The sequence below is a fragment of the Pantoea sp. K16 genome (genome assembly GCF_048452805.1).
Taxonomy (GTDB): domain Bacteria; phylum Pseudomonadota; class Gammaproteobacteria; order Enterobacterales; family Enterobacteriaceae; genus Pantoea; species Pantoea agglomerans.
Map to the genome: position 1 here is coordinate 57,672 of NZ_JBLWNV010000017.1, position 52,575 is coordinate 110,246.

At 57.4% G+C, this 52,575-nt stretch carries 36 protein-coding genes (1 of these 36 cut by a window edge); 8 read left to right on the forward strand and 28 right to left on the reverse strand.

Features of this window, described 5'->3' with window-relative positions; translation table 11 throughout:
- From wzxE to trxA, 11 genes are all read right to left on the reverse strand, one after another.
- On the reverse strand, positions 1-1,153 hold the 5' portion of the coding sequence (gene wzxE / locus ACK13D_RS19805; RefSeq protein ID WP_010257347.1) for a lipid III flippase WzxE. Its footprint begins 98 nt before the window's first position; only the first 1,153 of its 1,251 coding nucleotides appear in the window; it begins with the start codon at positions 1,151-1,153; its stop codon lies beyond the left edge, outside the window.
- Entirely contained in the window at positions 1,153-2,283 is a 1,131-nt protein-coding gene (gene rffA, locus ACK13D_RS19810; protein WP_010671668.1) for a dTDP-4-amino-4,6-dideoxygalactose transaminase, read from the reverse strand. The genes wzxE and rffA overlap by 1 nt, the downstream gene beginning before the upstream one ends.
- Entirely contained in the window at positions 2,270-2,977 is a 708-nt protein-coding gene (rffC, locus tag ACK13D_RS19815; RefSeq protein WP_060681451.1) for a dTDP-4-amino-4,6-dideoxy-D-galactose acyltransferase, read from the reverse strand. Before rffC ends, rffA begins: the two co-directional genes overlap by 14 nt.
- Positions 2,955-3,836 (reverse strand): glucose-1-phosphate thymidylyltransferase RfbA, encoded by an 882-nt coding sequence (gene rfbA, locus ACK13D_RS19820; protein WP_010257356.1) that lies wholly within the window; start codon positions 3,834-3,836, stop codon positions 2,955-2,957. Before rfbA ends, rffC begins: the two co-directional genes overlap by 23 nt.
- Positions 3,837-3,855: 19 nt before the next feature.
- On the reverse strand, positions 3,856-4,926 hold the full coding sequence (rffG, locus tag ACK13D_RS19825) for a dTDP-glucose 4,6-dehydratase (protein WP_132499520.1): 1,071 nt from the start codon (positions 4,924-4,926) through the stop codon (positions 3,856-3,858).
- Positions 4,923-6,182: a UDP-N-acetyl-D-mannosamine dehydrogenase gene (gene wecC, locus ACK13D_RS19830; RefSeq protein ID WP_010257361.1), complete on the reverse strand. Its 1,260-nt coding sequence runs from the start codon at positions 6,180-6,182 to the stop codon at positions 4,923-4,925. Before wecC ends, rffG begins: the two co-directional genes overlap by 4 nt.
- Complete coding sequence (gene wecB / locus ACK13D_RS19835; RefSeq protein WP_010257363.1) at positions 6,179-7,309, reverse strand: non-hydrolyzing UDP-N-acetylglucosamine 2-epimerase; 1,131 nt, start codon at positions 7,307-7,309, stop codon at positions 6,179-6,181. The genes wecC and wecB overlap by 4 nt, the downstream gene beginning before the upstream one ends.
- Positions 7,310-7,319: 10 nt before the next feature.
- Complete coding sequence (gene wzzE / locus ACK13D_RS19840; RefSeq protein WP_010257365.1) at positions 7,320-8,369, reverse strand: ECA polysaccharide chain length modulation protein; 1,050 nt, start codon at positions 8,367-8,369, stop codon at positions 7,320-7,322.
- A gap of 27 nt (positions 8,370-8,396) precedes the next feature.
- Positions 8,397-9,482 (reverse strand): UDP-N-acetylglucosamine--undecaprenyl-phosphate N-acetylglucosaminephosphotransferase, encoded by a 1,086-nt coding sequence (gene wecA / locus ACK13D_RS19845; RefSeq protein ID WP_022624853.1) that lies wholly within the window; start codon positions 9,480-9,482, stop codon positions 8,397-8,399.
- Between the two features lie 280 nt (positions 9,483-9,762).
- Positions 9,763-11,022, reverse strand: coding sequence for a transcription termination factor Rho (rho, locus tag ACK13D_RS19850; protein ID WP_010257369.1), 1,260 nt, complete (start codon positions 11,020-11,022; stop codon positions 9,763-9,765).
- 352 nt (positions 11,023-11,374) lie between these two features.
- Positions 11,375-11,707 (reverse strand): thioredoxin TrxA, encoded by a 333-nt coding sequence (gene trxA / locus ACK13D_RS19855; RefSeq protein WP_003851963.1) that lies wholly within the window; start codon positions 11,705-11,707, stop codon positions 11,375-11,377.
- A gap of 117 nt (positions 11,708-11,824) precedes the next feature.
- On the opposite strand from trxA, the gene rhlB reads away from it, so the two are divergent.
- Entirely contained in the window at positions 11,825-13,117 is a 1,293-nt protein-coding gene (rhlB, locus tag ACK13D_RS19860; RefSeq protein ID WP_022624852.1) for an ATP-dependent RNA helicase RhlB, read from the forward strand.
- Positions 13,118-13,124: 7 nt separating this feature from the next.
- Positions 13,125-14,609 (forward strand): guanosine-5'-triphosphate,3'-diphosphate diphosphatase, encoded by a 1,485-nt coding sequence (gene gppA, locus ACK13D_RS19865; protein WP_010671664.1) that lies wholly within the window; start codon positions 13,125-13,127, stop codon positions 14,607-14,609.
- 43 nt (positions 14,610-14,652) lie between these two features.
- Here the strand turns inward: gppA and rep are convergent, their stop codons facing one another.
- Entirely contained in the window at positions 14,653-16,674 is a 2,022-nt protein-coding gene (gene rep / locus ACK13D_RS19870; RefSeq protein ID WP_010257384.1) for a DNA helicase Rep, read from the reverse strand.
- A 75-nt stretch (positions 16,675-16,749) separates the two neighbouring features.
- On the opposite strand from rep, the gene ppiC reads away from it, so the two are divergent.
- Positions 16,750-17,031: a peptidylprolyl isomerase PpiC gene (gene ppiC, locus ACK13D_RS19875; protein WP_010671663.1), complete on the forward strand. Its 282-nt coding sequence runs from the start codon at positions 16,750-16,752 to the stop codon at positions 17,029-17,031.
- On the opposite strand, the gene ACK13D_RS19880 is transcribed toward ppiC, so the two are convergent.
- The gene (locus tag ACK13D_RS19880) at positions 17,032-19,092 is read right to left on the reverse strand and encodes an AsmA family protein (RefSeq protein WP_346464711.1); all 2,061 of its coding nucleotides are present in this window, start codon (positions 19,090-19,092) and stop codon (positions 17,032-17,034) included.
- A 284-nt stretch (positions 19,093-19,376) separates the two neighbouring features.
- Between ACK13D_RS19880 and ACK13D_RS19885 the strand changes: the two genes are divergently transcribed.
- Both ACK13D_RS19885 and ACK13D_RS19890 read left to right on the forward strand, forming a co-directional pair.
- Entirely contained in the window at positions 19,377-20,309 is a 933-nt protein-coding gene (locus tag ACK13D_RS19885) for a sugar kinase (protein ID WP_346464712.1), read from the forward strand.
- Between the two features lie 523 nt (positions 20,310-20,832).
- Positions 20,833-21,705: an alpha/beta hydrolase gene (locus ACK13D_RS19890; RefSeq protein WP_010671660.1), complete on the forward strand. Its 873-nt coding sequence runs from the start codon at positions 20,833-20,835 to the stop codon at positions 21,703-21,705.
- Between the two features lie 2 nt (positions 21,706-21,707).
- On the opposite strand, the gene ACK13D_RS19895 is transcribed toward ACK13D_RS19890, so the two are convergent.
- The 8 genes from ACK13D_RS19895 to bcsR form a co-directional block, all read right to left on the reverse strand.
- Complete coding sequence (locus ACK13D_RS19895; protein WP_010257399.1) at positions 21,708-23,198, reverse strand: M16 family metallopeptidase; 1,491 nt, start codon at positions 23,196-23,198, stop codon at positions 21,708-21,710.
- A 246-nt stretch (positions 23,199-23,444) separates the two neighbouring features.
- Entirely contained in the window at positions 23,445-24,734 is a 1,290-nt protein-coding gene (locus tag ACK13D_RS19900) for a dicarboxylate/amino acid:cation symporter (RefSeq protein WP_010257403.1), read from the reverse strand.
- 225 nt (positions 24,735-24,959) lie between these two features.
- Positions 24,960-26,966, reverse strand: coding sequence for a biofilm formation regulator HmsP (gene hmsP, locus ACK13D_RS19905; RefSeq protein WP_033767592.1), 2,007 nt, complete (start codon positions 26,964-26,966; stop codon positions 24,960-24,962).
- A 116-nt stretch (positions 26,967-27,082) separates the two neighbouring features.
- Positions 27,083-30,550, reverse strand: coding sequence for a cellulose synthase complex outer membrane protein BcsC (gene bcsC / locus ACK13D_RS19910; protein WP_346464714.1), 3,468 nt, complete (start codon positions 30,548-30,550; stop codon positions 27,083-27,085).
- A complete protein-coding gene (gene bcsB, locus ACK13D_RS19915) occupies positions 30,543-32,831 on the reverse strand; it encodes a cellulose biosynthesis cyclic di-GMP-binding regulatory protein BcsB (RefSeq protein ID WP_341576405.1) in 2,289 nt (762 codons plus the stop codon). The genes bcsC and bcsB (ACK13D_RS19915) overlap by 8 nt, the downstream gene beginning before the upstream one ends.
- Positions 32,832-32,835: 4 nt before the next feature.
- Entirely contained in the window at positions 32,836-35,439 is a 2,604-nt protein-coding gene (gene bcsA / locus ACK13D_RS19920; RefSeq protein WP_033780842.1) for a UDP-forming cellulose synthase catalytic subunit, read from the reverse strand.
- The gene (gene bcsQ, locus ACK13D_RS19925) at positions 35,436-36,167 is read right to left on the reverse strand and encodes a cellulose biosynthesis protein BcsQ (protein ID WP_010257415.1); all 732 of its coding nucleotides are present in this window, start codon (positions 36,165-36,167) and stop codon (positions 35,436-35,438) included. Before bcsQ (ACK13D_RS19925) ends, bcsA (ACK13D_RS19920) begins: the two co-directional genes overlap by 4 nt.
- Positions 36,167-36,364: a cellulose biosynthesis protein BcsR gene (gene bcsR, locus ACK13D_RS19930; protein WP_010257416.1), complete on the reverse strand. Its 198-nt coding sequence runs from the start codon at positions 36,362-36,364 to the stop codon at positions 36,167-36,169. The genes bcsQ (ACK13D_RS19925) and bcsR overlap by 1 nt, the downstream gene beginning before the upstream one ends.
- Positions 36,365-36,570: 206 nt before the next feature.
- On the opposite strand from bcsR, the gene bcsE reads away from it, so the two are divergent.
- From bcsE to bcsG, 3 genes are read left to right on the forward strand one after another with little or no spacing between them, the layout of a single operon-like run.
- A complete protein-coding gene (gene bcsE, locus ACK13D_RS19935) occupies positions 36,571-38,106 on the forward strand; it encodes a cellulose biosynthesis protein BcsE (RefSeq protein ID WP_187507124.1) in 1,536 nt (511 codons plus the stop codon).
- Entirely contained in the window at positions 38,106-38,294 is a 189-nt protein-coding gene (gene bcsF / locus ACK13D_RS19940) for a cellulose biosynthesis protein BcsF (RefSeq protein WP_192073322.1), read from the forward strand. The genes bcsE and bcsF overlap by 1 nt, the downstream gene beginning before the upstream one ends.
- Positions 38,294-39,955: a cellulose biosynthesis protein BcsG gene (gene bcsG / locus ACK13D_RS19945; protein ID WP_256844579.1), complete on the forward strand. Its 1,662-nt coding sequence runs from the start codon at positions 38,294-38,296 to the stop codon at positions 39,953-39,955. Before bcsF ends, bcsG begins: the two co-directional genes overlap by 1 nt.
- Positions 39,956-40,083: 128 nt before the next feature.
- Here the strand turns inward: bcsG and ACK13D_RS19950 are convergent, their stop codons facing one another.
- From ACK13D_RS19950 to bcsO, 7 genes are read right to left on the reverse strand one after another with little or no spacing between them, the layout of a single operon-like run.
- Positions 40,084-41,091, reverse strand: a complete 1,008-nt coding sequence (locus ACK13D_RS19950; protein WP_187501481.1) for a glycosyl hydrolase family 8 — start codon at positions 41,089-41,091, stop codon at positions 40,084-40,086.
- Positions 41,092-41,099: 8 nt separating this feature from the next.
- On the reverse strand, positions 41,100-41,543 hold the full coding sequence (gene bcsD / locus ACK13D_RS19955) for a cellulose biosynthesis protein BcsD (protein WP_033759423.1): 444 nt from the start codon (positions 41,541-41,543) through the stop codon (positions 41,100-41,102).
- Positions 41,543-45,358 carry a cellulose biosynthesis protein BcsC gene (locus ACK13D_RS19960; RefSeq protein ID WP_346464715.1) on the reverse strand — a complete coding sequence of 1,272 codons (3,816 nt, stop codon included), beginning with the start codon at positions 45,356-45,358 and terminating at the stop codon, positions 41,543-41,545. The genes bcsD and ACK13D_RS19960 overlap by 1 nt, the downstream gene beginning before the upstream one ends.
- An 11-nt stretch (positions 45,359-45,369) precedes the next feature.
- A complete protein-coding gene (gene bcsB, locus ACK13D_RS19965; RefSeq protein ID WP_341576409.1) occupies positions 45,370-48,384 on the reverse strand; it encodes a cellulose biosynthesis cyclic di-GMP-binding regulatory protein BcsB in 3,015 nt (1,004 codons plus the stop codon).
- A complete protein-coding gene (bcsA, locus tag ACK13D_RS19970; RefSeq protein ID WP_010671648.1) occupies positions 48,381-50,492 on the reverse strand; it encodes a UDP-forming cellulose synthase catalytic subunit in 2,112 nt (703 codons plus the stop codon). Before bcsA (ACK13D_RS19970) ends, bcsB (ACK13D_RS19965) begins: the two co-directional genes overlap by 4 nt.
- Before the next feature lie 49 nt (positions 50,493-50,541).
- A complete protein-coding gene (bcsQ, locus tag ACK13D_RS19975) occupies positions 50,542-51,345 on the reverse strand; it encodes a cellulose biosynthesis protein BcsQ (RefSeq protein ID WP_010671647.1) in 804 nt (267 codons plus the stop codon).
- Complete coding sequence (gene bcsO / locus ACK13D_RS19980) at positions 51,336-51,926, reverse strand: cellulose biosynthesis protein BcsO (RefSeq protein WP_307381298.1); 591 nt, start codon at positions 51,924-51,926, stop codon at positions 51,336-51,338. Before bcsO ends, bcsQ (ACK13D_RS19975) begins: the two co-directional genes overlap by 10 nt.
- Positions 51,927-52,575 lie beyond the last annotated feature (649 nt).

The following is a 52,575-nucleotide window of genomic DNA, read 5'->3' on the forward strand; positions in this document are numbered from 1 at the left end:
GTAACGGGATCAACCAGCGTGAAAACAGGGTCAGCAACAGAAACTGGCTGATCTCAGTCAGAACATAAAAGCGCAGCGAGGCTTTGGCGATAACCAGATATCCGAAAACATAGGCGCCGACCTTAAAAACATCGCCGCACAGCTGCCAGACAAAGAGATCGCGCATCCCGCGAAACGCTTCAGAGAACAGCAGGCTGATGGCGAAATCGCGCAGTACCCAGACACCCAGGCTGGCAACCGCTACGGCGGGCAGGACAAAGCGCAGTGCACGGCCAATCTCGCGCGCGATGTCACGTTTGTTATCCAGCCGCGCCAGCGTCGGCAGCAGCCAGACGCTAAACGTCGCGGTAATAAATTGCAGATAGGCATCGGAAATGCTGGTGACGCCCTGCCACAATCCGACCTGTGCCCAGCCCTGCTGCTCCGCCAGCAGATTACGCATCAGCACCCAGGCGACCGGCAGGGTCACGGCGGTGATCAGCGCCATCAGCGTATATTTTGCCAGATTACGGGCCAGCTCAGGATGCCATTGCGGTCGCAGCCAGCTAAGCGGCAGCGGCGCACGGCGTTTCAGCATCAGGAGTGCAGGCAGCAGCAGCAAAGCCGGTACCAGCGCCAGCCCGGTCAGCGCACCCTGATAGCCACCCAGCCACCAGCAGAGCAGATAGCCTGCCACGCCAATCAGGCTGCCGAGAATCAGCGCCAGCGCATTACCGCGCGCGTCGCGATAGCCCTTCAGCAGTGCAAGGGTAAAGTTGGCCCAGGCGATGCCGAGCTGAAGAAAGGCCACCACGCGGATGACGCCCTGATAGCGGTCGTGACCAAACAGCGCGATGCTGATGGGTGCCGCCGCCAGCAGAAACAGCAGCGCCAGCACACCGGAAAAGCCCAGTACCATGGTTGATGCCGTGCCCACCATCGCCCGCAACTGTTCGGGCTGCTGCTGATACTGCGCCACATAGGTGGTGACGCCATTAAAGATGCCTGCGCCCGCCAGCACGCCCAGCACGGTGATCAACTGACGGAAGTTCCCCGCCTGGCCGACACCCTCGGGTCCGAAGCTGACCGCCAGCAGTTTGACGACCAGCAGGCCGGCCACAATTTTTACCAGCGTGGACGATGCGGTCCACACTGAGGCTCTGGCTAATGACATCAGGAAAAGAAGCTCAGCAGTGAGCTGATAACCGTGCTCTGATTGTTATCCGACAGGTTATAAAACAGCGGCAGACGCAGCAGGCGTTCACTTTCCCGCGTGGTAAAGCGATCGTCGCCGACAAACTGCGAGAACCGCTCACCGGCGGGCGAACTGTGCAGCGGAATATAGTGAAACACCGTCAGTATCTCGGCTTCTTTCATCCAGTTTATCAGCGCCTGACGATCGTCCTGATCGCGCAGTTTGATGTAGAACATGTGCGCATTGTGTTCACAGCTGGCGGGGATCACCGGCAGGCTGATGCGTCCCTGAGCCGCCAGCGGCTGCAGCGCATCGTAATAACGCTGCCAGATGCGTAACCGCTGCTGGTTAATACGTTCAGCGGCTTCCAGCTGCGCCCAGAGATAGGCTGCCTGCAGATCGGCCATCAGATAGCTCGATCCCATATCGCGCCAGGTGTATTTATCGACCTGACCCCGGAAGAACTGGCTGCGGTTGGTGCCTTTTTCCCGCACGATCTCGGCGCGCTCGACCAGACTGGCGTCGTTAATGAGCGTCGCGCCACCTTCGCCGCCGGCGGTGTAGTTCTTGGTTTCGTGGAAACTGAAGCAGCCAATATGACCGATGGTGCCGAGCGCACGACCTTTGTAGCGTGACATCACGCCCTGCGCCGCATCTTCAATCACAAACAGCTTATGCTTTGCCGCCAGCGCCATAATGGTGTCCATTTCACAGGCCACGCCTGCGTAATGCACCGGCACAATGGCGCGGGTTTTTTCAGTGATGGCCGCTTCGATCAGCGTTTCATCAATGTTCATGGTGTCCGGGCGCACATCGACAAACACAATGCGGGCGCCGCGCAGCACAAAGGCGTTGGCGGTAGAGACAAAGGTGTAGCTCGGCATAATCACTTCATCGCCGGGCTGCAGATCGATTAACAGCGCCGCCATCTCCAGCGAAGCGGTACAGGAGGGGGTCAGCAGCACTTTTTTGCTGCCAAACCGCTGCTCCATCCACTGCTGACAGCGACGGGTAAATCCACCATCGCCGCACAGCTTGCCGCTGTTCATCGCCGACTGCATATACTCAATTTCTGTGCCCACAATCGGGGGCGCATTAAATGGAATCATGACCTTTCCTGTAAAACCAGTACGCGGTGCTGTCGAGCCGGGCACCGCTGCGTAAATAGAGGCGCATTGCCGTGAGATTGCTGAGCTGGGTAGCAACCCGAAGCTGAGCCAGCTGTCGTACCCGCGCCCAGTCTGCCGCCGCCAGCATCAGTCGCTGACCCAGCCCCTGGCCCTGCGCGTCGGGCAGTACGCCCAGCAGGCCAATGCGGGCATCGCCATCCACCGCGCGCAGCGAAACAAATCCCTGCAGCTGACCCGCGGCATCGCTTGCCACCAGACACTGATCGTCAAACGCCCCGCGTACCGCATTTTCAATCCACTGCGCATAGAAGCGTCCGCTGGCGTCCGGCGCATACCAGGGCGCGCGAAAACGACTCTGGCTGAAGAGCTGTGAGGCAGCATCGCGCAGTAGCGGGATCTGGGCTTCGCGCGCAATGCGAATTCCCGCCTGCCGTTCAGTCTGTTTCAGCGCCAGCGTCAGATCTGCTTCGCCTTCTGCCAGCCGGAACTGATGCTGCTGCAGCGTATCAATCAGTGCCGTCTCGCTGGCAGCGACTTTCATCTGCATCAGCGCACAGGGATGACGCAGCGCCTGTTCCAGCGGGATGTCACCTTGCGGCTCCAGCCGCACGGTATCAACACCGAAGAATGCGCTCTCCCAGCTAAGGGGATTAATATTGACGTGGACGGGCATGTAATAAATCCAGCAGGTATTGGCCGTAGCCGGTTTTTGTCAGCGCTTCACCCGCGGCCCGCAGCTGGTCATCACTCAGCCAGCTGTTGCGCCAGGCAATCTCTTCCAGGCAGGCAATTTTGAAGCCCTGACGTTTTTCCACCGTCTGCACAAACATGCTGGCTTCCACCAGGCTGTCGTGCGTGCCAGTATCCAGCCAGGCAAAACCTCGTCCCAGCAGTTCGACCGTCAGCTCACCACGCTCCAGATACATCTGGTTAATGGCCGTGATTTCCAGCTCGCCCCGCGCTGAGGGTTTCACCTGTTTCGCGAATTCAATAACCTGATTGTCATAAAAATAGAGCCCGGTTACTGCCCAGCGCGATTTCGGCTGCTGTGGTTTCTCTTCAATCGAGATCGCCTTGAAGTTATCGTCAAACTCCACCACGCCGAAACGTTCCGGGTCCATGACCTGATAGCCGAACACCGTTGCGCCACGATTCTGTTCAACAACTTTCCGGAGCTTGGGGCTGAAGCCCTGGCCAAAATAGAGGTTATCACCCAGAACCAGGCAGCAATTATCCTCGCCGATAAAGGATTCGCCGATGATAAAGGCCTGCGCCAGCCCATCGGGACTTGGCTGCACCGCATAGCTAAGGCGTATCCCAAATTCACTGCCATCGCCCAGCAGCCGTTCAAACTGCGCCCGGTCTTCCGGCGTGGTAATTAACAGGATGTCGCGAATACCCGCCAGCATCAGCACGGAGAGCGGATAGTAGATCATCGGTTTGTCGTAAACCGGCAGAAGTTGCTTTGATACTGCACGGGTTATCGGGTGTAACCGCGTGCCCGACCCTCCCGCTAAAATGATGCCTTTCATCGCTGCTCCTTACGCGGGTTTATTGCGATAAGCCAAGGCGTTCGCCCTGATAGCGGCCATCCAGAATAGCCTGCCACCAGGTGGGATTGGCCAGATACCATGCCACGGTTTTACGCATGCCGCTTTCAAAGGTTTCCTGCGGTACCCAGCCAAGTTCATGCGCGATTTTACTGGCATCAATGGCATAGCGCTGATCGTGACCGGGGCGGTCAGTGACATAGGTAATCAGGTCGCGGTAATGCGCCAGCCCGGCAGGTTTCTGCTCTGCGGCCAGCTCTTCAAGCAGGCTGCAGATAGTTTCAACCACCTCAATATTGCGTCGCTCGTTATGGCCGCCAATATTATAAGTTTCGCCTGGCTTGCCATGGCTGACCACCTGATAGAGTGCGCGGGCGTGATCTTCGACGTAGAGCCAGTCACGAATCTGCTGTCCGTTGCCGTAAACCGGTAAGGCTTTCCCGGCCAGCGCATTGATGATGGTCAGCGGGATCAGCTTCTCCGGGAAATGGCAGGGGCCGTAGTTATTTGAACAGTTGGTGACCAGCGTGGGCAGACCGTAAGTTCGCAGCCAGGCCCGCACTAAATGGTCGCTGCTGGCCTTGCTGGCGGCGTAAGGACTGCTTGGCGCATAGGGTGTGGTTTCGGTGAAGTAACCCTGGCTGTCGTGCAGATCGCCAAAGACTTCATCGGTCGAGATATGGTGGAACAGAAAGGCGGTTTTGCGCGCGTCATCCAGGTTTTGCCAGTAAAAACGCGCGGCTTCCAGCAACTGATAAGTCCCGACAATATTGGTCTCGATAAAGGCTACCGGCCCGTCAATCGAACGATCCACATGGCTTTCAGCCGCAAGATGCATCACACAGTCTGGCTGATGACGGGCAAACACCTGATCAAGTGCCGGGCGATCGCAGATATCGACCTGCTCAAAATGAAAGCGGGGCGAGTCGGCAACGCTGGCGAGTGACGCCAGATTTCCGGCGTAGCTGAGTTTATCGACCACCACCACCTGATGTTCGGTTTCTGCGATCAGAAAGCGCACCAGTGCAGAACCGATAAACCCGGCACCGCCCGTGATCAGAAAACGCCTCATCGCCACACACCTTTGGTGTCGACAATCCAGTTCTGCTGAACGCTGGCGCCATCAATGGCGCGGAAGGCACGGTGATCGACCAGCATCACCAGAATATCGGCCTGTTCCAGCGCCTGCCCGGCAGAGACCAGCACGGCTTTGTCGGCCAGTGCGTCAGCAAGCTGCTCAATATGGGGTTCAACCACCCAGGTAGTGCCGCTGTGCCACTCTGCAATTTTCTGTGCCACGCCCACCGCCGGGCTTTCGCGCAGGTCGTCAATATTGGGTTTAAAGGCCAGGCCAAAGCAGGCGATGGTGATATCGCTGGCGCGCTTGCCGGTCTGTGTCAGGCAGTCCGCCAGCGCGGTTTTCACCTGGTCCAGCACCCACTGCGGCTTGGCGTCATTGACCTCGCGCGCGGTGCGGATCAGGCGGGCTAATTCAGGATTCTGCGCCACGATGAACCAGGGATCGACGGCGATACAGTGACCGCCGACGCCTGGGCCCGGCTGCAGAATGTTGACGCGCGGATGGCGATTCGCCAGCGCAATCAGCTCCCAGACGTTAATCCCCTGATCGGCACAAATCAGCGACAGCTCATTGGCAAAGGCGATATTCACGTCACGGAAGCTGTTTTCTGTCAGCTTACACATCTCGGCGGTTCGGGCGTTGGTTTCAACGCATTCGCCTTTTAAAAACAGCCGATAAAGCTCGCTGGCGCGGGCGGAACAGGCTGGCGTCATGCCGCCAATCACCCGGTCGTTGTTAATCAGCTCAACCATCACCTGACCAGGCAGCACGCGCTCCGGACAGTAGGCCACAAAAATATCGGGCGTATCACCGTGCTGAGGAAAGCGCAGGTCGGGACGCGCCGCCGCCAGCCAGTCGGCCATCTGTTCGGTGCTGCCCACCGGTGAGGTCGACTCCAGAATCACCAGGTCGCCCTTTTTCAGTACCGGCGCAATCGACTCCGCCGCGGCTTTCACAAAGCGCAGATCGGGCTGATGCTCATCTTTAAAAGGGGTCGGTACGGCGATAAGAAAAGCGTCGGCGGCTTCCGGCTGCGTGGTGGCGCGCAGATCGCCACGCGTAACAGCCGCATGCACCACCTGATCTAAATCGGGTTCCACGATATGGATCGCGCCACGATTGATGGTTTCAACGGCGCGCGCATTAATATCCACGCCCACCACTTTTTTTCCCTTTGAGGCAAAAACGGCTGCCGTCGGCAGCCCAATGTATCCCAGTCCAATCACGGAGATGGTTTCAAAACTCATAATTCGGCTCGGTTATCTTTTAAGGCTTGTAAAATACGACCACAGGCTTTGCCATCGCCATACGGATTATGGGCGTGGCTCATCGCCTGCCAGGCAGCGTCGTCAGTCAGCAAGCTGCTGACCTCCGCCACGATTCGGGCGATATCGGTCCCCACCAGTTTGACGGTGCCGGCGTCGACCGCTTCAGGCCGCTCGGTGGTGTCACGCATCACCAGCACCGGTTTACCCAGCGAAGGCGCTTCCTCCTGAATGCCACCGGAGTCAGTGAGGATGAGCCAGGCGCGGTTCATCAGCCAGACAAAAGGCAGATACTCCTGCGGTTCAATCAGAATGATATTCTCAATGCCGCTGAGAATCCGGTTTACCGGCTCGCTGACATTGGGATTAAGGTGCACCGGATAGACAATCTGCGCCTCGGGATGCTGGCGGGCAATCTGCGCCAGCGCGCTGCAGATACGTTCAAAGCCGCCACCAAAGCTTTCGCGACGATGTCCGGTGACCAGCACCAGTTTCTTATCCGGGTCGAGAAACGGATAGCGCGCCGCCAGTTGTGCATTCAGATTGCTGTCATCCAGCACCCTGTCGCGAACCCACAGCAGCGCATCAATGACCGTATTGCCGGTCACGATAATGCGCGCATCGGGCAGATTTTCCTGCAACAGATTCTGACGCGATCGGGAGGTGGGGGTGAAATGCAGATGGGCAAGATGACCGGTAAGTTTACGGTTACCCTCTTCCGGCCATGGCGAGGCGAGATCGCCGGTACGCAGACCGGCCTCCACATGCCCGACCGGAATCTGATGATAAAATGCCGCCAGGCTCGCCGCCAGTGTGGTGGTGGTGTCACCATGCACCAGCACGATGTCCGGTTTGAAGTCGAGCAGGACGGTTTTCATGCCCTCTAAAATGCGGCAGGTGATCTCGGTCAGCCCCTGCTCGGGACGCATAATATTGAGATCATAGTCCGGCTGCAGCTTGAACAGGCGCAGCACCTGATCGAGCATTTCGCGATGCTGTGCGGTGACGCACAGTCGCGATTCGAAAGCGGGATCCTGCGCCAGCGCCTGAACCAGCGGTGCCATTTTGATCGCTTCGGGACGAGTACCAAATACCGTCAGAACTTTCACACTGTTTCTCTCACTCATGCGTGTCTGACATCAGACGCGGACGACGTGCCAGCGCCACTCCCGCGCCTGTTAATGCCCCAATGGCACCCCACATAATCATCATGAACAGACGTCGCGGACTGTCACGTGATACCGGCTCTTCCGGCGTACGCAGATAACGGTAGGTCTGGAACTGGCTGTTCAGTTTTGGCCCGGTCTGCAGCGTGGTCAGCATTGCTCTGTTCTGATCATAGCTGATATCAAACTCCGGACCGGTAGCGCGCAGCGTATCCAGCTGTCCCTGTAAAACGGGCTGGCCCAGCAGGAACAGGTCGCTGTCTGCCAGATTTTCACCCGCTTCACGCGTCTGTTTCTCATTGATGCCCTGCTGGCTGGCGATCTTCAGCGCCTGCTCCAGCCGATGCTGCTGGCGCTGAAACACCGCATTAGCCACATCTTCCTGACGTTTCACCTGCGCCTGCAACTGGTCGGTACGCGCCCGCCAGGCACCTTTTAGCTCATCATTCAGATGACGCGCGGCGCGCTCACTGGCATAGGCGATGTACTGACGCAGCAGATTATTGGCGTCGCCAGCGGTTTCCGCTTTCAGTTTGACGTTATCGGGCAGGTTATGTGCCGCGTCAGCGGGCGTGAACAGGATATTGCCGATCATATCGTCGAGCAGCGCGGCATCATTATGCGCATTGCCGGTTTTACGACTCTTGTAATAATCCGTTTGCTGCCAGAACTCACGACGTGTATCCCAGGAGGCGAGTTGCATGGTGAACTCCTGATAAACCTGATCCATCACCGTAGGTGAAGGTGCGGCCAGGGTTAAGGCGTTGTTGCGCACATCCAGATTGGTCAGGAATTGCTGCTGCGCATAGTAAGAACCCAGCATGTTCACCGTCGGACGATCGGTGATCGCCGTGGTGCTCCAGACCTGTTTCAGCAGCAGCGTGGCCAGCCAGGCGACCAGAGCAAACAGCAGCGCCAGCCCGATAATCCAGCGCTTGCCACGCCATAAACGGCAGCAAAAGCTGCGAATATCCAGTTCGTTGTCCACAACGTCAGAAGGCATGGCAGAGGTATCCTTTATCAGCTCTTTTCAGGGTAATTTGTTTTTTGCTTCGCGATGATGGCTCAGACGGCGCTTAATGCGGCGGACACGTCGCGCCACGCGCCACGCATGTTTGAGGCAGTAGCCGTAAACCATAAACGCGCCCAGGAATAGCAGCAGCATCACCCACTCCGGGATAAATGCCAGATATTCGCCCAGCACACCGATACCGGCGAGAATAGCCGCCGCAACGGTAATCAGTACAAAGGCCTGACGGGAGGTAAAGCCGGCACGCATAATCAGATGGTGGATGTGCTGACGGTCAGCCGAGAACGGACTCATGCCTTTACGCAGGCGACGATACATAATCGCCACCATATCCATCAGAGGAATGGCAATAAGCCACAGTGCAGTAACGGGCGTGATGGGATGGCTCAGACCCTGCGTCGTTTCCAGCAGAATCCAGATAATGGTGAACCCGATCATGGTGCTGCCGGCATCGCCCATAAAGACTTTGAAGCGACGGCCAAGGAAGCCGAGGTTAAGCAGGATATAGGGCAGCGTGGCGGCAATCATCGCAAAACACCACATCGCGAGGCTGGTCTGGCCGTCGAAGTAGAGGATGATCCCCATGGCGGCGAAGGTGACCGAGGAGAGTCCGCCCAGCAGACCGTCGATCCCATCCACCATATTAAAGGCGTTGATCGCGGCCCAGACGGCAAACAGCGTCAGCACATAGCCGAAGGGCCCCACGATAAGCTCGAACGGGCCGACGATAAAGCCCAGGCTAAGCAGATAGAGTTTTGCGCCAAACATCATCACCAGTGCGACAATCGCCTGCACCACCGCGCGGATCTTGACGCTGATATCGAAACGGTCATCCAGTGCGCCAACCAGCACCAGAACACCGGCGCAGCCCAGATAGAGCAGCGCGTGAGGCAGATAGTAGTTGGTAATGGCAAACGTAAAGCAGATACCTGCGAACACAGAAATGCCGCCCACCAACGGAATCGCGCCATGATGGCGTTTACGTGAGTTAGGCTTATCAACTAAACCAATTTTTTTAGCTGCTTTTCGAGCAAAAAAGAGGAAAGCCAGGGAAAAGAGAAAAATTAAACCAAGCTCAGTACTCATAGTGAGTAAATTCACGTTAAACGCTCTCAGCTAACATCCCGCACAACAATACGCGAAAAAACGCGCCTATCGCTGTGTCGGATTCCGAATTCTGCATAAAGAGACAGACGAACGGTCAAAAGTTCGCCATCGCTACCACAGTCATTATAAATGCTCCTGCCAGTGTTCAATCCTATAGCTCACAAATGAAAAACGCCACGTTGAGACGTGGCGTGAGGTCGATTTTCTGCGCATCTGGACTAAAAAAGCCGAATCTGTGGTTCGGCCAGGCAGTATCGGATTAAGAACGCTTCATCATATCGAAGAATTCATCATTAGTTTTGGTCATCGCCAGCTTGTTGATTAGGAATTCCATTGCGTCGATTTCGCCCATCGGGTGAATAATCTTACGCAGGATCCACATCTTCTGCAGCTCTTCCTGAGAGGTGAGCAGCTCTTCTTTACGCGTACCAGAGCGGTTGTAATCAATCGCCGGGAAGACGCGTTTTTCAGCGATTTTACGGGCGAGATGCAGTTCCATGTTACCGGTACCTTTAAACTCTTCGTAAATCACTTCATCCATCTTCGAACCGGTATCAACCAGCGCGGTCGCGATGATGGTCAGGCTACCGCCCTCTTCCACGTTACGTGCAGCACCAAAGAAACGCTTTGGACGATGCAGGGCGTTGGCATCCACACCACCGGTCAGGACTTTACCTGAAGCAGGAACCACGGTGTTGTAAGCACGTGCCAGACGTGTAATGGAGTCGAGCAGGATGATGACATCTTTTTTGTGCTCAACCAGACGCTTGGCCTTTTCAATCACCATTTCAGCAACCTGAACGTGGCGTGAAGCTGGCTCATCGAAGGTTGAGGCGATAACTTCGCCTTTCACCAGACGCTGCATCTCGGTGACTTCTTCCGGGCGCTCATCGATCAGCAGTACCATCAGGGTACAGTCCGGATAGTTGTGCGCCAGGCTCTGCGCGATGTTCTGCAGCAGCATGGTTTTACCGGCTTTCGGTGGTGCAACAATCAGACCACGCTGGCCACGACCAATTGGCGATGCCAGATCGAGTACGCGAGCGGTTAAATCTTCCGTTGAGCCATTACCCCGCTCCATGCGCAGACGTTTATTTGCGTGCAGCGGCGTGAGGTTTTCGAACAGAATCTTATTACGCGCATTTTCCGGCTTGTCGTAGTTAACTTCGTTAACTTTCAGCAGCGCAAAATAACGTTCACCCTCTTTCGGTGGACGGATTTTGCCAGAGATGGTGTCACCAGTGCGGAGGTTGAAGCGGCGGATTTGACTAGGGGAAACGTAGATATCATCAGGGCCGGCGAGGTAGGAGCTGTCTCCGGAACGGAGGAATCCAAATCCATCCTGAAGGATCTCCAGCACGCCATCACCGAAGATGTCTTCGCCGCTTTTCGCGTGCTGCTTCAGGATTGAAAAGATAATGTCCTGCTTGCGCATACGAGCCTGGTTTTCCAGTCCCATATTTTCGCCGAGAGTAACCAGCTCAGCAACCGGCGTATTCTTTAATTCGGTAAGATTCATAGTGATGGGTTCTTAAACTCGGGGTAATACTCGGAATGTTTGTCGTGAATGGTATGGCAACTAATCCATGCCGTTAATGGCTCTTTTCGGCTCTTCCTGACGATCATCGTATGGAATGGCGATCGGTATGCAGGGAGATGTCCGAATGTGATGCCAGAGTTGGAGCTAACCGTAAGATTGCTGAACCGTTCTATCTTTATAAGGTACAGGGCGACAGGGTTCAACAAGGGAAAACTTTTAGATGCTAACTACAAGGTAAGTTCGTAATGCAGTGCTGGTAAATTAGCACGCCTGAAAGCGAACGTCCAGCAGCAGGAGATAAATTCACCACTGCCGGACATTCAGCCCTGAATTACGCCAGATTGGCGTTCAGGAACTCTTTCAGCTGGCCTTTAGACAGCGCGCCCACTTTGGTCGCGGCGACTTCGCCATTTTTAAACAGCAGCAGCGTCGGGATACCACGAATGCCATACTTCGGTGCCGTGCCTGGGTTATCATCAATATTCAGCTTAGCGATGGTCAGCTTGCCATCATACTCTTCTGCAACTTCATCAAGGATTGGCGCGATCATTTTGCAAGGACCGCACCATTCAGCCCAGAAATCTACCAGTGTAACGCCGTCGGCTTTCAGCACGTCGGTGTCGAAACTGTCATCAGTCAGATGAACGATTTTATCGCTGCTCATGTTTTACTCCACAAGATTATGCCTGGCGAATTGGCGTAAAATATACCAATGTTGGTTGACTTTATTTCATCGGATACGCTTTCGTAAAGCGATAGTAAGCTGATATTCTACCACACTATGAGCAAAACACACTTAACTGAACAGAAGTTTTCCGACTTCGCCCTGCACCCAAAAGTGGTGGAAGCCCTTGATACTAAAGGCTTTCAATACTGCACGCCGATTCAGGCGTTAGCTCTGCCTTTTACGCTTTCAGGGCGTGATGTTGCAGGCCAGGCGCAAACCGGTACCGGCAAAACGATGGCGTTTCTGACGTCAACGTTTCATCATCTTCTCTCTCATCCTGCGGCGGAAGGTCGTCAGGTTAACCAGCCACGGGCATTAATTCTTGCGCCGACGCGTGAACTTGCTGTGCAGATTCATGCAGATGCAGAACCCCTTACCGCCTCAACCGGCCTGAAACTGGGTCTCGCCTATGGCGGAGACGGTTATGACAAACAGCTGAAAGTGCTGGAGCAGGGCGTTGATATTCTGGTGGCTACCACCGGTCGCCTGATCGACTACGCGAAACAGAATCACGTCAACCTCGGTGCTATTCAGGTCATGGTGCTGGACGAAGCCGATCGCATGTTTGATCTCGGCTTTATTAAAGATATTCGCTGGCTGTTCCGTCGCATGCCGCCGGCGACTCAGCGTCTGAGCATGCTGTTCTCGGCGACCCTCTCCTACCGCGTCCGTGAACTGGCGTTTGAGCACATGAACAGTGCTGAATATGTGGAAGTGGAACCGGAACAGAAAACCGGCCATCGCATTCAGGAAGAGCTTTTCTATCCGTCTAACGAAGAGAAAATGCGCCTGTTGCAGACCCTGCTGGAAGAAGAGTGGCCCGATCGCGCCATTATTTTCGCCAACACCAAGCACCGCTGTGAAGATATCTGGGGCCACCTGGCTGCCGATGGACATCGTGTCGGCCTGCTGACCGGCGACGTTGCTCAGAAGAAGCGCCTGCGCATTCTGGATGACTTCACCAAAGGTGATGTGGATATTCTGGTCGCCACTGACGTGGCTGCTCGCGGTCTGCACATCCCGGCTGTTACCCACGTCTTTAACTACGATCTGCCAGACGACTGTGAAGATTACGTTCACCGTATTGGCCGTACCGGTCGTGCAGGCGCCAGCGGTCATTCAATCAGCCTGGCCTGTGAAGAATACGCGCTGAATCTGCCTTCAATTGAAGAGTACATCGGCCACAGCATCCCGGTCAGCAAGTACAGCAGCGAAGCGTTGTTAACGGATTTACCACCGCCTAAGCGTCTGCAACGCAGCCGTTCCGGCAATGGCCCACGTCGCGGAGGGAATAACGCCAATCGTCGCGGTGCTCCACGCAACAACAACCGTAAACGTTCAGGTTAAGGCCACCATGCTAAGCGCATCGTCACTTTATGCAGCGATTGATTTAGGGTCTAACAGCTTTCATATGTTGGTGGTGCGCGAGGTCTCTGGCAGTATCCAGACCGTTGCAAAAATTAAGCGCAAGGTTCGCCTTGCTGCCGGTCTGGATAAAAATAACCTGTTGTCAGCCGACGCGATGTCGCGAGGCTGGCAATGCCTCAGACTGTTCTCTGAACAACTGCAGGATATTCCCCCCGATCAGATCCGCGTGGTGGCGACCGCCACGCTGCGTCTGGCTGCCAATGCGCAGACCTTCCTCGACACCGCCCAACAGATCCTTGGCTGTACCATCAACGTCATCAGCGGTGAAGAAGAGGCGCGCCTGATTTATCAGGGCGTGGCCCACACCACCGGCGGTTCCGACCAGCGTTTAGTGGTCGATATCGGCGGCGGCAGCACCGAGCTGGCCACCGGCGATGGATCGCACGCGTCGGTGTTGTTCAGTCTGTCGATGGGCTGTGTGACGTGGCTGGAGCGCTTCTTCAGCGATCGTCATCTGGCAAAGGAGAACTTTGACCAGGCCGAGCTGGCGGCACGTGAGATGATCCAGCCCATTGCAGCGCAACTGCGTGAGCAGGGCTGGCAGGCCTGCGTTGGTGCCTCTGGCACGGTTCAGGCGCTGCAGGAGATCATGGTGGCGCAGGGCATGGATGAGCGCATCACGCTGAATAAGCTGCAGCAACTGAAGCAGCGCGCCATTCAGTGCGGCAAACTGGAAGAGCTGGAAATCGAAGGGCTGACGCTGGAGCGGGCGCTGGTGTTCCCCAGCGGCCTGTCGATTCTGATCGCCATCTTCCAGGAGCTCAGTATCGATAGCATGACGCTGGCGGGCGGCGCACTGCGTGAAGGACTGGTCTACGGCATGCTGCATCTGCCCATCGACCGGGATATCCGAACCCGTACGCTGCATAACGTCCAGCGCCGTTTCAGCATTGATGTCGAGCAGGCGGATCGCGTGCGTCAGCTGGCGGAGAGCTTTTTCCGTCAGGTTTCCACGTTGTGGAAGCTGGATCAGCGCTGTCGTGAGTTGCTGCTCAGCGCCTGCGCGATCCACGAAATCGGCCTGAGCGTTGACTTCCGTCATGCGCCGCAGCATGCGGCGTATCTGGTGCGTCACCTCGATCTTCCTGGTTTCACACCGGCACAGAAGAAGCTACTGGCCTGTTTACTGCAAAACCAGAGCGGCAGCATCGATCTGGCTTTGCTGACTCAGCAGAACGCCCTGCCGCCGCGGCTGGCGGAACGGATGTGCCGTCTGCTGCGGCTGGCGATTATTTTCTCCACCCGCCGTCGCGATGACACCCTGCCTGCGGTGCGGCTACAGGCAGACGATGATGCCCTGCATCTGACCCTGCCCGCGGGCTGGCTGGAGGCCCATCCGTTGCGCAGTGAGCTGCTGGAGCAGGAAAGCCATTATCAGTCTTACGTCCACTGGTTATTAACCCTGTCGTAATTGCCGTCGCGTGAGGCGAATCTCCTTCGCCTCCTGCACTGGTTTAACTCTTTTTCGCCTTATCCAGCATCGCTCTCAGACCGGCCACCCGGCTCTGACCGGTTTTCATCCGCTCCTCCGCACTGACCACTTTGCGCTCAGTTTCCCATTGCAGATCGTCCTGCGGCAGTTCCAGCAGAAAACGGCTCGGCTCCGGCCGGATTAATTCGCCATATTGCCGGCGTTCGCGACACAGGGTAAAGGTCAGCTCTTTCTGTGCCCGTGTGATCCCCACGTAGGCCAGGCGACGCTCCTCTTCGATATTATTTTCATCGATACTGCTCTGATGCGGTAACAGCCCCTCCTCCATGCCCACCAGGAACACATAGGGGAACTCCAGCCCTTTGGAGGCGTGCAGCGTCATCAGCTGCACCTGATCCAGCTCTTCATCGCTTTCACCGCGCTCCATCATGTCGCGCAGGGTAAAGCGCGTCACCACCTGCGCCAGCGTCATCGGCTCATCAATATCGCTGCCCTCAAGCATTTCGGTCATCCACTGAAACAGCGTGTTGACGTTCTTCATCCGCATCTCTGCGGCTTTCGGGCTGCCGGAGGTTTCGAACAGCCAGCTTTCGTAGTCGATGCCGCGAATCAAATCACGCACCGCGTTCACCGGCTCACGTTCGGTCAGCTGGATAATCTCATTCAGCCAGTGGGTAAACCGCTGCAGATGCTCCAGACCGCGGCCACTCAGCGTCTGCCCCAGACCGACATCAAAACTGGCGTTAAACAGGCTCTTGCTGCGCAGGTTGGCCCACTCACCGAGCTTCTGCAGCGTAGCCGGGCCAATCTCACGGCGCGGCGTATTGACGATGCGCAGAAACGCGCTGTCATCCTCAGGATTGGTCAGCACGCGCAGATAGGCGAGCAGATCTTTGATCTCGGGCCGTGAGAAGAACGAAGTACCGCCAGAGATGCGATAAGGGATGCGGTTCTGCATCAGAAACTTTTCAAAGGTCCGGGACTGATGGTTACCACGATAAAGAATCGCGTAATCTTTGTACTGCGTCCGGTTGATAAAGTGATGCGCGATGAGCTCGCCAGTGACCCGCTCCGCTTCATGCTCTTCGCTGTTGGCAGTGAGCACCTTCAGCTCGCTGCCCTGCCCCAGCTCCGAAAAGAGCCGCTTCTCAAAGACGTGCGGGTTATTGGCAATCAGGATATTTGCCGCTTTCAGTATGCGCTGCGAAGAGCGGTAGTTCTGCTCCAGCTTCACCACCTCCAGCGCCGGGAAATCCTGATTCAGCAGCACCAGATTCTGCGGGCGTGCGCCGCGCCAGGAGTAGATAGACTGATCATCATCGCCCACCACCGTGAAGCGCGCCCGCGCGCCCACCAGCAGCTTAACCAGTTCATACTGGCTGGTGTTGGTATCCTGATACTCATCCACCAGCAGATAGCGGATACGCTGCTGCCAGCGTTCACGCACCTCCTGATTACGCTGCAGCAGCAGCGTCGGCAGCAGAATCAAATCGTCGAAATCGAGCACGTTGCACGACTTAAGATGCTGGCTGTAGAGGGCGTAGCAGTGAGCAAAAATATTATCCTGCTGCGATCGCGCCAGCGCGGCGGCGCCCTGCGGATCGATCAGATCATTTTTCCAGTTCGAGATGGTGGAGATGAGCTGCTGTAGCAGCGTCTTATCCTCTTCCAGCCACTCTTTTGTCAGCTCTTTCAGCAGGGCGAGCTGATCCTGATCGTCGAACAGCGAGAAGTTTGACTTCATGCCCAGCGCCGCGGTTTCGCGTTTGATGATCTCCAGCCCCAGCGTATGGAAGGTGGAGATGAGCAGACCGCGCGCCTCTTTGCGGCCCAGCGTCTGCGCCACACGCTCTTTCATTTCGCGCGAGGCTTTATTGGTAAAGGTCACCGCGGCGATGTGGCGCGCCTGATAGCCGCATTCACGGATCAGATGGGCGATTTTATTGGTAATCACGCGGGTTTTGCCCGATCCCGCGCCCGCCAGCACCAGACAGGGACCGGTAACAAATTCGACGGCACGTTGTTGGCTGGGGTTTAAACGCATAGGAGAAATCGCCTGATTGAATCAAAAGAAAGGGGTTTATACTGGGCGGCAATTATACACAACCGAGATACCAACATGGCGAAAACCGCGGCGGCTTTACACATCCTGGTCAAAGAGGAAGCGCAGGCAAAAGAGATTCTGGCGAAACTGGCGAAGGGTGGCAATTTCCAGCAGCTGGCAAAGAAGCACTCAACCTGTCCTTCCGGCCGGAATGGCGGCGATCTGGGCGAGTTCCGGCAGGGACAGATGGTGCCGGCCTTTGATAAAGCGGTCTTTACCTGCCCGCTGCTGACGCCTTACGGGCCGGTAAAGACCGGCTTTGGTTATCACATTATCAAAGTACTCTATCGCAACTAGTTACTTCTTCTGCTTCATCTGCTGCAGGACGGTGCTGCACTGGTTGTCTTCGTTATCACTTGGAGAGATCAGTGCCAGCAGCGCCGCCGCCGGGCCCACTACTGCGCCCAGTGCCACGGCAGCGGCACCACGTGCCAGCAGTGGCCCCGTTTTCACGCCCGCATCAGGATTTTTAAAGGTGCCGCGTACGTAGAGCGGGGAGCGCAGCGTTACGATGCGGACGCCCTTACTCTCCGGATTCACCGACAGATCCAGCCGCTCACTGGCGAAGTTCGCGTTGCCTGACACATTGATAATCGCGTTCTCGGTATCAAACACAAACAGGTTAGGCGTCGCCACACCGTTCTGCAGTTTGAGATCGGTGGCGGCGCAGTTGATACGCACCTGGTCATCGCCAAACAGTTTGCCCACCACGTAGTTACCGACGTTGAGTCCGGCAATTTCCATCAGGCTGCGGCTAATCAGACCATCATTCATCAGCAGCTTAAGTTGCCCGTTGCTGGTCGCCAGCAGATCGGCTACGGAGTTACCGGTGCCGGTAAAGCTGGCATCGCCATTGAGCTGGCCACGGCTGTTCTTCATCGCCTCCACATTCGGGAAGAGCTGACGCAGCTGCAGCTTACGGACATGAAGATCAACCCGACCACGCATCGGCGAGCGATCGCCCTCCAGCCGGATAGTGCTGTTGAGATTGCCGCCCGCCACACCAAAACGCAGCGGGTCCAGCAGCAGATCACCGTTTTTCAGCTGTAAATGGGTATAGAGATCGCTTAACGGCAGTGAATTGCTGTGTTCGATCCGTTTGCCGCTGAACTTCACGTCGGCATCCATCACGTCCCAGTTTTTGGTTTCGAATTTATCGTGTGGTAGCACGCGGTCTGCGGGCTGATTCGATTTCTCCCCGCGCCGGGCTTTGGCCTGCGCAGTTTTTTCACTGCCTTTGCCAGAGTCGACGCCAATCAGCGGCCCCAGATCGGCCATGCGCAGTTGCTCAGAGGTCAGCTCGCCGCTGAGTGTCGGGCGGGGTTTAACCTGACTGTAGATCAGCGACCCATGAATATCGCTGTCGCCAATATGTCCGTTGAATTTCTCATAGCGGTAGACCGCGCCCTTTTCGCCGCTGAATTTAGCAATCAGATGGCCGTCGGTTTCATAAGGTGGCGTGTCAGGCAGCAGGACGCCGGTCAGGCCATAGAGATTGGCCAGCGTATCGCCCGAGAAGCGCAGTCGCACGTTAAGCCCGCCGAGGTTCATCGGATCCTGCAGACCGCCGGTCACCTGAACGCGGGTGGTGCCGTTGCGCAGATCGGCCTGAATCGGGAACGGGGTGTTCTGACTGCGCAGTGACAGCATGCCGCCAATCTTACCGTCGCCGCTGAGTGACTCATTGTTATAAGTGCCCTTCGCCTGCCAGCCAAAGACGAAGTCGCCTGCGCCCTTCTGCTGGTCATTGCCTCCGGCAATCTGCGTATACGGCACCGGCTTACCCAGCGGATTAACCTGCACCGTGACATCTGCGCGGTTAATGGCGTCGCGATAACGAATCTGGCCCTGATCGAACAGAATATTATCCAGACGGAATGACCAGGCCGATGGCGCAGCACTCTTCTCATCCTTGCCGCTCTCGGCAAGGGTAAAGGTCCAGTTGTTCTTTTTATCCGCGGTCTGGATCAGACGCGCATCCGGCCGCTGCAATTTAATCCACGGGATGAACAGTTCTTTGTGCAGCAGCGACAGCGGTGACAATGTGGCATCGACCCGCTGCAGATGTACCATGGTGACGTCGGCAATGTCAGGCGGATTCCCCAGCATGATATCTTCCGCATGGATCTGCGGCCACGGCACCCAGCGCCGCCAGCCTGCTTCGTCGCGATTTCGTGCCCAGTCGATACCCAGATCCCCGCGTATCGCAAAGGGACGGTTTAACTCGGTTGAAACTTTTTGATTGATGGTGGGCTTAAGGCGATTCCAGTCAAAGGTCGCGATGACGACGATAATCACCACGATCAACAACACCAGAATTCCTGCTACCCAGCTGACTATTTTCCCGGTACGCGACATTACGCTTTCTCCTTGCACATTCACGGTCTGCGTTAAAGATAGTCGAGACCGCGGGCAACAGCATCAGGGAAGCGGGATAGTAAGATGATTCAATTCAGAAAAAGGGGTTTCTCAGCCATTTCGTTAGCATAAGCGGTAAAAAAAGCCGACATTCCCGGCGTTTATCCCCGAGACCAGGGCTAATGGCCACCTTAAAAGGTAAATTAAAACGCCGTTTTAAAACCATTGACGTCTGCCATACCAGACGCGAGACTAAGGCGATATTTCACTACAGGTCTGAAACCATGACGCAGAAAAAAATCGCCATCATCGGCGAATGCATGATTGAGCTGTCCGAAAAGGGTGAGAACATTAAACGTGGCTTTGGCGGCGATACGCTCAATACGGCCGTTTATCTCGCCCGCCAGGTTGATGAGCAGCAGTTACGGGTCGATTATGTCACTGCGCTGGGTACGGATTCGTTCAGCGATCAAATGATCGCTGCCTGGCAGCAGGAGAAGGTCAATACTGACCTGATTCAGCGGCTCGATAATAAAATGCCGGGCCTGTATTTCATTGAAACCGATGCCGACGGTGAGCGCACCTTCTGGTACTGGCGCAGTGATGCCGCCGCGCGTTACTGGCTCGACAGCCCGCAATCAGCAGAGATAGCTGAACAGCTGTCGCACTACGATTATCTCTACCTCAGCGGCATCAGCCTGGCGATTCTGCCGCCTGCCAGTCGTGAAAAGCTGATGCTGCTGCTGGCGCGCTGCCGGGCTAATGGCGGCAAGGTGATTTTCGATAACAACTACCGCCCGCGTTTATGGGCCAATCGGGCCAGCACGCAGGCCGCTTATCGCGCCATGCTCAACTGCACCGATATCGCCTTCCTGACACTGGATGATGAACATCTGCTCTGGGGCGAAGAGCCGCTGGATGACGTTATCGCGCGTACCCGTCAGGCGGGTGCCAGCGAAATCGTGATTAAGCGCGGTGCAGACTCCTGCCTGGTGGTCACCGGCGACGCACCGCTGATTGATGTACCTGCGGTACGTCTGGCGAAAGAGAAAGTGATCGATACCACCGCAGCCGGTGATTCGTTCAGTGCCGGTTATCTGGCTCGCCGTCTGACCGGCGCCTCTGCAGAGGTCGCCGCGCAGCGCGGACACCTGACTGCCAGCACCGTGATTCAGCATCGCGGCGCGATTATTCCGGCTGAGGCGATGCCTGACTGACAGAGCGGCAGCCAGCGTCGTTGATACAGGTACTGATCGTGCCGATGCCAGAAAATGCGCCCGAGGGCGCATTTTTTTAGGCTGCTGGTAACGTCTGGCTGCGTGACTGTAACCGATGCTATCCGTTCCCAGATGAGACTGGCACGTTAGCCCCTGCAGCGTGGCGGTGTGATCCTGACGCTAAAATCATTATGTCGCCTTAAGAACGCACAGCGTGATATCCGGTAAATTGCGGCTAATAAAGCGGGCCGTGCCAGCTATTTACCTTAAGCGGAAAAATTGTGGTTAATAACAGATCCCCTGCGGTCTCCCCCTTCAATCTCTCTTATAATTTATTGATTAAAATTAATAAGTTAAACAAACAGATCCACCACCAGGCATAGTCCGAATCTGGTCAGATCCCCCCTTTTCGGATGGACGACTGCCTGAAAAAAGACCATCTTTTAATCAAAAGACAGCAGGACGCTGTTCTCTCCGGCCGCGAACAAAACAATTAAAATATTCCCCGCATCAGGATCTATTTATGCACACAGAAATTATTAATATCTGGCCACACGGTGATGCGCCAGGCGCCAGCGATTCGCGCGCACAGCCGCAGATTGTCGACATGGCAAAAGAGTATGAGCCTTACGATCGGGCCGCTACCGGCGTACGTTGCCCGGAGATGGCGATCTGGCATCCGGTCGAATCAAACGGGATTACCCTGCTGGTCGCACCGGGCGGTGGCTATCAGCGCGTGATGATCGATCGTGAAGGCAGCGCCCTGGCGACATTCTTTACCTCAATGGGTTACACCCTGGCGGTGATGACCTATCGCCTGCCCTATGATGGACATCACGAAGGCCCCGACGCGCCGCTGGCCGATGCTCAGCGCGCGGTACGCGTCCTGCGTGAACGGGCGCAGCGCGGTCTGAATGGTAAATATATCGTCATGATGGGCTTTTCGGCGGGTGGTCACGTGGCTGCCAGTCTGGGTACGCGTTTCGCAGAGAAACTCTATCCGGTGCAGGATGGCGCAGAAAACTTCTCGCCGCGTCCGGATGCGATGGTCCTGGTCTATCCGGTAATCAGCATGCGGGACGGCATCGCCCATGAAGGAGCCAGAACCCGCCTGCTGGGTGCCTGGCCCGATCAGAAAACCATTGACGCTTATTCAATGGAAACCCGGGTTCATCCGCTGGTGCCGCCAACGCTGTTGATCCACGCAGCCGACGATGATGATGTATCAGTGAATCACAGCATGGCGTTTTTTGGCGCACTGCGTGAGCATAAGGTCCCGGCAGAGGTGCATTTCTATCAGAAAGGCGGGCACGGATTTGGGATCCGCGGCGTGGCAGATTTGCCCCTCGCCAGCTGGCCGATGTTAGTGACCGAGTGGCTCAGGGCAAAAACCTGACTTTATGCGGCTGGCGGAACGTCTTTGACGTTGCTATCCGGCGGACTGGCTTCATTGCTGGTCGCCGGTGCCGCTGGCGGTGCCATCACTTTGTCCCAGTTGTTTTGCAGGCTCTTCACGTTGGTTTCCGCTTCGCCTTCCGGCTGAATCAGTACCATCATCAGTTCCTGCGTCAGCTGCTGACGCAGCTCCTGGTTTAACTGTTCGCGGGTCAGGCCGGCCAGGAAAGTCTGACGCAGCTTCTGATACTGCTCAGGTGCGATATCGACTACGGCGTTCTGCTGGGAGCGCAGACGCTGGCTCATCAGCACATCCGTATCGGTGCGGGCATAGGTGGTAAACAGCTTGTTCAGCTCCAGCAGCTTCTGCGCCATCAGCGCATCAAACTCCTCCTGCGGCAAGCCTTTGTCACGCACGTTTGCCAGCTCACGCGCCACCAGATTCATATTCTGCGCCAGATTTTCGTTGCGTCCATCCAGGTTGATGGAGCACTGCGCACGCTGATAAAGCACACGGCAATCAAATCCCACCTGTATGCCCTGTGCCTTGCTGTCACTGAGCGCACGCTGGACATGCCAGAACAGCGCTTCACGCGCCAGATCGCCCTGCCAGTAACGCTGCAGATTCTGGGAGTCACGAATCGGTTGCCACGGCGTATCCCATACCAGCGAGAGGCGATCCTGCGTCATGTTGCTGCTGACCAGATTTACCGGCTCGTGCGGCAGCGGCGACAGGGTGGGCAGTGGCGCAGGCGTTTCACGTTTGCCGGTTAACGCCGAGAAGGTTTTATTGATCTGCTCAGAGAGGTTGCGGCTGTCGACATTCCCCACCACGTAGAGCGTCATCGCATCCGGGGTGTACCACTGATGATAAAAATCATTGAGCTGGGTTAAATCAACCGGCGCGCGTGGTTGCGCTGCGGGGTCATGCGCCAGCAGCGCGGAGCCTTTCAGGCGGTAGCGCCACCAGACATCCTGGGTATCTTTCGGCCAGGTCGCCACCGGATCCGATGCCGCCAGCGCGGTATTAACCACCTGTTCGGTGATGGCCATATTGCCCGCCGTGGCCGCCAGCCAGTTCAGCGCTTCTTTCAGCAACTCAGGGCGGTTATTCGGCAGGCTCAGATTATATTGGGTGGAATCATAGGAGGTGATCACAGGTGGCAGCGGATGCTGTGGATCCATCGCCTGTTGCCATAGCGCGCGCTGCTGATGGTTATCAAGCGCGGTGTTGTGCACCATCGCCAGACGCGGCAGCAGATGGCTGAAGCCGGCCTGTTGCGCACTCTCTACCAGCGAGCCGGTATTCACCACCAGCCGCAGTTCAATACGGTCACTGGGGCGTTGCGGTGTGGCCAGTAACTGCCAGTTAAATCCATTATCCAGCTTGCCTTCCTGCCAGGCCGGATCCGGTTGCAGCGTTTCTGCCTGGAGACCAAAGCTGCTTGCCAGCACTAATCCACCAACCAAAAGCCGAATTCTGGTGCCCTGCATGTGAACCCCTACTCAAATAATTCAAATATCGTTATCACTGGCGCATATTGCCGCTGTTATTAACGAATCGGCTGGCGCCGAATCGCGCTGTTATCCAACAACAAAGTGTTTGACCACAGGAAGCTCAGGATGTCGCGTAACGAAGTGAAAAACGTCAAAAAAAACAAGTGGGGTTTATTATGCAAATGCCCGCTGTCAGGGCAAGCGACAGCGGGCATTTGTGGGGATTTAAGTGAAATTCAATGATTAAATTGAAGATTCAGACGCTTTATTCTCCTTATTCCGGCCTGCCAGCGTGTCGGTCAGCTGTTTATGATCCAGCTGATCGACCCACTTCGCCACCACCACGGTCGCCACACCGTTACCGATCAGGTTGGTCAGCGCACGGGCTTCGGACATAAAGCGGTCGATACCAAGAATCAGCGCCAGACCCGCCACCGGCAGATGTCCCACCGCAGAGAGCGTCGCCGCCAGCACGATAAATCCGCTCCCGGTTACCCCCGCCGCGCCTTTGGAGGAGAGCAGCAGCACCACCAGCAGCGTAATCTGATGGAAAATGTCCATGTGCGCATTGGTCGCCTGAGCGATAAATACTGCCGCCATGGTCAGGTAAATCGAGGTGCCGTCCAGGTTAAAGGAGTAACCGGTGGGGATCACCAGCCCTACTACCGATTTCTTGCAGCCCAGCTTCTCCATCTTATCCAGCATGCGCGGCAGCGCAGACTCGGAAGAGGAAGTGCCCAGCACAATCAGCAGCTCTTCTTTGATATAGGCGATGAACTTAAAGATGCTGAATCCGGCGAACAGGCGTGCAATCAGCCCCAGCACGATCACCACAAACAGAATACAGGTGATGTAGAAGCAGATAATCAGCTGGCCGAGCTGCACCAGTGAGCCCACGCCATACTTGCCGATAGTGAACGCCATCGCGCCAAATGCCCCTATCGGTGCCAGACGCATGATCATGTTGATGATGCCGAAAATCACTTTTGAGAAGCTTTCAATCACGTTGAAAATCAGCGTGCCAGTGTTACCCAGACGATGCAGGGCAAAACCAAACAGAATGGCAAACAGCAGCACCTGTAGAATATTGCCGCTGGCAAAGGCGCCAATCACGCTGTTGGGGATGACATCCAGCAGGAAAGCAACGATGCCCTGCTGTTCTGCCTGTTGCGCATAAATCGCCACGGCTTTGGCATCCAGCGTGGCAGGATCAACGTTCATCCCGGCACCTGGCTGCACCACGTTCACCACGATCAGGCCGATAATCAGCGCGATGGTGCTGACAATTTCAAAATAGAGCAGTGCAACCGCGCCGGTCCGTCCAACCGCTTTCATGCTTTCCATGCCAGCGATGCCGGTCACCACGGTACAGAAAATTACCGGGGCGATAATCATCTTGATTAACTTAACAAAGCCATCTCCCAGCGGCTTCATCTGGGTCCCTAACTCCGGGTAAAAATGGCCTAACAAAACGCCGATGCCAATCGCCATCAGCACCTGGAAATAAAGGCTTTTAAAAAGTGAGGTTTTCATAAACAGGTGTCCACTAACGCCGTGAGGTGATGTTGTCGGATTCGTTATTGTGACTGGCGGGCAACAGAGGTGGCGCCTGACAGTAACCCGAAAATAACACTCTGTTTACGTGATTAATACAGGGTGACAAACGCCCAGGAAACCCGGGGATCGTAATTCTGAACTGAAACGCTTCAGCAGGGGGTTTTGTAACTAAAATTCTCGCAAAATCAATGAATCAGGCAATTATTGCGGTAGTGAGGAGTTTTCGATCCATGCCTGATTGAATCGGGTCAGAGGCAGCGCTTCAGCATACAGATAGCCCTGTCCGATAGAGATGCCGCGCGCCAGCAGCCAGTCACGTTGTTCCGCTGTCTCCACGCCTTCGGCAATCACCTCCAGATGGATAATCTCGGCGATGGCCGCCACGATGCAGACCATGGTGTCGTCATGCGGCAGCGCCGCCACGAAGCTGCGATCCATCTTCAGCTTGTTAACCGGCAACGCTTTCAGCTGATGGAGGTAGTTAAGGTTGGAGTAGCCCATGCCGAAATCGTCCAGAGCCACGGCTACGCCGGTCTGCTGCAGCATCCGCAGCATCGATATCGCCTGTTCAGCATCATCAAGCTGAGCCGTTTCTGTCACTTCCAGCACGAAGGTGCCAGGTGCGATGCGGTGGCGCGTCAGCAGGGATTGCAGATGAGAGACCACGCCCGTGTCACGCAGTTGCACAGCGGAAATATTCACACTCAGCGGCAACATAATGCCCTGTCGCTGCCAGCCTGCCAGAATGCGGCACGCCTCTTCAAACACCCAGCGGCCAATCGCGCTAATCACGCCAATCTCTTCGGCACTGGCAATAAACTCTTCGGTCAGACCGTAGCTGCCGTCGGGCTGGCGCATACGCAGCAGCGCTTCCGCGCCGACTAACGTGCTGGTGCGCATATCGACCTGCGGTTGCAGATAGAGGGCGAACTGCTCATTGTGCAGCCCCTGCAGAATATCATGCTCCTGGGTCAGACGTTTTTGCGCGCGCTCGGTTAACGCGGCGTCAAAGAACAGGATCTGATTTTTGCCCTGATGACGGGCCGACATCATCGCTGAGGTCGCGCGGCCAAGCAGATCACTGGCGCTCAGCGGCTGATCATCGCGCAGCGCCAGACCAATGCTGACGTTAGGACGCAGCTGCAGCTGATAAAGGTTGACTGGCTGATTAAGGCGAATCATCAGGTTACGGGCCAGACGCAGGGCGCGGAACGGATTGCTGGCACGCTTCATTAACAGAACAAAGTCGCTGGTCCCGGTCTGCGCCAGCAGAGTATGGTCATCCAGCGTATTACGGATCTTCTCCACCAGCGTCAGCATCAGCGTATCGCGCTGCTCATCGCTTAATACGCCGTTGGCTTCCTGCAGGGTTTCAATGCGGATCACCATCAGCCCCAGCGGCTGTTCCGGGCTGCTCATGAACTGCTCGACCAGCGCCAGAAACAGGGTACGGTTGGGCAGATCGGTCACGGGAAAATGGGTGGTCAGCCGGCTCATCTCATCATGTATCGACTCCAGCACCTGCTGATTGCGGTTGTAGCTGCGGATCAGCATGCCGATTTCATCATCGCGGTGGCTCTGCGGCAGTGACAGCTTATGCGTCAGAATCGACTGCGGCGGCAGCTCCTGCAGCTCCCGCGAGAGATTGCGCAGCGGATGCACCACCAGCCGGTTGATACACCAGCTGATCGCCACTGACAGGATCAGTGCCAGCAGCAGATAGGTGATAATCATGGTCGAGAGCGTGCTGAGAATAAACTGGTAGACGCGCGTCGAGTTAGCCTGCAGCACCAGATAGGCCAGCGGTTTCGGCATCCCGGTATTTTCCACTGAATAGAGCGGCAGGGTAATCTGCACCGGCAGCTCAAACAGTCGCGCCACCAGACGCGGCACCGGTTTCTCCGTTTCGAAGTCGGCATGCAGAGCCTGAAACGCATTCGGCAGCACCACATCGGCGCGCGATAAAATACCGGCAGGTTTCAGTGAATGGAGAATGCGTTCAGCCTGAGAAATATCGGCGCGCAGTACCGCTTCCGACAGCGGCTGGCGGACGGTGTGTGCGATATTCTCCATCTGCTGGGCGTAGTCAATCCTGCGCTGCTGCACAAAATGAAACAGTTGGATGACGATAAAGATGCTGATGGTGATAACCGCAACCAGCGAAACTGTCGCCATCTGCTTTATCGTAAGTGACCGGCTTACGCGCAAAAATATTCTCCTGACGATGAAAAAAGCCCAGATAGCAGACAGTACAATGCCCGCCAGTATATCCCATAAACTGACTTTTTTACCGTCTGAAAAGTCCGGCTTTTTCCCGGTCGGGATTATTTAAAATCCGCGTAAGGGGTCAGCGGCTGTGGCGGCATATCCAGATCCCCTTCCCAGCCTGCGGCAGAGTAACGCACGTAGATAAGCCCATGACTTGGGGTATAGTCTTTCGCCTGTTGAATATCGACGCCCACCCCGATAAACCAGGCGGGCGTGATACGACGTTCAACCACGCCCTGCAGCGTATACCCCGTGCCGCTACCGGTGCTGCTGGCGGAAACGGGATTGCTGGCAAGGGTAAAGCCGGGATTGACCGGATAGCGCTGCTGCGCATCGGTTTTCGAATGTGACCAGGAAACCGAGCCGCCCAGGTCGAACGACCAGTTTTCTGTCCGCTGTCGCCAGGTGACCGGCACGGAAAAGGAGAGATACTGCTGCGGACTGTAGTAGCCGCCCTGACCGAAGGTGTAATCGCTGAGATCCTTCTGATAGTGCCAGAGCATACTGTTCAGCCCGACGGTGGCCCGGCGATTATCGCTATTAATGAGCTTGTAGTAGTAGCCGGCCATTAAGCGCTCGCGACTGTTATCCGCAACGTTTTTACCGGTGATCTGATGCGCGCTGATGTCGCCCCAGACACCGTGTGCGCCGCCCTGATCGTAACTCAGCCCGATGCTGCCACCCGTTGCCACTACGCCGCCCCAGCTTTTTCCACCGTTGGCTGATGGATCGCGCGCGCCCGCGTAGGAAAGCAGCGAACTGGCGATCGGCCGTCGCGAGGCGGTCAGCGTCACGCCAAGATCCCTGACGTCAGTTTTCCAGCTCAGGCCGCCGGTCCAGTTGGTCACCTCAAAGCCCAGCGGCGTGGTACCCAGATCCGCTGACCAGCGGTCATTATGCCAGCCGACGCCCAGCGCAGTGCCCTCGGCGCGCTGACTGGCATCGCGGCTGCATCCGCCGGAACTGGCGTCGTCGCAGCTACCAAACTGCTCGTCGAAGCTGCCGTTGCGGGTGGTAAAACTTCCTGCTGAGACGTCCACCCGGTCGAGACGGAAAAAGCCGCGTCCGTCGGCAAACGGACTTTCCGCCTGCAGCATGGTGGTATGGGCAGTAAAGTCGGAGACCCCAGCCGTACCCTTATTGCGCGAATAATCCTGCTGCACCGTCAGCGTGGTCTCACGCTGACGATAGAGATCTGCGGTGTCGCTGCGAATACTGCGCTTCAGCCAGTCATCCTGTTCCTGAGAGCGTGTCGCGCGGCTGATACTTTCGCCGCTGCCGATACCGATGGCCGTCATCGCCTGACGATAATCCGCCAGCGCGATCTCTGGCTGCTGCTGTGTGCGCTCCAGCCGTGCCGCATCACGAAACACCAGTGCCTTATCCTGCGAAGGCGGCAGTGACGCAGCGCGCTGCTTCAGGCTGGCAAAGCGCACGGCAGCCTGCGTGGTTTCGCCCACCGCCTGCCATGCCAGCGCGGCGCGGCGATCGGCATTAAGAGTGTTGGGCTGGGCTGGCTGCTGCTCAAGTGCCTGTCGTGCTTCGCTGTTGCGCTGGAGCGCGACCAGCGCTTCGATTCGTCCCAGCGCTGCGTCGCTGTTGTCAGCTTCACCTGACAGCACCTGCTGATAGATCTCCAGAGCCTGCTGTGCGTCCCCGCGAGCCAGCGCCCAGTCGGCCAGCGTCAGGTCGCGTCGGCTGGAAACCGGCTGCTGGTAAAGCAGCGTCACCGCTGCCCGCTCCTGCCCTGCCGCACGAAGCGCTTCGGCGCTGGCAAAAATTTTATCCTGCCCGAGCCGGTCAGCCAGCTCATGCATATTGCTGTTCCACTGCGTTTCAGGCAGGCGATGCAGCGTTGCCAGTGCGGCGTCATCATTATCCCGGCTGGAAAGGTAGAGCGCGGCGGCGTAGAGCGCGGTCGCATCGCCGGGATGCTGCTGTTGCAGCGTCGCGATCTGCGCATCCGCCTGTTGGGTGGCCCCACCGTCGCGTAGCGCGCTCGCCAGCCGATAACTGAGCCAGACGTCATCCGGCTGCAGCGCCAGCGCCGCCCGATACTTCTCTGCCGCCTGCGGCCATTTATTCTGCCGGGCGAGCGCATCGGCCTCGGCGCGCAGGCTGTCACTGCGCAGCGCGCGCAACGTTCCCGCCATCTCGCGCTGCTGCCCGGCGGGTAGCGTACTGATAAACTGCATGACGCGGGCAGGCGACTCGGCCTGATAAAGCCCGGCCAGGCGACGCACGGTGGTGGTGTTGGTCGCGTCCAGCCGCAGCGCATGCTGCCAGAACAGTTCGGCACCTGCCGCATCTTTGCGCGCCATCGCCACATCGCCCAGGCCAATCAGGGCATAGCTGTCGGTGCTATCAATTTTCTGTGCGGCGCGGTAGGCGCGTTCGGCCCCCTCAACGTCATGCTGCGCCAGCGCCTTATCGCCCTGTTCGACCGCCAGCCAGTAACGGTTAGTCTGCAGCAGTGACTGCCATTTGCCGATCAGCGTACTCTGCTTGCCCGCCTCAACGGCGCGTTCCAGCCAGAGCACCGCCACATCACGATGGCCGGCGCGTGCCTGAGTCTGCCCCATTGCACCCATCAGTTCGGCGTCGTTGGGGTTATCCTTCAGTGCCCGGCTAAGCGCTGCCATCGCATTATTCACATCGCCCGCCTCGACCAGCGCCAGGCCACGCATCCGCTCGCGATAGGCGGGATCGGCGAGCTGCGCCTGCTGCTTCGCCAGCACATCCGCGCCCTGCTGGTGTGCGTCGCCGTCGGTAAAAACAGCCAGGTAGGCGTTTAACTGCGCCACGCTGCTGTCGCTGACCGGCTGATCGTTGATCTGCTGCAGCCAGAGATCGGCGGCGGCGGCGCGTCCGCCGTTGCTGTTTGCCAGCTTTTTCAACTGCGCTATCGCCTGCTCCGGCTGCTGTTGATCAAATGCCATGCGTGCAATTTGCAACTCAACCCCGATATTGCCCGGGTAGCGCTGCTCCAGCGCCTGCAGCTGCTGGTAAGCGACGCTCTCCTGACCGGGAATGCGTGCCAGCAGCCGCCAGTATTCCAGCGCCGTGTTCGCATCCGGAAAAACCCCTCCGAACAATGCATCGTAAGCACTTTTCGCCTCCGCCAGGCGCCCCGAGGTGGCGAGCAGGCGCGCCTGCTGCAACTGCTGACGCCCATCCGACGATATCAGCGTCAGGCCGACGGCGGATTCACGCGTCGCGGCGGAGTCGGGCGCAACCTTTTTCAGCTGCTCCAGCAGCATCTGCGCTTTAGGGATATCGCCCTGACGCAGCGCCAGCCGCAGGCGAGCCGCCAGCACCTGCGGATTATCGGGATCGATCTTCTCAAGCCGGTAGAGCGATTGCTGCACCAGATCGTATTTGTTGGTCGACTCGCCGGTGCGTACCTGTGACAGCAACCATTCGACCGGCGACACCTCCGATCCGTCGACCGGTGCAGCCAGCCCCGGCAGCGCACTCAGTGCGCCGAGCAGCATGCCTGCCCGCAGCACCTGTGCGTTATTCATCTTCATCCAGTAAACGACGACGGGTAATAATTCGCATCAGACGCCAGGTCATCAGCGCGAACAGCACCACCACAAAGAGTGCGCAGAATGCCAGCCAGAAGGGATGGACGGAGAGTAGCGACCAGAGACGCTCCCACCACGGCAGATGACCAACGTAGTAGCTCTCTCCCACGCGCAGACTGTTAACCCCTGACTCGCGGATCACCACGGTGGAGCCAGACATCGTGCCACGCTTGCCGCTGTCACCCATCGCCTCGTTGAGCAACTGCCAGCTGCGCGGCGTGCCATCGGCGAGCAACGCGACAACGCTGCGCTGATCGTAAAAAGGTGACTGGAAGCCAATCACCGTTGCCAGCGGGCCGCGGGAGCTGATAGTCGTCGTGCTTTCTGCCGCCTGCTCGCGCTGACTTTGCGGGTTCACCTCCGGAGTGATTTGTCGCACAGGCTCTTTCAGCCAGCTGGCGGTGGCGTCGACCAGCGCCGGGATCCGCTGGTCATCCTGAAGATCTTTGGGGATGACGCCGATCATCAGCAGATCCACATCCTGCTTCTTCGCCGTGGCCCAGTCATCGGTCAACTGAACGCGCAGCGCCGGATAGCCGGTTTGCGCACCCATATTGCCCAACGTATTCAGCAGCGTGCTGACCTGCTCTGCATCGGGTTTTGGCGGCATCAGTACCAGGGTTTGCGCCAGATCGGCGTAGCGGCTGAACGGAAAGCCCGCATTCGCCCAGGCGCGCAACGACGGCATTTCGATGTAGTGGCGATAGCCGGAAAAATCGATGCTGGAATTGTCGTCCACCACCACATGATGCGTAATCGGCGTTGCGGTTTCACAGCGTCCATCCGCGTTGCCGCTGATGGTGATGTTGGCGTAATCAAAATCAAAGCGCAGCTGATTCACCACCCCGAGGCGCAGCGCCGGAATCAGCAGCTCATGGCTCTTGTCCAGCATTCCCTGAATCAGCGGAATATGCAGCAGCTGCTGACCCGTCGTATTTTTCGGCGGCAGCGGATAATCCTGAATGAACTGATTATTCAGGTTGACCGCCAGCCGTGAGCCATCCGACTGGAAAGGCGCGGTATAGCGATAGCTCAGATCCATGTCGATACCGCGCGCGCGAACCAGGAAGAGATCGGGCGGCAGATTGAGGGTCAGGCTGACGGGATTAGGCTGCACCCCATCAGACTGCAACTGATTCTCATATTGCGTCAGTTCGGCGAAAGTGGTGCGGCGATCGGTCCGCACCCAGTTAGGGGCATCATAAGCCTGGCGCGGGGAGAGCAGCTTAACGCTGTCGATGGTTGAGGTATCGCCGCGCAGCAGCAGCTCACCCTGGGCGATACCCTGAACCGCCGTCAGCAGGTCCTCATCGTTGCGTCCCAGAATCAGCAGCATTTTTTCATACGGATTATCGGGCTGGCTGACAATCTCTACTGTGGGTTTTGTCACCGGCGGCAGATCTTTCAGGAAATCCGGGCGCGCATCGTTGGTGGCAAACACCACCGCATGCTGCTGTTGCGGCAGCTGGTTATACAGCACCGGGAAACGCTGCCCGCGCCAGCTCGTTTTGCTGCCAAACCAGGAAGCAAGAATGGCGGCAGCCCGCTGCTGCGTGACATCCGGCTGGGCGCTGAACACCATCGGCAGGATCAGTGGTCGCGTATCCCGCGAATCAAAAAAGGGTTCCGGGAAGTGGGAGAGGTCATTTTTCAGCGGCAGTTTTTGCAGCGTCAGATCGATGCCGCTCTGTTTGCCGATATCCAGCCAGATTGCGCTATTGGCAGGATTTTCACAGACGTTGGCGTAGTGGCCCACCAGCTCGAAACGCACGCGGTTAAAGTCGGCGATGTAACGCGGATCGATCGACAGCTGCGTCTGGATCTCTTTACCCAGCTGTTCCGGCGTCAGGGTAATCAGACCGACCAGCTCATCATTGAGATAAACCTTCAGCTGCGACAGCGTCGGCAGCAGTGCGGGCGAAGGCCGAAAGCTAAGGTTCAGCAACGCGCGCGTCACCACCTCATCGCTGCGCACACCGAACTCAATCTGTCCGGTAGTGCGGGTGCCACGCAGCGTCATGCTGCCAGGCGGCGGTGCCAGCTGGGCAAAGCTCAGCTGGCTGTTCCGCAGCGGCGCGCCGTTATCCTGCGGTAAAGATTGCACAGGCGTTACACCAGCGATGTTTGCGGGCGCGTCCTCCTGCGCGGCGGCACAGCTTAACGTTGCACTGCCCAACAGCAGAGCGGCAAACCACCTGTTTACTCTCGGTATCGTCATATCATCAACTCAATGCGTTTTTTGAAGCTGGCACACGTCCGATGCCTTGCGGCAACAGCGAAGCCAGCCAGCTCACCCCAACGGTAAGCAGGTTAAACAGCCGACGTAACTGCGGCGGGCCATATTCCGCCAGGCGCAGGTAACCTTTGAAACCGAGGATCATGATATCGGCGAGGCTCTGGACCGGTTTATCTTCCGGAAAACCGTCCTGCCACAGCGCCCAGGTATCGGCGCGGGCGAAGGTACACTGGATAAATTCAATATGCTGCTGAGTGGTCAGTTGATGGAGACGCACGCCAGCCCGGTGGCCAAAGACACGCTGCACCTGGCACGGGAAGCTGAACTCCTGCTGTCCACGACGCAGCAGCAGCCACACTTTTTCATTCTCCCGCAGCGCATCCGGCTCGCGCATCTCCAGCCCGACGCCGCCGTCAGAGTAGTCACGCAGCGTACAGGGCAGCATATGACCATCTTCGCGTGCAATGGCGGCCGGCATGGCGATCTCCACCCGGTGCGCCTCACGGATCTGCCGTGCTTCAACCGAAACCGCTACCGCACCGCCAAGAATAATCATGTTATAGAGCACCCAAATCAGGCTCACCCATACCGTCAGTACCTCATTGGCCGGACCGTGCTGCATGCGCCAGAACGCCATCAAAACCCCTGCGAGGTTGAGCAGCACCAGCAGCATATAGGGCTTGGTTATCACCCAGTCCAGATGCTCCTCCTCTACCAGCCCGCCTTTTGCGGTGACGTTAAACTTCCCTTTATGAGGATTGAACAGCGCCACGGTGGTAGGCCGGGCGATATACCAGGCCAGCACCGTCTCGTAGACCTCGCTCCAGAAAGAGTGTCGCCAGCGTCCCTGAATACGCGAGTTGGTGAGGCTGGTATGCAGCATATGGGGCAAAACATAAATGGCGATCGCCAGCGCAGGTGCGTAGATGATGTAGGCATGACAGAGCAGAAACGCCAGCGGCGCCAGCAGGAAGACCAGCCGCGGAATGCCAGAGAGAAAGTGCAGCATGGCGTTGGCATAACAGAGCCGCTGTACCCACTTCAGCCCCTTACCAAATAGCGGGTTATCAAGGCGGAAGATCTGCACCATACCGCGTGCCCAGCGGATACGCTGTCCGATATGCGCTGACAGACTTTCGGTCGCCAGTCCGGCCGCCTGAGGAATGCGGATGTAGGCCGAAGTGTAGCCGCGCCGGTGCAGCCGCAGCGAGGTATGGGCATCTTCGGTAACGGTTTCCACCGCAATACCGCCAATTTCATCCAGTGCGCTGCGGCGCAGCACGGCGCAGGAGCCGCAGAAAAAGGTGGCATCCCAGGTATCATTACCGTCCTGCACCAGTCCATAAAAGAGCGAACCCTCATTGGGCGTACGACGAAACCGCCCGAGATTGCGCTCAAACGGATCAGGCGAGAAGAAGTGATGTGGCGTCTGCATCATCGCCAGCCGGGGATCTTTAATAAACCAGCCCATGGTCATCTGCAAAAAGGCGCGCGTCGGCACATGGTCACAGTCGAAAATCACCACAAATTCGCTGCGGCAGTACTTTTTCAGCGCGTGATTGATATTGCCGGCCTTGGCGTGCTCATGGGTGGGACGGACGACATAGTTGATACCCACGCTGGCGGCAAAGTCGCGGAATTCCGGCCGGTCGCCGTCGTCGAGCAGATAGATATTCAGGCGGTCTTTCGGCCAGTCGATGCCCATGGCAGCGTAGATGGTGGGTCTGACCACGCTGAGCGGTTCGTTGTAGGTTGGCACCAGCAGATCGATGCCTGGCCACTGATCCCGATCGACAGGCATCGACACTGGCTGACGATTAAGCGGCCAGAGCGTCTGAAAATAGCCCAGCACCAGCACCACCCAGGCGTAGGTCTCTGCCGCAATAAGCAGCAGACCAAACACCAGACTCAGCGGATCGTCCCAGTTCAGCGTCGAGGTATAGCGCCACCAGAGGTAGCGGCACGATACGGTCAGCGACAGCACAATCAGCATCATGGTCGGGAAACGCCCCGGGATGCGTCGTACCAGCATCGCCAGACTCCAGAGCAGTACCACAAAGATAAACTGCGTCATCAGGCCAAAGGGCTGGCTGATACAGAGCAGCGCCAGCAACGTGGCAAACAGGGCAGTGACGGCGAAGAGGCTGCGTCGCACCAGCGGCGACAGCCGCTTCAGCCAGTGTTCGATGCGCACATCGATTCCCTGGGTCTGTGAGTGGGCAACGGCCTTGTCCAGCCAGCGGTAGCCATGGTGGCGCCAGCCAGACAGCGCACCGAGGCCACGGAAACCGCCACGAGCGCGATCGCTCTGCGGCAGGATCACCAAAAGCCACAGCGTCTGGATCAGATAACGCAGGATATCCAGCGGTCGCGGCCGCTCCGGCGAAATGTGCGGATAGAGCCGGCGGCGCTGCTGAATAATCCGCTGCCAGCCCGGCGTTTCGAAGCGAAGCAGCATCAGGCCCAGCACCGACCAGAACAGATGGAGTGCACTGGCGAAGCGGGACGCGCCATTGCCTCGCGCGGTGGTATAGCCCCTGTGCAGCGATTGCCAGGCGGGCGCTGTTAACAGCCAGCACAACGGATTCAAGAGCTCACTCCATTCAGATTGAGCAGCAGCCAGCTTGCCAGCGTGATGATCTCTTCACTGACCAACGCATGTGGCCGGTATTCACCGACCGGCTGCTTCATCATCAGCGCTTCTGCCAGCGCCTCATCCCGGTGGATCAGCAGCGGTATCAGCGGATTCAGCGAGGCCATCCAGAGCTGATGCAGATCCTGCTGCAGACGGCTGTTGGCATTAAACTGATTGATAATAAACCGGGTGCGCGCCGGAAACTGGCGCTGGCTAAGCCGTAAATGGCAATTCGCGTCTGGCTGAGTGACGCACAACAGGCTGTCCAGCGTGGGATAGAGCGTTTCATGCCAGGGCAGGGTATCGGCAGGCAGATCGAAAATAATCCACTGATAGCGCGCCCGCAGGTCCGGTAATGCCTGGAGCAGCGGCGCGGCGATCGCCTCATTCTGTCTGGCAATAGTCAAAGCATGCTGATGGGAAAGCACCCCGTGAGGCAGCAAATCAGGACCATCGGGATAGCGAAGCCCGCTGTGCTGCCAGTCACCGCCCTCACACAGGGCTTTCATCCAGCCATTATCCTGCTGAGCGGGCAGATTAAAATGCACGCCGAGCTGGCTGACCGGGGAGCCATCGATCAACAATACTCGTTCGCCGAGTGCCGCCAGCGCCCAGCCTAATCCGGCACAAAGAGAAGTCGTGCCGACGCCGCCCCGTACGCCCTGAAGCGCGATCTGCGGCATCAGCGATCGGTCTCAGACTGGCTGGCAAGGGTTTCCGCTAACAGCGGCCAGCGCGACACGATCGCTTTCAGGCGCTCTTCCCGCGCAATGTCGACATAGCGGAAAGAGTGCAAAGAAAACGCATCGCGCAACGCGCTAATATCATCCTGACGATCGCCATCAGCGGCAACAGGGTTATAGAGATTGTGGTTTTTCATTACTGTTCGCCAAAAATAAAACAACGTCACACTCAGGATGACCGACTGCGCGTACGCGTAAAGGAAAGTTGAAAAATATTTCCAGAAACGCGGCAATTGCAGAACAATGTGAGCCGGCCTGTGATTAGCAATGTTTAAATTTCTCAGGTTACATCCCGGCCTGTCTATAATAAGCTAGCCTGGACTGGAAAAATAACGAATTCAATATGAAAAATTCTTTTTCGCTGGGGCTGTTGCATGTTCAGCCTGAATTAACGGCATTGCAAACGCCCGGCTGTTATTGGGTGACCTGTGCGCGGCAGGATGACGCCCGCACTTTTATTCGACAGGTAATTTCACATCAGCAGGCCGTAACGCTGATCAGCGCTGACCAGCCGCCGCGTGATTTGCTGACGCCCGACCCACCTGGCGGACCCGATCGTATTCCGCTGTTTTCTCTTTCCAAAAGCAAAGGCAGTTTGTTGCAGCTGGAAAGTGATTTTCTGCGCACGCTCGGCAGTAAAAATGGGTTAGTGATATTTAATAGCAGCGCAGCGCAATGGGATAAGCTTGATGACGCAGAATTATCCCGCTGGATAAAGGGCATGCGTCAGACGCTGCATAAAAGAAAGCTCACCCTTTTAATCGTGACCTCCGGCACCACAATAATAAATCTGAGTAATCATCTTCAGCGTTATTTTCGTCAGCTGGATGGCGTTGCGCATTTGAGCTTTCAGCAGGATAGCTGGCAGTATCGAATTAACTGGTGGTATGCCGCGGAACGCCTGCTTGCCGATCGGGCAATACGTCTGGGCTGTGAAAATGAACGCTTTTTTACCTTAAATGAAAAGCAGGAACCGCTGAGCCTCAACGACGAGCAGCATTATCTTGCGGACAACATCGTGCTCGAGGGCGCGCCGCCGCTTTCACGCCAGTGGCAACTGTTCGAGGATAATGAGCAGGTCTGGTTGCGGGCGCAGCAGGCCAATGCCGCAACGGTGATTTTCAGCCTGACCCGCAGCGAATATATCAACGAACTGGCGAAGATGGTGCACAGCCTGCGTCGTACACGCGGCAACGGACTGAAAATTGTGGTGCGCGAGATGGGTGCAAGCCTGCGTTATAGCGACGAACGTCTGCTGCTGGCCTGCGGTGTAAACGCCATCGTCCCGACCAACGCCACAATGTCGCGCTTTCTGACCACGCTGGAGGGCCTTCAGGGACAGGTGTTTAACCGTCGCGTTCCCGCCAGTCTTGAGGCGTTAACCGCTTCGTTGCAGCCTCTGCATGAGAAAGGCTACCTGCGTCTCGATGCCTTCTGTCAGTCAGTCGGCCAGTTGATCAGCAATACCCTGCTGCCGGAAAATGATAAGGGCCTGCTGGTCGCGTTGCGGCCTGTGCCACAGCTTAAGCCTCAGCAAATCCTGACGCTCTGTAAACCGCGCCGCTTTGGCGACCTGGTCACGGTGCTGGAAGATCGTGTCATCCTTTTCCTCTCTTCCTGCCGCTATAACGACCTTGATAAGGCATTGAAATATATCTTTTCTCTGCCTCACGACGAGCTTTTTGCTAACCGGATGGTCTGGTTTGAGGATAATCAGATCCTCGCAGAAGTCAGCAATATTAAGAAACTGACGCCGATGGCAATTCAGGATCTGACCCCGGTATCAGAGACGGCCCGCGCCGCCGTTGAGAGCCGGCCTGAAACACATGAACGCGCTGCACCGCAGCCCATCACTTTACTGCCGGAGAACAAAGCCTGATGAATCTGATGGACTGGATACAAATTGCGCTACTTATTCTGGTTATCCTGCTGTTTTTAAAGCCATTATATCAAAAATGGCTACCCCGTCGCTGGAACGGCATCATGAATCGTCTGTTGCCAGCGCGCGCGCTTAAATCGGAAGGTCACTGGCAGCGTCAATCCTCTGAAACGGATAGAAAAAATTAATGAATACTGATCAACCCGCGGCGGCCTCCTCTTCCCGCTTCTGGTCCTCCTGGCGCGGACTGGGCGGCTGGAATTTCTACTTTTTACTGAAGTTCGGCCTGCTGTGGTATGGCTATCTCAATTTTCACGCCCTGAGCAATCTGGTGTTTCTCGCCTGGCTGCTTTTTCCGTTACCCTCGGCGCGCCTGCATCGCATCCGCCAGTTGATCTCGATTCCGGTTGGCATCGCGCTGTTCTGGCACGACACCTGGCTGCCAGGACTCAGCAGCATACTCAGCCAGGGCGATCAGCTGGCGGGCTTCTCTGCGGCCTATCTGCTCGACCTGGCCGATCGCTTTATTAACTGGCAAATGGTGGGAGCCGCCTTTGTACTGCTGGTTCTCTATCTGTTTGTTTCACAATGGGTTCGCATCACGGTGCTGGTTTCCCTGATGCTGATCTGGCTTAACGTGCTGACGATTGCTGGCCCGGCGATGTCGCTGCTGCCGACCCGGACGGCTACGCCACAGGTCGTATTGAATCAGACACCCAGCGGCGGCCAGCCAGCCGCCACGCCGGATGGACTGGAGCAGTCTGCGCCGCCGACCAGCGCGAATCTCACCGCCTGGCTGAACCGCTTTCATGAAAGTGAACGCCAGCGCGTGACGCATTTTCCCGACAATCTGCCTGCCGATTCGCAGCCTTTCGACATCCTGGTGATCAATATCTGTTCGCTCGCCTGGTCTGATATGGATGCTTCTCAGCTGCGTAACCATCCGCTGTGGCAGCATTTCGACATCATGCTGAGCAATTACAACGCCGCAACCAGCTACAGCGGACCGGCGGGTATCCGACTGCTGCGTGCCAGTTGTGGCCAGACCTCGCATAGCGATCTCTATAAACCTGCCGATCCGCGTTGCTATCTGTTCGACAATCTGGCGAAGCTGGGCTTTAAAGAGCAGTTGATGATGGATCACACTGGGGTATTCGGTAACTACCTGAAGGAGGTGCGTGAGGGCGGCGATATTCAGGCACCGCTGATGTCACAGGCGGGTATCGCACCAGAACTGACATCATTCGACGGCTCGCCGGTATTCAATGATGCGCAACTGATGCAGCGCTGGCTGGACGACCGCAGCAAAAGCAGCGATGCACGCAGCGCCACCTTCTACAATCTGATCCCGCTGCACGACGGCACCCGTGAACTCGGCAGCACCAAAACGGCACCGTGGAAACCGCGCGCGCAACGACTATTCGATCAGCTTGATGCCTTTATGACGCAGCTGGAGAAGTCGGGCCGCCGCGTCATGGTACTGGTAGTGCCCGAGCACGGTGCCGCGCTGCAGGGAGACAAAATGCAGATGTCCGGCCTGCGCGATATTCCCAGCCCGGATATTACTCACGTACCGGTGGGCATTAAGTTCGTCGGAATGAAGGCGCCGCATCAGGCTCAGCCATTGAACATTGATGCGCCGACCAGCCTGCTGGCCTTGTCAGAGATTGTGTCGCGCGTCGTAGATGGGCAGGTATTTAATGCCCCGAATGTGAATATGTCGGTGCTGACTGACAAGCTGCCACAGACGCCGGTGGTGTCGGAAAATGACGGTGCAGTGGTGATAATGTATCAGGGCAAACCCTGGATCAGGCTGAACGGCGGCGACTGGGTCGCCTATCCGCAGTAACGCGTAACCGCCGGGTTGCAGAGCCGTGACCCGGCAGTTAAAGGCGGGTCAGGCGCGGCGCCTGCTCCCTGTTGAGCGCGTGGCTGTCGATGGCAGAATAGCGGCCAGTGCCGCCATTCTGCCAGTTATCAGCGCTTCTCCTGAAACGCCTGCCAGGTCAGCAACTGCAGACTGGCAGAAAAGTAGTTCTGATCCGCAGCCAGCTTATCGCTCAGATAGCCGGTTTCATTCAGCGTCAGGTCACGTACCGCCAGCAGTCCGCCCTCAAGATGGTAAGGTGCAGGGGCATTCGCCAGCACGTCGAACCAGGCGGGTGTCAGCATGCGGCTGTAACCCTGCCAGACGCGCTGAAACGGCACCAGTGCCAGACTGTGCGGGTCATACCACCAGATGTTCAGCGGCACGCGAATCGCATCGTAACTGAAGCGGTTCGAGTAGCCGACGGCCGGGGCAACCGAACCGTCGGCATTCAGTGCGACCCAGTCCATTGGCAGCCCGGTTTTGCCAAAGCTCAGCTTACCCAGCAGATCAAAGCCATCGTTAATCAGCTTATCCCAGACCTGAAGATGGCTGTGTTCACCAAACTCACGCCACGCCTGAAACAGGAAGTAAGAGGGATTGAGCACCACATAACTGACTTTGTTAAAGCCCTGCGCACCCGGCAGCATCACGGTGTGGCCGCCAAAGCTCGTGACATCCAGCCTGATAATGGCGCGCTGAATACGGTCAGATTCCTGCTGGTAGCTCTCCACCTGCCATTTCTGTGCAGCACGCTGTAGTGCCCAGGCCAGCAGTACATCACCATCGGAGGCGTTATTCTTGTCGGCGACCGGGTTGTCACTGCCCGGCACGTAGCGCCAGTAGAAGAGCTCGGTCTGCGGATTACGCAGCTGGCTGCGCGTCCACTGCCACAACCGATCAAAGGTGGCGCGATCGTCATTGGCCACCGCCAGCAACATGCCATAACCCTGGCCTTCGGTGTGACTGACGTTGTTATTGGCGGTGTCAGTGATCCGCCCTTCTGAGGTCACAAAGCGACTTTTAAAAGTCTCCCAGCCGCTGGCACTCGCCTGCGCGCTGCAGGCCAGCAGTAAAACAGAGCAGAGCCAGACCCGCCAGAGTGGATTACGTTTCATTTCCGATCCTATTGATATCGATAGTGCAGCGTGCTGCCATCGTTGAGTTCAAGCGTAACCGGCACAATGCTGCTGCCGCCCTGGCCCTGCAACCAGCCCGAAAAAAGTCCGGCCATCACCGCACCAAACGCCGCCTGCCAGTCAGCTGGAGAGTGGATGTTGTCGCCTGCCGGTAAGGCGTGACAGGCAATCAGCAGCGCCTTCTCTTCCGGCTGAAGCTGCACAAAGCCCCAGTTAAACCGCGCCAGTTGCAGATTGCACTCGCGCTCCAGATCCTGCACGGTACGCGACTCTGGCAAAGGATAGCGGTTCGCCAGCGATTCCCCCATCTTATAGAGAAAGGCTTCCGCCTCCTGCTGACCGGCGTTGGCGATCATCCCGTCAATCAGCACGCTGACCAGGTCAAACCAGCCTGGCTGATAAGGATGCGATACCCCCGAATGCTCACTCATTACTTCTCTCCGAACAGGTAACGGACATAGAGCTGTGCGCTGCTTTCGTTGTAGTCACCAAAGGTGTCATAACCCAGCTGGCCGCCAATCGTCACATCTTTATTAAGTTTGTAGTCCGCCCCGGCGTGCAGGTTGTAGCCGATGCCGTTTTTGCTGCCGCCGGAGTAGTAAGCGTCTTTCACGCTGCCGCTGGCGGCAAGGGATTCCAGCTCTGACTGCAGGCTGGCATCCGACGGGAAGTACGCGCTCTTATCCTGACTGTAGGTCTGATAACCGGCTGCACCGCCAATATTCACTTTCAGATCGTCAAACTTGCGTGAGAACTCTATCGGGAACGAGACCGACGCATAGTTCTGCGGGCTGAAGTAGCCGCCCTGACCGTAGCTGAAGTAGCTGAGGTTCTTTGAGAAGTCCATCCACGACAGGCTCATGCCGACTTTCAGCTCGCGATCGTCAGTGTGGAACGGACGGACGTAGGCGCCGGCTGTTGCCTGCAGGTTATTGTTGCTGGCGACATTCTCGCCGAGATAGCTGTACGCGCCCGCACCAGCATAGAAGCCCGCATCGCCATTGTCGTAGCTTAACAGGGCGTTAGCGCCGTTCTTCGTGACGCGTCCCCAGCGTTTGCCACTGGTTTTATCTTCTGCGCCGACGTAAGAGAGCAGGCTGTCGGTAATCGCGCGGCGCTCACCGGTCAGGATCAGCGTCAGGAAGTCGGTGAGTTTCGGTGACCACTGTACTCCCCCGACCAGAGTACTGAGATCCTGGCCCAGCGGCGTACTGCCGATATCCACTTTATAGCTGTCGCCCTTCAGCGCCAGATTCAGCTCCACGCCCGAAGCGGTTTGCGAATCGGTGGTGGCGTTCGGCAGGTCATTCACCGTTGCACCGCCTGCAGCCACCACCCTGCCCTGACTCAGCGCATTGGTGCCGAAACGGCGCCAGGCATCGGCTGCGCCACTGCCCGCCGTAAGTGAGACCGGCGTGGCGGTAAAGTCGAGGCGCGCCGTTTCAAACGGCACGGTAGAGAAGGTCAGCGGCGCTTTGGCTTCCGTCAGCTTGCTCAGGCCCGACTCGCCATCACGCCCGCGCACCTGCACCATGCCCTGACTCCAGCTGCCGGTTTTTTCCTGCAGCGAATCCATCATGGTGTCGACGTCGTGCAGAATCTGTGACTGTTGAGCAACGGTTTCGCTGCCCGCGGCCGGTTCGCCCTGCGTTGTCACGCCAGCGGCAACGCCCGCCGGTGCCGCCTGCCACGGCAGCACGGTGCCGTAGCTGGATGGTGAACGTCCCACCGGCGAAGTATCACGGTTGATAAACGGATTATCCGCCAGCGCCAGTCCGCCCACGGTCGGCACGCTGCCAGGCTGCGCGCCCTGCAGGCCAATCAGCTGACCGCGCGCTGAACGCAGATAAGTCATCGCCTGAGAATGCTCGCCATTGGCTTCCGCGACCCGCGCCAGCAGCAGCAGACGATCCGGTGTCTGAGTCGCACTGTTAAGGCCGCGACTCAGCTCATTAGCGCGCTGCACATTGTTCTGCGCCAGCGCGACATTGATGGCCCCGACGCGCGCATCCTGCGTCGGCGTATCCTGGGTCATCAGGTAGTCATAGACCACGCCCGCATCCCGGTTCATCTTGCCGTCCTGGTAGAGACGGGCCATCGCGAACATCAGATCGCGGTTCTGCGGATCCTGCTGCAGTGCACCAATCAGCTTGTCATACGCCACCGCGTACTGACGCTGCTGCCGCAGACGATCCACTTCGTTAATCAGATAGCCATTGCGAATACCGGCCAGTTGCGTTGGCGTACTGCGCGCCTGCAGTTCCGGATTGCTGAGGAAGCGCTGCGCCTCACTGCCGAGGCCCGCCTGATTCAGTACCGTCATCTGCGCGGCATAATCGCCCGCATTGCCCTGCACGCCACGCTGCAGGTTAGTCCGCACCACCGAAACGGCGCTGGTGAGATCGCCCGCCTGCGCCAGCTTCTGCGCCAGGTTTCCGGCATCAACCGGGTTGGTGGGTGGATTAACCGTGAGCGCCTTCAGGGTATTGGCGGCGGCAGCCGTCGCGCCCTGCGCCAGATACTGGTCGGCCGTGCTCATCTGCAGATTGAAATTAACCCGCTGCGCCAGTTCACGCATCGCCGCCGTCTTCGCGTTAGCGGGAATACGCGACAGCAACGTGCTGGCCTGCTGCCAGCCGCCGCTTTCGCTGGCGTTAAGCGCACCGGCATACAGTTCGCTGGTGCTGGCCCCGTTGCGCATCACCGGCTGCATCACGTTGGCCGCCAGCAGCGTGTCGCCCTGCTGACGATAGAGCCGGGCTAAATCGAGCCGCAGCCAGCCATCCGTGGGATAACGCTGAATACCCTGCTGCAGCGTCGCGATGGCAGCGGCATTGTTACCGGCCGCCAGTTGACGCTTCGCCTGCTGACGCAGCGCATCGGCTTCATTGGCCCGTGGCGTGACGCTCTGGCGTACGCTGTCCGGCAATGCACCCAGCAGCGTGTTAGCTTCGGTGCCCCGATTCTGCTGACGCAGAACGTAGAACAGTCCCTCTTTGGCGCTGCGGTTATCCGCATCGCTTTGCAGAATAGTGCGATAGAGTTGCTCCGCCTGCTGTGGCTGATTGGTGCGGCGCAGCACGTCGGCGCGGAACAGTCTGGCGGCCAGCCCTTTTTCGCCGTCAGCCTGCACCAGCGGTTCGCTTAATGTCAGCGCCTGCGCCGTGTCTCCGCTTTTCAGTGCCTGCTGGGCGCTGGCCAGCTGTGCATAAAAACGCGCATCGTCAGCCTGCTGCTGACGCGATGAACCCTGATCGCCGCCGAGCTGAGCAGACCGCTGCAGATAATCCGCCGCTTCCTGATAACGTCCGGCTCGCTGGGCCACATAGCCCATGCCCGCTAACGCATCGGCATCCTGCGGATTCGCACCCAGTACTTTTTCAAAGCTGGACTGCGCACCGCCGACGTCACCGCTGTTCAGCGCGCTGAATCCGGCCCCTTTTTCTGCGCCGCCGACGTTTTTACGGTAGTAGTCGATGACGGCGGAGTCCTGCGGATGACGTTGCTGCCAGGTCTGATAGAGCGCCGCATCTGACGGCTGCGGACCGAGCCACAGCAGCGCCTGACGCAGTGAGCGGTCGGCATCCTGATTACCGCTCGCCAGCGAACTCAGCACCTCAATGCCTTCGCGACGGGTTGTTTCCTGATAGGTCAGCGCTTTACCCAGCGCCAGCCGTGCGCCGGTGTCCTGCGGATGCTGAGCCGCAAACTGGCGCAGTGCCTCAACCGCCTGCGGCAGCAGCGTACGGTCGCCCGCCATAGTGAGATAATATTCTGCCGCGACGCTGGGTGGTGGCGCATTGCCGCTGAAGGTGTTGCGCCAGGTCTGTAACGCCGCCGGAATATTGCCGCTGCGCGCCTGCTGACGCGCCAGCGCAAGCTGCGCCTGCGGAATGGTCTGCATCTGGCGCGCGTTATCCAGCTCGCCAAGATGCGGATCGTTGGGGGAGACCTGACTCAGACGGGCGCGATACTGCGCCGCCGCCGCAGTGTCGCCGCTCTGCTGTGAATAGAGCGCCAGCAGGTAGAGCGCCTGAGTGTTGTTGGGTTCAACCATCAGCACCTTTTGCAGTGAGGCTGTCGCCAGGTCGTCATGCGCTTTCTGATGCCAGTAAGAGGCCTGATCGAACAGCGCCTGCAACGCCGGGTTGGCGCTTTCCGCCGCCAGCAGCGGCTGTGACAGGGCCAGCGCACTGCCCAGCAGCAACGCCTTACGGATACCGGCACTTAACAGATTTTTTTTCATTATTATTATCCTTACTTCCTGCCGGAATCACGGTCCTGCTTTGGGTTCAGACGTCGCCAGGCGTGACGCTTCAGCATCACCCAGGCCGCACTGCCCACCAGCGCGGAGAGCAGCATCGCCGCCACCGCCAGCAGCACCGAGTGCTGGTTGGCATACCACACCACCATCATGTACCAGGGCAACTCACCGCTGGGAAACTGCGCGCCGACGCGGAAACTGCGAATGCCGTTTTCATCGGTCATAATCGCGGTATCGCCACGAATGCCGGCGTTAATCTGCGCTGAACTCAAATCGTTATGCAGTCGCAACAGCTGATCGTCGCTGGTTGCCACCGTCATCACCACCAGCCGATCGCGGTTCCATGGCGATCGGTAGCTGAGGAAGCCTCGCCACGCTTCGTTGGAGGAGAAGTAACGATCGGCATCCAGCTGCTGACGGCTCCAGTCACCGGTCAGCCAGCCGCGTAATTTTTCCAGCGTGTCAGGCTCTTTCACCCCAAAAGTGCTGCTGGTGGCGTCATAAGGGGAAGCCGCCAGCATCGCCTGATTAAAGGCGCTGTTGCCGGTGGTGCTCACCGCCAGCAGATCGCTCTGCTGTATGCGCGCCAGATGGGTGCCGCCAGTCGGCAGGCCAAACAGTACCTGATTCTGTGTCAGCGCCAGACCGGTGGCTTTACCAGCCCGCGCCGCCAGATCCAGCAGCGTTGACAGTTCAGCATCGCTGGGCGTTTCCGGCAGCAGCAGCGTGGTCTGGCTGAAATCGGCCAGACGTGAGAACGGGAAAGAGGCACCCACAAAGTAAGAGAGGTTCGGCAGCATGCTGAAGTGACGGGTATGGCTCAGATCGATCCATGAATCCTCTTCAATCCGGCTCTTGATGTTGTTGTTCAGTAACACACCGCAGGGCGCATCAGCCCGCGGTTTGATATTGAAGTAGAGCGCCAGCTGGTTATCGCCATAGATCAGGTAGGGTTCGAGATTAAGCTGATACTGCTCCTGACGCGCATCACCGCCCAGACGGTGCCAGGCGTTCTCCAGCAGGCCGACTTTGTTCACCGTCAGATTGCGCAGAAAAGTGCCGTTAAGCATGACGTTAAGGAAGGAATTATCCTCATCGATCCAGCTTTCGGACGGGAAGCGATAGTGCAGATTGACCGGCACTGTGTCGCCATCCCACAGGAACAAATCAGGCGCGGCGCGGAAGTTAACACGCAGCGCATCATGCCAGATGCCGCTACTGGTCAGACTCTGATCTTTACGCAGCAGTTCGCTCAGTCGTACCGGACGGTCAGTGTTAATCCAGCGCGGGGCATCGTAAGGTTTGCGGTTTGCAATAGTCTGTGCGGGGACCTGCAGATGACTCTCATCAGTCATCAGTGGCTGCGTCGTCAGACGGTTCGCCGCCTGACGCAACTGGTCCTCATTGTTGCCACTGACCAGCAGCAATTTGTAAACCGGATTATTGGGATTATCCACCACCTGCAACATCGGACCGTTACTGGCCGGGAAAGTCAGGGTGCCGATCCGGTCACCAGGATGACCAAACAGGATGCCGTTGTGTTCCGGCAGTTCGCCGCGCACCACCGGGAAACGGATGCCGCGATAATCACTCTGAATGCCGAGCCAGGATGTCACCAGTGCCGCCGCGCTGACAGCATCGGCTGAAACATGACTGGCAAAGCCCACCGTCACGGTGGACGCCGTCATCCGCTGAGGATCCAGGAAGGGGCGCGGGAAATTACGCAGGCTGGTGCCGATATTGAGCTTCTGACCCTCAAGGTGCAGCGATGTGTTCGGCAGAATGGTGACCTGATACTGCTGTGCGCTCTCTCTTTCACACAGCAACTTGTCCGCATCATTGATTTTAAAACTCAGATTGTTCGCCGACACCACCATCGCCGCCGGAATATCCAGCTCATAGTCGCTGACATCGCTGTCCGTCGCACCCAGCGGCAGCGTGCCGAGCGGCTGACCATTCAGCATCAGTTGCAGCGACGTATTGCGTGCCGCCAGCGCAGCTGAGACGCGCAGCGTCAGATTAAGTCGCGCATTGGTGATGACTTCATCGCCGGGCAGGGTAAAGGTGATGCCCGACTGAAGCTGACCGCCGGTCAGCGTGATGCCGCGCGACTGGCCCATCTGGGCCACTGAAATAACACTACTGATTGGCTGATTGATGGCAGCCGCGATCGGCGGCTGCGCTTCTGCAACCGGTGCAGCTACCTGACCTGGCGCGTAGGGCAGCGCACTGGCGGCCGCTTCCAGCGCGGGATCGGCACTGCTCAGGCCCTGCGGCAGGGGCACCGCGGACAGCGCGCTGCTGTCCTGGGTCACCGCGCCGGTGGCGGCCATCGGCGCGGTGGTCTGGGCAGAAGCCGCCGCCTCACCGGTCGATGACGCGGTCTGAGGCGTTGAGGTCGCGTCACCGGTCACTGAAGATGGCTGAGTTTGTGATGTCGCCTCGCTACCTGGGGCGTAAGAGGCGTTCACCGGGGGTGCCATGGCATTGGGTGATGCACTCTGTGGCGCCGATGCCGGTGCAGATTCTGCGGACGGTGTCGCAGATGGCGCATTTGCCGCTGGTGACACTGACGGCATTGCAGACTCTCCACCGCTGACCGGGACCGCTACCTGGTCTGAACCTGCCGTCTGGGTGGAACCATTATTCATGGGCACCACAGATGCCGCATCGCTGGCCGGAGCCTGATTTGTCGCGGGTGCAATGACGGTGGCATCGGCAGGCTGCGTGGCGGAAACGGCATCAGACGGCATCGGAGCCGGACTGTTTACCGGCGCACTGGCAGGCTGCGTGGTGGAAGCAGCATCAGGCGGCGTCGGAGCCGGACTGTTTACCGGCGCACTGGCAGGCTGCGTGGCGGAAACAGCATCAGACGGCGTCGGAGCTGAACTGTTTACCGGCGCAGCACTGCTGTTATCAGTAGCAACCGGCGTTTCCGCGCCAGCGGGCGTCAGCCATAACGCTGCGGTCAGTGAACTGGCCAGCAGAATTTGCGTCAGGATCTTCATGCCGCCCCATCCTCTTTCGCCGCCGCGGCAACCGGGTCGACATTTTTACGTTTATCGTGGCGGCCTTTCCACGTCAGCCAGAACAGCTCAAAGACGGTACGGATAATAGTGCCCAGCGAAATCAGCGGGTTGTCCTGCTTATACTCCGGCTGAATCCAGGCATCAGCACGAGCCAGCACCACACGGACCAGTTCGCGACGACGCGCCAGCGGCATCGCCTCAAAGCGCAGACGGATGCTCTCATCATCGCCGGAAATCTGACTGACCGGGATAGTGATCGCGCCGGATTTCAGCAGCAGATCAATCTCTTCAATCTCATCAGTTTCATGACGTCCATCGGGTGCATCAAGCTGCGCGCCGCCCATCGAAAGGTTGCTGGTCTGGGTGCGCGATGAAATGCCGCTGGCGTAATGAATAATCGCCGGGATTTGCACTTCAACACGGATGGTTTTACGCACCTGCTTGGTTTCGCGCGCCACGGCAATTGCCGCCATCAGAATGATCAGGCTGAAGATCGCCCAGCCGACGTTGAGCGCGATAACGTAAGGATCGACGCCAAAATAGTCATGCATCACGGCACGCACCACGCCGGCTACAATGCCAATGCCCAGCAGCAGCGCCACAATCACATGCGGACGCACGATGTGGAAATCGAAGAAGCCCTGATCCAGCACGCCGCCTTTATCGGTCACGTTAAACTTGCCATGTTTTGGCGACAACAGGGTCAGAATGGTCGGGATCACCAGATGGAAGCACATCACCGTCTCATAAATTTCACCCCAGAAGGTGTAACGGAAACGGCCATTCATTCGTGAGTTAACGTAGAGCGACATCACCAGATGGGGCAGCACATAGGCAAAGATCAGCGAGGCCGATGAGTGAATAATATTCAGGTTAAACAGCAGGTAAGCCAGCGGTGCGGTCAGGAAGGCAACGCGTGGCAGGCCAAACTGGAAATGCAGCATGGCGTTGAGATAGCAAAGACGCTGCTGCCACTTCAGGCCACGGCCAAACAGCGGGTTATCGACGCGGAAAATCTGTGTCATGCCACGCGCCCAACGGGTACGCTGAATGATATGCAGGCCCAGACGTTCTGTTGCCAGACCGGCAGCCAGCGGGATCGACAAAAAGGCTGAGCCCCAGCCCAGTCGCTGCATTTTCAGGGCGGTGTGTGCATCTTCGGTCACGGTTTCAACGGCAAAACCGCCAATCTCTTCCAGCGCTGAACGACGGATCACCGCACAGGAGCCACAGAAGAAAGTGGCATTCCAGTTATCATTACCCTGCTGCACCGGGCCATAAAACAGCGAGCCTTCGTTTGGAATGCTGCGTGCTGCGCGCAGGTTACGCTCAAAGGGATCGGGAGAATAGAAGTAGTGCGGCGTCTGTAGCAGCGCCAGCTTCGGATCTTTCAGGAACGGTCCGACCGTCGCCTGCAGGAAGGTGCGCGTCGCCACGTGGTCGCAGTCGAAGATGCAAATCAGCTCACCTTTGGTGATTTTCATCGCATGGTTGAGGTTCCCGGCTTTGGCATGTTTATTGTCGTCACGGGTGATATAACCCACGCCGACATCCGCCGCAAAGCGGGCAAACTCGCTGCGCTTGCCATCATCCAGCAGATAGACCCTGATTTTGTCACGCGGGTAGTCGATACACTGCGCCGCGAGTACGGTGTCGCGCACCACATCAAGACTTTCATTGTAGGAAGGCACATAAATATCGACCGTCGGCCACAGGCTGGTGTCGTCCGGTAAGGGTTCAATCGTGCGTTTTAATGGCCAGGTGGTTTGCAGGAAGCCAAGAATTAAGATCAGCCAGACGTACAGCTCCGCCAGATATAAGCCAATGCCTAAGATAGCTTCAACTTCGGAATTAAAGTGCAGCGTCTCAGTGGTCCGCCACCAGATATAGCGGCTGGACATCAGCGCAGAGAGAACCACCATCACCACCGTTATTTTGCGGCTCTTGCTGAAACCCAATAAAAACATCATGCCGATGCTGATCAGACCAAAAATATACTGTTTCTGGCTGTCCATTGGCGTAATGATGATCACCGCGGCAACGGGTGCAAGCACCAGCAGCAGCAGGTAAAACCCGATTTTACTCATGATTCACCCTGAGAAGAGCTGTGTAAGTCAGTCGCCTGGCAGAAGCCGACTAAAAGTGGTTTGTGCGGATGGGAGCCTGAACTTCGCCATTACCCACGGTGATATTCAGAATGCTGCTGACCCTTTTCGCGATCAGTTCAATATCAAATGCCGCTGCCGAGGCGGGACTGAAATCATAAACAGACTGCTGCGAAGCATTGGCTTCACCTACACTTTCATCACGGTGAACCACGCCCAGTAAATTATCGCCCAGGCGCTGCTGCATAAACGCGGTGACATCGCGATTGATATTCCGGCGGTTGTCACACTGGTTAAGGATGAAATAGTGACCCTGCTTATTATTGAGAGGCTTACCGATCATCCGGTTCTCTTCAATCTGCGGTAATAACGATACTGATGCGGTATCGGCTAACATCACCACTAAATGCATATCGGCCAGCGCCGTCATTGCTTTAAGGGCGGGGCCCGGGCCCGGCGGGAAATCAGCCACGATCACCAGACCAGGATAATTGAGCACCGTATCCAGACCGCGCTTAATAAAGTGGGGATCTTTCATCAGGTTCTCTTCGAACCGTTCGCGCTGCGGCTCCGTGACGTCGCCATAGGGCAGCACAAAGATATTGCCGCCAGTGGTAAGAATCGACTGGCTCCAGTCCGCCTGCTCTTCTGAGCGCGCCACAAATCCGCGGCCATCATGAAGCGGCACGCCAAAGTGAAGACGCAGTGCATTCTGCACATCAAAATCAATCGCCAGAACTTTGCTACCGGAACGCGCCAGACTCCAGGCCAGATTCGCCGCCAGCGTGGTTTTCCCCACACCCCCCTTCGGCGAGCACACACAAACTAATGGCATAGCGCAATCTTCTCCAGTAACGGTTTGAGTAAGGTTTCTTTCGGCAGATTAATCTCGCGCGAGCGGAACAGCGCACCAAATCGTCCTGGCTCAGAATGGGTGGCGGTGGGTGCGACGACGGGCTGAAGTTCCGCCACGGTGGCAGGCCGGACCGGCTCAGCACGCAGCGGGGTCGCAGGCTCAGCCACGGCCGCTTTTTGCAGTGGTGGCGGTGGCGGAAAGAGTGATGAAGGACCGCGTGCAGTCGTGCTGGTTGCTGGCAGGTTATTGCCTGACAGGCTATCGAGAATCGAGGTGCGGGCTGCCGTTGCCGGTTGCGCAGTGAGTGCGGCATGTCGTGCCGGTGCCCCAGGCGGTGGAGCCGTAAACTCATCACCACGCAGCGGCTGAGGTTGCGGCAGGTCAATACGCTCGCCGCCGCCAAACGGGGTCTGATATTCTTCTTTCGCCAGCTGGCGAATCAATGCCCATTTACTGTGTTCCGCCGCTTCCTGCGTCTGGCCAGACATATCTTTAAAGTCGATGTCGAGCGTTTGCGTTTTCTCTTTAAAACGCTGCAAATCATCGTAATTATTCTTCATTGGCCATGGCCTGCAACAAGGTGGGAATTTTCCTGGAATATAACACATCCCTTTAATATCAGTCAGAAAAACCTGATTACAAAAAAAGCAATTTCAATCAAATTGTTTAATCATAAAGATTCAATAGTGGCGGAAGAAAGCCTCTGCCGAGTCATTACCGCTGATAATTAATAAGTAATACTTAAGTTAAATTCATTAGCCCTCTTTTAATAATTTTTCTGAAAATACCGCTCTTACAACCTCTGGCACTGCCAGGCTGACTCCTGTAAACAGCGTTTCAAAGAGCGTTCAGGCTGCCGCAGGCGCAAAACAATCGCATTTCTGCCATAAGTGATTGATGCTCTTTATCTTTTTTCACTGCAAATATCGCCAGAAGGAAAACAGGTTAAGACTGATAACGGAAAAAGAGGAGGAATAACCAGAAAGTGCTCGCTGACCTGCCAGCAGTGCGGCTTGCAGCTGAGTTGAGATAAAAAAAGGCTTCAGAAAAGAGCCTTCGGCTGGGGAGTTAAGATCGCGAACAGGCTCAGGCGGGCATACGCCTTACGCAAAGACGCAAAAGACGCCATCCCTGGCAGGCTCAGCGCGGGCGATTACGCACCTCATCCCTGAGGGGCGCCCGTAGCCGGGCCAACGCGTTGCGTTGTTC

Excerpts from the sequence above, each read along its gene's own strand:
- rffA (WP_010671668.1), bottom strand. The coding sequence starts at position 2,283 with ATGATTCCATTTAATGCGCCCCCGATTGTGGGCACAGAAATTGAGTAT.
- rffC (WP_060681451.1), bottom strand. The coding sequence starts at position 2,977 with ATGCCCGTCCACGTCAATATTAATCCCCTTAGCTGGGAGAGCGCATTC.
- rfbA (WP_010257356.1), bottom strand. The coding sequence starts at position 3,836 with ATGAAAGGCATCATTTTAGCGGGAGGGTCGGGCACGCGGTTACACCCG.
- rffG (WP_132499520.1), bottom strand. The coding sequence starts at position 4,926 with ATGAGGCGTTTTCTGATCACGGGCGGTGCCGGGTTTATCGGTTCTGCA.
- wecC (WP_010257361.1), bottom strand. The coding sequence starts at position 6,182 with ATGAGTTTTGAAACCATCTCCGTGATTGGACTGGGATACATTGGGCTG.
- wzzE (WP_010257365.1), bottom strand. The coding sequence starts at position 8,369 with ATGCCTTCTGACGTTGTGGACAACGAACTGGATATTCGCAGCTTTTGC.
- wecA (WP_022624853.1), bottom strand. The coding sequence starts at position 9,482 with ATGAGTACTGAGCTTGGTTTAATTTTTCTCTTTTCCCTGGCTTTCCTC.
- rho (WP_010257369.1), bottom strand. The coding sequence starts at position 11,022 with ATGAATCTTACCGAATTAAAGAATACGCCGGTTGCTGAGCTGGTTACT.
- trxA (WP_003851963.1), bottom strand. The coding sequence starts at position 11,707 with ATGAGCAGCGATAAAATCGTTCATCTGACTGATGACAGTTTCGACACC.
- rhlB (WP_022624852.1), top strand. The coding sequence starts at position 11,825 with ATGAGCAAAACACACTTAACTGAACAGAAGTTTTCCGACTTCGCCCTG.
- gppA (WP_010671664.1), top strand. The coding sequence starts at position 13,125 with ATGCTAAGCGCATCGTCACTTTATGCAGCGATTGATTTAGGGTCTAAC.
- rep (WP_010257384.1), bottom strand. The coding sequence starts at position 16,674 with ATGCGTTTAAACCCCAGCCAACAACGTGCCGTCGAATTTGTTACCGGT.
- ppiC (WP_010671663.1), top strand. The coding sequence starts at position 16,750 with ATGGCGAAAACCGCGGCGGCTTTACACATCCTGGTCAAAGAGGAAGCG.
- ACK13D_RS19880 (WP_346464711.1), bottom strand. The coding sequence starts at position 19,092 with ATGTCGCGTACCGGGAAAATAGTCAGCTGGGTAGCAGGAATTCTGGTG.
- ACK13D_RS19885 (WP_346464712.1), top strand. The coding sequence starts at position 19,377 with ATGACGCAGAAAAAAATCGCCATCATCGGCGAATGCATGATTGAGCTG.
- ACK13D_RS19890 (WP_010671660.1), top strand. The coding sequence starts at position 20,833 with ATGCACACAGAAATTATTAATATCTGGCCACACGGTGATGCGCCAGGC.
- ACK13D_RS19895 (WP_010257399.1), bottom strand. The coding sequence starts at position 23,198 with ATGCAGGGCACCAGAATTCGGCTTTTGGTTGGTGGATTAGTGCTGGCA.
- ACK13D_RS19900 (WP_010257403.1), bottom strand. The coding sequence starts at position 24,734 with ATGAAAACCTCACTTTTTAAAAGCCTTTATTTCCAGGTGCTGATGGCG.
- bcsC (WP_346464714.1), bottom strand. The coding sequence starts at position 30,550 with ATGAATAACGCACAGGTGCTGCGGGCAGGCATGCTGCTCGGCGCACTG.
- bcsB (WP_341576405.1), bottom strand. The coding sequence starts at position 32,831 with ATGACGATACCGAGAGTAAACAGGTGGTTTGCCGCTCTGCTGTTGGGC.
- bcsQ (WP_010257415.1), bottom strand. The coding sequence starts at position 36,167 with ATGCCGCAGATCGCGCTTCAGGGCGTACGGGGCGGCGTCGGCACGACT.
- bcsR (WP_010257416.1), bottom strand. The coding sequence starts at position 36,364 with ATGAAAAACCACAATCTCTATAACCCTGTTGCCGCTGATGGCGATCGT.
- bcsE (WP_187507124.1), top strand. The coding sequence starts at position 36,571 with ATGAAAAATTCTTTTTCGCTGGGGCTGTTGCATGTTCAGCCTGAATTA.
- bcsF (WP_192073322.1), top strand. The coding sequence starts at position 38,106 with ATGAATCTGATGGACTGGATACAAATTGCGCTACTTATTCTGGTTATC.
- bcsG (WP_256844579.1), top strand. The coding sequence starts at position 38,294 with ATGAATACTGATCAACCCGCGGCGGCCTCCTCTTCCCGCTTCTGGTCC.
- ACK13D_RS19950 (WP_187501481.1), bottom strand. The coding sequence starts at position 41,091 with ATGAAACGTAATCCACTCTGGCGGGTCTGGCTCTGCTCTGTTTTACTG.
- bcsD (WP_033759423.1), bottom strand. The coding sequence starts at position 41,543 with ATGAGTGAGCATTCGGGGGTATCGCATCCTTATCAGCCAGGCTGGTTT.
- ACK13D_RS19960 (WP_346464715.1), bottom strand. The coding sequence starts at position 45,358 with ATGAAAAAAAATCTGTTAAGTGCCGGTATCCGTAAGGCGTTGCTGCTG.
- bcsB (WP_341576409.1), bottom strand. The coding sequence starts at position 48,384 with ATGAAGATCCTGACGCAAATTCTGCTGGCCAGTTCACTGACCGCAGCG.
- bcsA (WP_010671648.1), bottom strand. The coding sequence starts at position 50,492 with ATGAGTAAAATCGGGTTTTACCTGCTGCTGCTGGTGCTTGCACCCGTT.
- bcsQ (WP_010671647.1), bottom strand. The coding sequence starts at position 51,345 with ATGCCATTAGTTTGTGTGTGCTCGCCGAAGGGGGGTGTGGGGAAAACC.
- bcsO (WP_307381298.1), bottom strand. The coding sequence starts at position 51,926 with ATGAAGAATAATTACGATGATTTGCAGCGTTTTAAAGAGAAAACGCAA.